The 57,671-nt window shown below is 52.8% G+C and carries 50 protein-coding genes and 1 other RNA gene (1 of these 51 running past the window's edge); 21 read left to right on the top strand and 30 right to left on the bottom strand.

The genetic code is table 11. The features are described 5' to 3' along the window. Window positions 1–1,130, top strand: partial view of a nitrogen regulation protein NR(I) gene (gene glnG, locus AC4GL5_RS00255; RefSeq protein ID WP_490380776.1) — the 3' portion only. The gene continues 298 nt to the left of window position 1, outside the view; only the last 1,130 of its 1,428 coding nucleotides appear in the window; its start codon lies beyond the left edge, outside the window; its stop codon occupies window positions 1,128–1,130. Between the two features lie 104 nt (window positions 1,131–1,234). Here glnG and AC4GL5_RS00250 read toward each other — a convergent pair whose 3' ends face one another. Then, window positions 1,235–1,699 (bottom strand): tRNA (cytidine(34)-2'-O)-methyltransferase, encoded by a 465-nt coding sequence (locus AC4GL5_RS00250; RefSeq protein WP_490380775.1) that lies wholly within the window; start codon window positions 1,697–1,699, stop codon window positions 1,235–1,237. Window positions 1,700–1,934: 235 nt separating this feature from the next. On the opposite strand from AC4GL5_RS00250, the gene AC4GL5_RS00245 reads away from it, so the two are divergent. Then, the gene (locus tag AC4GL5_RS00245) at window positions 1,935–3,563 is read left to right on the top strand and encodes a methyl-accepting chemotaxis protein (protein ID WP_490380774.1); all 1,629 of its coding nucleotides are present in this window, start codon (window positions 1,935–1,937) and stop codon (window positions 3,561–3,563) included. 179 nt (window positions 3,564–3,742) lie between these two features. After that, complete coding sequence (locus AC4GL5_RS00240) at window positions 3,743–4,141, top strand: cell division protein ZapB (RefSeq protein ID WP_490380773.1); 399 nt, start codon at window positions 3,743–3,745, stop codon at window positions 4,139–4,141. Between the two features lie 94 nt (window positions 4,142–4,235). Here AC4GL5_RS00240 and rimI read toward each other — a convergent pair whose 3' ends face one another. The 4 genes from rimI to AC4GL5_RS00220 all read right to left on the bottom strand — a co-directional run bounded on the left by rimI (window position 4,236) and on the right by AC4GL5_RS00220 (window position 7,679). Further along, complete coding sequence (gene rimI, locus AC4GL5_RS00235) at window positions 4,236–4,694, bottom strand: ribosomal protein S18-alanine N-acetyltransferase (RefSeq protein WP_490380772.1); 459 nt, start codon at window positions 4,692–4,694, stop codon at window positions 4,236–4,238. Between the two features lies 1 nt (window position 4,695). Further along, the gene (locus AC4GL5_RS00230; RefSeq protein WP_490380771.1) at window positions 4,696–5,541 is read right to left on the bottom strand and encodes a hypothetical protein; all 846 of its coding nucleotides are present in this window, start codon (window positions 5,539–5,541) and stop codon (window positions 4,696–4,698) included. A 172-nt stretch (window positions 5,542–5,713) separates the two neighbouring features. Then, window positions 5,714–7,261: a 2-isopropylmalate synthase gene (locus AC4GL5_RS00225; RefSeq protein WP_490380770.1), complete on the bottom strand. Its 1,548-nt coding sequence runs from the start codon at window positions 7,259–7,261 to the stop codon at window positions 5,714–5,716. A 220-nt stretch (window positions 7,262–7,481) separates the two neighbouring features. Further along, window positions 7,482–7,679 (bottom strand): hypothetical protein, encoded by a 198-nt coding sequence (locus AC4GL5_RS00220; RefSeq protein WP_490380769.1) that lies wholly within the window; start codon window positions 7,677–7,679, stop codon window positions 7,482–7,484. A gap of 124 nt (window positions 7,680–7,803) precedes the next feature. On the opposite strand from AC4GL5_RS00220, the gene dsbG reads away from it, so the two are divergent. Both dsbG and AC4GL5_RS00210 read left to right on the top strand, forming a co-directional pair. After that, a complete protein-coding gene (gene dsbG, locus AC4GL5_RS00215) occupies window positions 7,804–8,826 on the top strand; it encodes a thiol:disulfide interchange protein DsbG (RefSeq protein WP_490380768.1) in 1,023 nt (340 codons plus the stop codon). A gap of 28 nt (window positions 8,827–8,854) precedes the next feature. Beyond that, a complete protein-coding gene (locus AC4GL5_RS00210; RefSeq protein WP_490380767.1) occupies window positions 8,855–9,703 on the top strand; it encodes a redoxin domain-containing protein in 849 nt (282 codons plus the stop codon). A 2-nt stretch (window positions 9,704–9,705) separates the two neighbouring features. Here the strand turns inward: AC4GL5_RS00210 and AC4GL5_RS00205 are convergent, their stop codons facing one another. Next, complete coding sequence (locus tag AC4GL5_RS00205) at window positions 9,706–10,473, bottom strand: hypothetical protein (protein ID WP_490380766.1); 768 nt, start codon at window positions 10,471–10,473, stop codon at window positions 9,706–9,708. Between the two features lie 397 nt (window positions 10,474–10,870). Here AC4GL5_RS00205 and rapA point away from each other — a divergent pair, with 397 nt between their 5' ends. Next, window positions 10,871–13,744 carry an RNA polymerase-associated protein RapA gene (gene rapA / locus AC4GL5_RS00200; protein WP_490380765.1) on the top strand — a complete coding sequence of 958 codons (2,874 nt, stop codon included), beginning with the start codon at window positions 10,871–10,873 and terminating at the stop codon, window positions 13,742–13,744. 93 nt (window positions 13,745–13,837) lie between these two features. Here rapA and AC4GL5_RS00195 read toward each other — a convergent pair whose 3' ends face one another. Both AC4GL5_RS00195 and AC4GL5_RS00190 read right to left on the bottom strand, forming a co-directional pair. Further along, on the bottom strand, window positions 13,838–15,265 hold the full coding sequence (locus tag AC4GL5_RS00195) for an HD-GYP domain-containing protein (protein ID WP_490380764.1): 1,428 nt from the start codon (window positions 15,263–15,265) through the stop codon (window positions 13,838–13,840). A gap of 126 nt (window positions 15,266–15,391) precedes the next feature. After that, the gene (locus tag AC4GL5_RS00190) at window positions 15,392–16,288 is read right to left on the bottom strand and encodes a TIGR01777 family oxidoreductase (protein WP_490380763.1); all 897 of its coding nucleotides are present in this window, start codon (window positions 16,286–16,288) and stop codon (window positions 15,392–15,394) included. 151 nt (window positions 16,289–16,439) lie between these two features. Here AC4GL5_RS00190 and AC4GL5_RS00185 point away from each other — a divergent pair, with 151 nt between their 5' ends. The 4 genes from AC4GL5_RS00185 (at window position 16,440) to AC4GL5_RS00170 (ending at window position 20,515) form a co-directional block, all read left to right on the top strand. Continuing rightward, entirely contained in the window at window positions 16,440–16,856 is a 417-nt protein-coding gene (locus AC4GL5_RS00185; RefSeq protein WP_490380762.1) for a sirohydrochlorin chelatase, read from the top strand. A gap of 118 nt (window positions 16,857–16,974) precedes the next feature. Next, entirely contained in the window at window positions 16,975–17,961 is a 987-nt protein-coding gene (locus AC4GL5_RS00180; protein WP_490380761.1) for a YbgA family protein, read from the top strand. A gap of 79 nt (window positions 17,962–18,040) precedes the next feature. Next, window positions 18,041–18,994: a MerR family transcriptional regulator gene (locus tag AC4GL5_RS00175; RefSeq protein ID WP_490380760.1), complete on the top strand. Its 954-nt coding sequence runs from the start codon at window positions 18,041–18,043 to the stop codon at window positions 18,992–18,994. Between the two features lie 69 nt (window positions 18,995–19,063). Beyond that, the gene (locus AC4GL5_RS00170; RefSeq protein ID WP_490380759.1) at window positions 19,064–20,515 is read left to right on the top strand and encodes a cryptochrome/photolyase family protein; all 1,452 of its coding nucleotides are present in this window, start codon (window positions 19,064–19,066) and stop codon (window positions 20,513–20,515) included. A gap of 42 nt (window positions 20,516–20,557) precedes the next feature. Here AC4GL5_RS00170 and AC4GL5_RS00165 read toward each other — a convergent pair whose 3' ends face one another. Beyond that, the gene (locus tag AC4GL5_RS00165; protein ID WP_490380758.1) at window positions 20,558–22,117 is read right to left on the bottom strand and encodes a methyl-accepting chemotaxis protein; all 1,560 of its coding nucleotides are present in this window, start codon (window positions 22,115–22,117) and stop codon (window positions 20,558–20,560) included. A gap of 420 nt (window positions 22,118–22,537) precedes the next feature. Here AC4GL5_RS00165 and fabA point away from each other — a divergent pair, with 420 nt between their 5' ends. Beyond that, the gene (gene fabA, locus AC4GL5_RS00160) at window positions 22,538–23,053 is read left to right on the top strand and encodes a 3-hydroxyacyl-[acyl-carrier-protein] dehydratase FabA (protein ID WP_490380757.1); all 516 of its coding nucleotides are present in this window, start codon (window positions 22,538–22,540) and stop codon (window positions 23,051–23,053) included. Between the two features lie 15 nt (window positions 23,054–23,068). Next, a complete protein-coding gene (fabB, locus tag AC4GL5_RS00155; RefSeq protein ID WP_490380756.1) occupies window positions 23,069–24,286 on the top strand; it encodes a beta-ketoacyl-ACP synthase I in 1,218 nt (405 codons plus the stop codon). Between the two features lie 120 nt (window positions 24,287–24,406). On the opposite strand, the gene AC4GL5_RS00150 is transcribed toward fabB, so the two are convergent. From AC4GL5_RS00150 to AC4GL5_RS00105, 10 genes are all read right to left on the bottom strand, one after another. Beyond that, entirely contained in the window at window positions 24,407–25,282 is an 876-nt protein-coding gene (locus AC4GL5_RS00150; protein ID WP_490380755.1) for an AEC family transporter, read from the bottom strand. A gap of 165 nt (window positions 25,283–25,447) precedes the next feature. Further along, complete coding sequence (locus tag AC4GL5_RS00145; protein ID WP_490380754.1) at window positions 25,448–25,939, bottom strand: universal stress protein; 492 nt, start codon at window positions 25,937–25,939, stop codon at window positions 25,448–25,450. 56 nt (window positions 25,940–25,995) lie between these two features. Then, complete coding sequence (locus AC4GL5_RS00140; RefSeq protein WP_490380753.1) at window positions 25,996–27,885, bottom strand: methyl-accepting chemotaxis protein; 1,890 nt, start codon at window positions 27,883–27,885, stop codon at window positions 25,996–25,998. A gap of 166 nt (window positions 27,886–28,051) precedes the next feature. Continuing rightward, window positions 28,052–30,964, bottom strand: coding sequence for an FAD-binding and (Fe-S)-binding domain-containing protein (locus AC4GL5_RS00135; protein WP_490380752.1), 2,913 nt, complete (start codon window positions 30,962–30,964; stop codon window positions 28,052–28,054). Window positions 30,965–31,130: 166 nt separating this feature from the next. After that, window positions 31,131–31,799: a LutC/YkgG family protein gene (locus tag AC4GL5_RS00130; RefSeq protein ID WP_490380751.1), complete on the bottom strand. Its 669-nt coding sequence runs from the start codon at window positions 31,797–31,799 to the stop codon at window positions 31,131–31,133. Then, the gene (locus AC4GL5_RS00125; protein WP_490380750.1) at window positions 31,799–33,259 is read right to left on the bottom strand and encodes a LutB/LldF family L-lactate oxidation iron-sulfur protein; all 1,461 of its coding nucleotides are present in this window, start codon (window positions 33,257–33,259) and stop codon (window positions 31,799–31,801) included. Before AC4GL5_RS00125 ends, AC4GL5_RS00130 begins: the two co-directional genes overlap by 1 nt. Then, window positions 33,249–34,010: a (Fe-S)-binding protein gene (locus AC4GL5_RS00120; protein WP_490380749.1), complete on the bottom strand. Its 762-nt coding sequence runs from the start codon at window positions 34,008–34,010 to the stop codon at window positions 33,249–33,251. Before AC4GL5_RS00120 ends, AC4GL5_RS00125 begins: the two co-directional genes overlap by 11 nt. A 242-nt stretch (window positions 34,011–34,252) precedes the next feature. Beyond that, on the bottom strand, window positions 34,253–35,638 hold the full coding sequence (locus AC4GL5_RS00115) for a TRAP transporter large permease (RefSeq protein ID WP_490380748.1): 1,386 nt from the start codon (window positions 35,636–35,638) through the stop codon (window positions 34,253–34,255). A gap of 12 nt (window positions 35,639–35,650) precedes the next feature. After that, the gene (locus AC4GL5_RS00110) at window positions 35,651–36,181 is read right to left on the bottom strand and encodes a TRAP transporter small permease subunit (RefSeq protein ID WP_490380747.1); all 531 of its coding nucleotides are present in this window, start codon (window positions 36,179–36,181) and stop codon (window positions 35,651–35,653) included. A gap of 223 nt (window positions 36,182–36,404) precedes the next feature. Further along, window positions 36,405–37,475, bottom strand: a complete 1,071-nt coding sequence (locus AC4GL5_RS00105; protein ID WP_490380746.1) for a TRAP transporter substrate-binding protein — start codon at window positions 37,473–37,475, stop codon at window positions 36,405–36,407. Between the two features lie 580 nt (window positions 37,476–38,055). On the opposite strand from AC4GL5_RS00105, the gene AC4GL5_RS00100 reads away from it, so the two are divergent. From AC4GL5_RS00100 to AC4GL5_RS00085, 4 genes are all read left to right on the top strand, one after another. Next, window positions 38,056–38,775 (top strand): FCD domain-containing protein, encoded by a 720-nt coding sequence (locus tag AC4GL5_RS00100; protein ID WP_490380983.1) that lies wholly within the window; start codon window positions 38,056–38,058, stop codon window positions 38,773–38,775. A gap of 12 nt (window positions 38,776–38,787) precedes the next feature. Then, entirely contained in the window at window positions 38,788–41,112 is a 2,325-nt protein-coding gene (locus AC4GL5_RS00095; RefSeq protein ID WP_490380745.1) for an ATP-binding protein, read from the top strand. A 55-nt stretch (window positions 41,113–41,167) separates the two neighbouring features. Next, window positions 41,168–42,523 (top strand): sigma-54-dependent transcriptional regulator, encoded by a 1,356-nt coding sequence (locus AC4GL5_RS00090; RefSeq protein WP_490380744.1) that lies wholly within the window; start codon window positions 41,168–41,170, stop codon window positions 42,521–42,523. A gap of 117 nt (window positions 42,524–42,640) precedes the next feature. Next, complete coding sequence (locus AC4GL5_RS00085) at window positions 42,641–43,714, top strand: NAD(P)/FAD-dependent oxidoreductase (RefSeq protein ID WP_490380743.1); 1,074 nt, start codon at window positions 42,641–42,643, stop codon at window positions 43,712–43,714. Between the two features lie 36 nt (window positions 43,715–43,750). Here AC4GL5_RS00085 and AC4GL5_RS00080 read toward each other — a convergent pair whose 3' ends face one another. The 4 genes from AC4GL5_RS00080 to AC4GL5_RS00065 form a co-directional block, all read right to left on the bottom strand. Continuing rightward, window positions 43,751–44,440 carry a metal-dependent hydrolase gene (locus tag AC4GL5_RS00080; RefSeq protein WP_490380742.1) on the bottom strand — a complete coding sequence of 230 codons (690 nt, stop codon included), beginning with the start codon at window positions 44,438–44,440 and terminating at the stop codon, window positions 43,751–43,753. Between the two features lie 274 nt (window positions 44,441–44,714). Next, window positions 44,715–45,539, bottom strand: coding sequence for a hypothetical protein (locus AC4GL5_RS00075; protein ID WP_490380741.1), 825 nt, complete (start codon window positions 45,537–45,539; stop codon window positions 44,715–44,717). Window positions 45,540–45,585: 46 nt separating this feature from the next. Further along, the gene (locus AC4GL5_RS00070) at window positions 45,586–46,125 is read right to left on the bottom strand and encodes an acyl-CoA thioesterase (RefSeq protein WP_490380740.1); all 540 of its coding nucleotides are present in this window, start codon (window positions 46,123–46,125) and stop codon (window positions 45,586–45,588) included. After that, window positions 46,118–47,320: a class I SAM-dependent rRNA methyltransferase gene (locus AC4GL5_RS00065; RefSeq protein ID WP_490380739.1), complete on the bottom strand. Its 1,203-nt coding sequence runs from the start codon at window positions 47,318–47,320 to the stop codon at window positions 46,118–46,120. Before AC4GL5_RS00065 ends, AC4GL5_RS00070 begins: the two co-directional genes overlap by 8 nt. A gap of 179 nt (window positions 47,321–47,499) precedes the next feature. Between AC4GL5_RS00065 and AC4GL5_RS00060 the strand changes: the two genes are divergently transcribed. Then, window positions 47,500–48,201, top strand: coding sequence for a YjaZ family protein (locus tag AC4GL5_RS00060; RefSeq protein ID WP_490380738.1), 702 nt, complete (start codon window positions 47,500–47,502; stop codon window positions 48,199–48,201). A gap of 195 nt (window positions 48,202–48,396) precedes the next feature. On the opposite strand, the gene AC4GL5_RS00055 is transcribed toward AC4GL5_RS00060, so the two are convergent. The 6 genes from AC4GL5_RS00055 to AC4GL5_RS00030 form a co-directional block, all read right to left on the bottom strand. Next, on the bottom strand, window positions 48,397–48,921 hold the full coding sequence (locus tag AC4GL5_RS00055) for a YcxB family protein (RefSeq protein ID WP_490380737.1): 525 nt from the start codon (window positions 48,919–48,921) through the stop codon (window positions 48,397–48,399). A gap of 168 nt (window positions 48,922–49,089) precedes the next feature. Next, entirely contained in the window at window positions 49,090–50,355 is a 1,266-nt protein-coding gene (locus AC4GL5_RS00050) for an adenylate/guanylate cyclase domain-containing protein (protein ID WP_490380736.1), read from the bottom strand. A 125-nt stretch (window positions 50,356–50,480) separates the two neighbouring features. Further along, entirely contained in the window at window positions 50,481–51,758 is a 1,278-nt protein-coding gene (locus AC4GL5_RS00045) for an FAD-dependent monooxygenase (RefSeq protein ID WP_490380735.1), read from the bottom strand. Beyond that, window positions 51,758–53,116 (bottom strand): 2-octaprenyl-6-methoxyphenyl hydroxylase, encoded by a 1,359-nt coding sequence (gene ubiH / locus AC4GL5_RS00040; protein WP_490380734.1) that lies wholly within the window; start codon window positions 53,114–53,116, stop codon window positions 51,758–51,760. Before ubiH ends, AC4GL5_RS00045 begins: the two co-directional genes overlap by 1 nt. Window positions 53,117–53,156: 40 nt before the next feature. Further along, entirely contained in the window at window positions 53,157–54,596 is a 1,440-nt protein-coding gene (gene pepP, locus AC4GL5_RS00035; RefSeq protein WP_490380733.1) for a Xaa-Pro aminopeptidase, read from the bottom strand. A gap of 82 nt (window positions 54,597–54,678) precedes the next feature. Beyond that, entirely contained in the window at window positions 54,679–55,281 is a 603-nt protein-coding gene (locus AC4GL5_RS00030) for a UPF0149 family protein (protein ID WP_490380732.1), read from the bottom strand. A 206-nt stretch (window positions 55,282–55,487) separates the two neighbouring features. Between AC4GL5_RS00030 and AC4GL5_RS00025 the strand changes: the two genes are divergently transcribed. From AC4GL5_RS00025 to AC4GL5_RS00010, 4 genes are all read left to right on the top strand, one after another. Then, window positions 55,488–55,700: a hypothetical protein gene (locus tag AC4GL5_RS00025; protein ID WP_490380731.1), complete on the top strand. Its 213-nt coding sequence runs from the start codon at window positions 55,488–55,490 to the stop codon at window positions 55,698–55,700. Continuing rightward, complete coding sequence (locus AC4GL5_RS00020) at window positions 55,693–56,016, top strand: cell division protein ZapA (protein ID WP_490380730.1); 324 nt, start codon at window positions 55,693–55,695, stop codon at window positions 56,014–56,016. Before AC4GL5_RS00025 ends, AC4GL5_RS00020 begins: the two co-directional genes overlap by 8 nt. Window positions 56,017–56,048: 32 nt before the next feature. Continuing rightward, a non-coding RNA gene (gene ssrS, locus AC4GL5_RS00015) (6S RNA) lies at window positions 56,049–56,229 on the top strand. Window positions 56,230–56,265: 36 nt separating this feature from the next. Beyond that, entirely contained in the window at window positions 56,266–56,883 is a 618-nt protein-coding gene (locus AC4GL5_RS00010) for a 5-formyltetrahydrofolate cyclo-ligase (RefSeq protein WP_490380729.1), read from the top strand. Window positions 56,884–56,904: 21 nt separating this feature from the next. Here AC4GL5_RS00010 and AC4GL5_RS00005 read toward each other — a convergent pair whose 3' ends face one another. Further along, a complete protein-coding gene (locus AC4GL5_RS00005) occupies window positions 56,905–57,603 on the bottom strand; it encodes an outer membrane beta-barrel protein (protein ID WP_490380728.1) in 699 nt (232 codons plus the stop codon). Window positions 57,604–57,671 lie beyond the last annotated feature (68 nt).

Raw genomic sequence — 57,671 nt, 5'->3', positions numbered from 1 at the left:
TTGAGTATCTGCCGAAACCTTTTGATGTCGACGAAGCTGTCGCGCTGGTTAAACGCGCCATCAGTCACGCCAAAGAGCAGGAACATCCATCCGGGGAAGTCAAAGCACTCCCCAGTACAGAGATCATCGGCGAAGCACCGGCGATGCAGGAGGTCTTCCGCGCCATCGGTCGCCTTTCGCACTCCAATATCACCGTACTGATTAATGGCGAATCCGGTACCGGTAAAGAGCTGGTCGCCCACGCCCTGCATCAGCACAGCCCGAGAGCGGGGAATCCTTTTATTCCATTGAATATGGCCGCAATCCCGAAAGACCTGATCGAGTCAGAGCTCTTCGGTCATGAGAAAGGTGCTTTCACCGGAGCCAACACCCAGCGCCGGGGCCGCTTTGAACAGGCTGATGGGGGCACCCTGTTTCTGGATGAGATCGGAGATATGCCTGCCGACACCCAGACCCGGTTATTGCGCGTATTAGCCGATGGCGAATTCTATCGTGTGGGCGGTCATACTTCAGTTCAGGTTGATGTGCGCATCATCGCAGCAACCCACCAGGATCTGGAAATCCTGGTTCAGGAAGGCCGCTTCCGTGAGGATCTGTTCCACCGCCTGAATGTGATTCGGGTTCATCTGCCAAAACTGAGCGAGCGCCGGGAAGATATTCCGCGTCTGTCGGAGTATTTCCTGAGCAAAGCCGGTAAAGAACTGGGCGTTGAGCCTAAGATTCTGTTGCCAGAAACCATTGACTACATGCAACAGCTCAGCTGGCCCGGTAACGTGCGTCAGCTGGAAAACACCTGTCGCTGGATCACCGTTATGGCATCGGGTCGCGAAGTCCATCAGGATGATCTGCCGCCGGAACTGATGGAGCAAAAGCAGGCAGAAGGCGCTGGTAACAGCCGTTGGCAAAGCGCCCTGCACCTGTGGGCCGATAATGCCCTGAGCGAAGGTCACAAAGGGATTCTGGATACCGCTGTACCCGAATTTGAAAAAGTGATGATAGAAGTGGCTCTCAAGCATACTGCCGGGCGACGCCGCGATGCCGCTGAACTTCTGGGTTGGGGACGTAATACCCTGACCCGTAAGATCAAAGAGCTGAACCTCGAAACCAGTGGGGATGATGACGAGCATTAAGCACTGAGTAGCCCCCTGGAGGTATCCCAGTAGAAAAAATCCCGTCAGTCTGAATCAACTGACGGGATTTTTTTACTCAATAAAACCTATCTGAGCGTCCTGCGTTAAACCGCGCCTTCGAAACCTATCTGACGCCATGCCTCATACGTAATAATCGAAACCGCATTAGACAGATTCAGGCTACGACTAGTGGGCATCATAGGAATGCGCAGCCATTGTGCACTATCAAACTGCGCCAGCACCTCTGCCGGAAGACCACGGGTTTCCGGGCCAAACAGCAATACATCGCCCGCCTGAAAAGCCCTATCAGAGGCATAAGCTTTCGCTTTAGTTGTACAGGGAAAAATACGCTTTCCTTCCATCGTTTGCATAAACGCATCAAAGTCCGGGTAACGGGTCACCAATGCCAGATCATGATAATCCAGTCCGGCACGACGTAACTTTTTCTCTTCCAGATCAAAGCCCAAAGGTTCTATCAGGTGCAACCGGCAACCGGTATTGGCACAGAGCCGGATAATATTACCCGTGTTCGGTGCGATTTCAGGCTCATACAAGGCCAATTCAAACATCGTTGCTTCTCCATCTGAGCCACGGCCCTGTCTGTACCCTGGCGTATAAAAATATTCAAACAGCGCAATATTTACAGAAAAATTATCGGCCTGATTAACAAGTGGTTTAAAATAAGATAGATCTATATAAAATACATAATTAAAGAGATAGAATAAAATCCAAATACGCACTAAATTAGTGCAAAAATAAAACAATAAAAATATGCCGTGTAAAACTCAATTGAGGAAAACAACCATGTTAAGTCAACTCTCCGTTGGCAGGAAGCTGGCACTGATGTTAGCGATCCCGATCGCTGGGCTGTTCATTCTGTTTATGATCGCCAAAACCGAACTCGATCAGTTTGATCAAGGGGTCGATACTATTTATGAAGATCGCGTTGTCCCCTTAAAACACCTTTACGAAATCAGTGTCGATTATGCGGTTTATATTATTGATGCCGTCAATAAAGCGAATGCTGGTCAGATGACAGCAGAGGAGGCAACCACGGGTATCGATAACGCCACCAAGAGCATCGACAAACACTGGAAACTCTACGCCTCAACAAAACTAACCCCGGAAGAAGCCCGTCTGGTGAAAGAAGCAGAACAGCTTTTTATCCCCGCGGATCAGTCTATTGCAGAGCTGCGTAACTTCCTGACAAGTCGTAGCGGTTTGATTCCGAATCAGCTCAACCAATTCGACGGTGAATTATATGCCACCATCGATCCCATCAGCGATAAAATCGCCGAGCTTTTAGCACTTCAGCTGCGAGTCGCTGGTGAGCAACGTGAACGGTTAAAAGAGAGCTATCACAGTAACACCATCATGGTGATCATCGGTCTGTTCGTTATTATCACAGCCGTTGTGGGCTTAGGTCTTTTAGTCGCCCGTGCTATTACCGGTCCGTTGGCAGCCATGCGTGACACCATCAAAAATATCGAAAAAAACCATGACCTGACTTTGCGTGTTACCGCAAGCGGCAAAGACGAGGTTGCCCAGATCGGGCAAGCCGTTAATGGCATGATGGCTCAGTTTCAGCGACTGGTAGAACAAGTGCTGCAATCCGTGAATCAGGTTTCACAAGAAGCAGAAAGCCTGTCACAAGCCAGCCAACACACCAGTGACGGTATGATTCGCCAACAGGCGGAAACCGATCATGTCGCCACAGCAATGAATGAGATGGTTGCCACCATACAGGAAGTTGCCCGTCATGCCGCCGAAGCCGAAACCGCTGCGCAGACCACCCGCTCAGAGTCAGAAAACGGTGACCAAATTCTGCAGGAGAACAACCGTATTATCGAATCTCTGGCAAACGAAGTGGAGAATGCTGCCAAAGTGGTTTCTTCTCTGGAAAATGAAGCTCAGAGTATTGCTCTGGTGATCGATGTGATTAAGGGCATCGCAGAGCAAACCAACCTGCTGGCACTGAATGCCGCGATTGAAGCGGCCCGTGCCGGTGAACAGGGACGGGGCTTTGCAGTGGTTGCTGATGAAGTACGCAGCCTGGCCCAGAAAACCCAGGAATCCACTCAGGAGATCGAGGACGTTATCGCCCGGGTTCAGGAAGGCAGCCGTAATGCAGCGAAGGTCATGCAACGCAGTCAGGAACGCGCTCAGGCAGGGCTGAAACAAAGTGCCAAAACCAGCGAAGCACTGGCCCAGGTCACACACCACGTTACCCTGATCAGTGATATGAACAGCCAGATTGCCACAGCCGTTGAAGAGCAAAGTGCAACGGCTGACGAGATGAACCAGAGCGTCGTCAATATCGCGGAGGTTACCCGGGATTCTACTGCGGCTGCTCATCAGACCGCGGCTGCCAGTGAGGAATTGTCCCAACTATCAACCCAACTGCACGGTATGGTGTCACGTTTTCAGGTCTGACAGCCTGAAGGTGCCGTTTAATCCGGAATCTGGTGTAAAAACCTGCTTTTTCCGTCGGGTCGTTGCTCCTATAATGATTGGGGTTACAGTCGTCGGGTTTATAGGATATGCACCGGCAAACGTACACATGCGCTGTGAATAAAGTCTTTATTCGCATAAAGCACTTAGGAGTGTTAGATATGAGTTTGGATCTGCTAAACGAATTGGAAAAACGTGTTCAGTCTGCGGTAAGCACTATCGAAGACCTGAAACTGGAAATTGAACAGCTCAAGGAAGAAAATACTGCGTTAACCTCAGAAAAGGATGCCTGGGAAGGTCGTTTGGCTGAACTGCTGGGTAAATTTGATCTGATCGACAGCGCTGACTCTGATGTTGCAGAAGTTGTTTCTGAAGAAGCTGCTGAGACCAACGACGCTGAAGACGATGCGTTTGCCGCCCTTGAAGAGCAAGACGACACTTTTTCGGCTCTTGAAGAACAAGACGACACCTTAGCAAATCAGGCTTTTGAGCAGGATTTTGCAGAAGCCACAGAAGAACCCGAGCAGGATAACAACTTCGGCGGCAACAACAGCTACTAAGGCTACAGGGCTTGTCTCTCAACAAGTTCATAAGCAAAAAACCGGCCATCCGCATAATGGTAGGCCGGTTTTTTATTGTCTCAGATAGTGAGTCTCAGGCCATCATATGGGTCAGATCGCAGGACATCAGTATTGCATTCTCGCGCCCCTCACCGGGAACCGCATAATAATCTTTACGCACACCATCTTCAGTAAACCCCATTTTACGGTAAAGATGCCTTGCTGACGCATTGCTCTCGCGTACCTCCAGCAGGATAAGGCTAAGATTTTGTGCCTGAGCCTGATCGATGACTGCCGCCATCAGAAAAGCACCGATACCCTGACCCTGAAGCGTATCCTGCACGGCAATATTATGCAGATGCCACTCATCTGCAATCTTCTGCAGCATGGCATAGCCCACCAACCGTTCCTGAATAAAGGCCCCAAGTAAGGTGTCTCCCCGTTGCAAACCCAACTCAAACATGAGTCGGGTCCAGGGCGTCAGATGGGCCGCCCGCTCAATCGGCATAACGGTATCCAGTTCAAGGATGCCCACTTCGCGAATCTTTTTCATATCAGAGAGACTCCCCGCGGTTTGCGGCTATTGGCTGCTGCTTACGTTCCAGCAGACGATAGAGCAGTTGGCGCTTGTCATCCGCTTGAGTCATTACGCCCGTCAGGCTTATCGGATGATGCAGCGTGATATTCAGTAAGCCCTCGCTTTCAGCAATCAGCTCTGGCAGATCACCAAACCACCAGCACTCCTGATTGGCTTTACAGCCAAGACGAGCGCCGCCCAACAGGGCACGAAACACCTGAACAAACTCCTGTTCCCGGCAGACGGCGGGCATACCGGCCAACGGCCAGACAAAAGGAAGGCTCACCACAGGCTCCGTGAAACCCACCTGCTGCAGGATTGACTGAGCAAAAGGCAGGAACAGCTGCTCGGAATCACCGTGTTCGCCAAAATGACTGACGATCAGCGGGCGGTCCCCCTGCTGACGAATAAAAACCAACTGCAGGCGCTCAGGTACCCGGTTAACCTGACTGGCAGATGATGCAGCCAAGGCATCCATCGGATCAGGGGCATCGCTGATTTGAGATGCTTGATTCTCCGCTGATGCCGATGTTTCAGCTCCCACCTGAATGGTAGGTCGTTCACCCTTATTCCGGGTGGGGATGCTGACTGCGGTCGGAGTCCCTGACGTCGCTGCCTCTGCACCCGCCGGATGGACTCCTGCAGATGACGGCTCAGGAGCCGCATCTTTTCTCGGACGCAAACGATCCAGTGGCGAGGTGTTCTTTGGTCCTTCGTGATAGAAATACACAGACGGTCGGGCTCCCGGCAGAGGCTGCCGGGGCATCCAGCTGACAACACCCAGCTGGTGAAGATAATCGAGCCGTTGGTTTTCATTAAGCACGGGGCAATGACATCCTATGAAACATGATGGGTAATGTTCAAACGTTCAGGTGAAAAGAGTTCCGGTCAGAAACAATAAAAAAGCGACAGGCATTATACCTGTCGCCTCCTGCATTGAATATCTAAGAACCGAACGAAGAGTTAATCTCTGTCGTTGGAATCCGGTCGGTCACTTAAACCGCAGAAACCTGAGGGTGCTTACGCTCTACCTGACTGACCAGTGCGTTCAACGCGTGAACATAAGCCTTACCCGATGCGATGACAATATCGGTATCGGCTCCCAGACCGGTCACCAGACGCCCGGCTTTATCCAGACGTACCGTCACCTCACCCTGAGAGTCCGTGCCACTGGTGATCGCATTTACCGAGTACAGCTCCAGCACCGTATCACTGTTTACAATCTTCTCAATCGCTTTAAAGGTTGCGTCCACTGGACCACTGCCTTCGGACTCCGCGGAATGATCTTCACCATCCACACTCAGAACCACCTTAGCCACCGGTGTCTCACCGGTTTTGGACATCACTTCAAGGGTTTCCAGACGATAGCGCTCAACCGCATTGGCAACACGACTGTCGCTCACCAGCGCCTGCAGATCCTCGTCGTAGATTTCATGCTTCTTATCCGCCAGCTGTTTAAACAGCGCAAAGGCATGGTTCAGCTCGGCCTCTGAATCAAAGCTGATCCCAAGATCAGTCAGGCGGGAGCGGAATGCGTTACGGCCGGAGTGTTTGCCCAGCACGATCGCATTAGTGTTCCAGCCTACATCCTGAGCCTTCATGATTTCATAGGTTTCACGATGCTTCAGAACACCATCCTGATGGATACCGGACTCATGGGCGAAGGCATTTTTACCCACAATCGCTTTATTCGGTTGCACCGGAAAACCAGTAACCGTGGAAACCAGACGAGAGGTCGGCACGATATGCACCGGATCGATCTGAGTTTGGACGGTGAAAATATCCGGGCGGGTCCGGATACCCATCACCACCTCTTCCAGAGAGGCATTACCGGCACGCTCACCCAGGCCATTAATCGTACATTCTACCTGGCGGGCACCGGCCTGAACCGCGGCCAGCGAGTTAGCCACCGCTAAGCCCAGATCGTTATGGCAGTGCACCGAGAAGATCGCTTTATCGGCATTCGGAATACGGTTCAGCAGCTGACTGATCGTATGAGCAAACTGGTCCGGGATCGCATAGCCCACGGTATCAGGAATATTGATTGTGGTTGCACCGGCATCAATAGCCGCTTCGATAATCCGGCAGAGGAAGTCGATCTCAGAGCGCCCGGCATCTTCACAGGAGAACTCGACATCCGAGATCAGGCTGCGGGCTTTTTTCACCGCACGCACCGCCTGCTCAATCACCTGTTCAGGCTGCATCTGCAGCTTGTACTGCATATGGATTGGCGAGGTGGCAATAAAGGTATGAATGCGGCCAGAGTTAGCACCTGCTAACGCCTCAGCTGCCCGTTCGATATCAGCATCCAGCGCACGGGACAAACTACAGATAGTGCTGTCTTTTACCGTATCCGCAACCGCTTTCACCGCTTCAAAGTCACCGGGGCTGGCGATAGCAAAACCTGCCTCGATCACATCTACCTTCATTTTTTCCAGATGTTTGGCGATACGCACCTTTTCATCTTTGGTCATGGATGCGCCGGGACTTTGTTCGCCATCCCGCAAGGTGGTATCAAAAATTACCAGATGATCATTACTCATGTTTCTCTCCTGCACAGAGCACTGCTTCCTTTCAGCGCCCTTTTATAATTAGCATGATGGCTTCTGTCGTCTTAGCCAGAGCAGAGCTTTGCCGCCTCCGGCCTCTATTTATACAGTCTCATTGGACTATAACCCTGGCGCCAGACCTTGCCAACCGGAAGCGAAGACAGAGCTGGATAAGAAATGCATCAGACTTAAAATGGATTATTTCGCAGCTTGTTTAACCCTGTTGCTGATCCATCAGCTTCTTATTGCGCTCATAGCGCCGGCGCAGCCAGACCAGAAACGCAGACAGCAGCATCAGTACTAACACCCCACCCTGCCATACCGTATCTACCTGATAAGTGCGCATCAGAAAAATCACAATAAAGCCTATTAACTGACTGCCCACGGCGGCCAAACGTAAACTATCATTCATTATTGCTAACTCGTCTCTGTAAACCGGGAACCCTAAGCGCGAACTGCGTTCTGAATCAGGATCGTTTACAATTCAATATCGTTTCACACCTTGAGTGCTCAAATTCAAACATTATGGCTGCCAAATGCTAAGAACAAGATCTTTTGCTGTCGCGTTTTCACTGGCCCTTTTTGGCGCAGGTATGCTCTCTGCCCAGGCTAATCTGACAGACAATCAAACCGCCCCGGCAACTCAGATTGCTAACGCGTCATCATCCAGCAGTGCCCTTCCCGATCAAAACAGTGATCTGCCAGAAGATGGTATGCCAGCGGACAGCGCTGTTGTTATCGAAGGCAGCGAAAGCATTATGGAATTGCCCCTGCCTATTGCCCGTGCTCTGGAGCAAGGCATGGTACTGGAAAGCCAGTTCAATGCAGAGTCCGATCTGACCGGCTGGGTTCTCTCACTGGACGGCCAGTTTACACTGGTGTACACCACACCGGATCAGCGCACGCTAATTTCAGGTGCACTGATTAATGAAGCCGGGCAAAACCTGTCTGAGCTTTATGCTCAACAGTATTTTCCGAAACCGGATATCACTTTGCTGGAAGAAGCCACCTATATCAGCATAGGTGCCCCGAAAGAAAAGAATCTGCCGGATTCCGCGACCTCCGCCGATACCCCTGCAGAACAACAGGATAATGCCGCAACCGAGAAAACCGTTGAAGCGAAACGTGTGGTCTATGCTTTCTTCGACCCCAGTTGTCCTTTCTGTCATCTGGCCTGGAAAGCTTTCCAGCCCTATATTGCCAAGGGGGTTGAGATCCGCTGGATTCCCGTTGCCTTCCTGAATCCGGAAAGCCGTGACAAAGCCGCTGCAATTTTACAGGATCGCAATCCTGAAACCATGCTGGCTGAAAGTATGCGTCTGTTCAACACCGAAGAGCAGCCAACCACTTCGGTTAAAGAAACCTCGCGTCGTCAGCTGCAGAACAATATGAAGCTGATGCAGCGCTTTGGCATTCAGGGCACACCGGGTCTGATCTGGTCAGACAACAATGGTGAGCTGAACATCCGCAGCGGTATGCCAAAACTGGATGAATTTGCCCACATTACAGGCCTGCCGGAACAACCACAGACTGATCCTGAACTGTTCCGCTTCCGTTAAGCGGACCTTCTGAACTGAAGATTACGGCATGGATGCAATTTCACTCGGCCCCTTTATGCTATCAGCGAAAGCGATCTACCTGATCGCTTCCGTGGTAATTTTCTTTATCGGGGCTGAACTTCTGCAGTGGATCTGGCGCAAACGTGAACCGGATACCTGCCTGAACTTCAGCAGCTGGGCGCAAAACTGCTTATGGCTAGGACTGATCTCAGGTCGCCTGACCTACGTTGCCCTGCACTTCGACAGCTACCGTTACGATCCTGTTTCCATTCTCTATTTCTGGCAACCCGGCTACTCGCTGAATGCCGTTTTTCTGGCAACCGTTGTCGTAAGTTTCTGGCATTTTCGTGCGCTTAAGCCTCTGGCCATTGGCCTCATCTGGTTAACCCTGTCGGTTTCCATCTGGTTTGGACTCTCGTTTTTTTCACCGCTAAGCCAAACCCAGGAACGCACAATCCCCCAGCTGACACTGCCTTTGCTGCAGCAAGATGATGCGGCCCAAGCACTGAATCTGAATCAACAGCAGGGCGCCGTCATCCTGAACCTGTGGGCCAGCTGGTGTGGGCCTTGTCGTCGGGAGATGCCAGCGCTGGTGCGCTTTGCAGAAGATCATCCCGAGGTTCAGCTTTGGCTGGTGAATCAGGGGGAGTCGCCACAGATGGTACGTCGCTTTATCGAAACCAACGATGAGCCGATTCCGGAAAAGCTGATCCTGCTAGACCCGAACCAGAGCCTGATGCAGGCGATTGAAGGGGTTGGCCTGCCGATAACACTGGCCTATAAAAATGGCCGTCTGATCGACAGCCATATCGGAGAGGTTAATCACGCCCGCCTGAGAGAGATGGCTGAGGCGATCAGCACGGATCTGCCGCGCTAACCTTAAGGCAATACCCGACACTCGCTCCATTCGCAGCGAATCAGTGCCTGACGATTCAGGCCGCAACTGACGTTGTAAACCTCCCTTGGCCACTGGCGTACCAGAGGTGTCAGCTGCGCCTGTTCACATAACGCCTGTTGCGCCAGACGCTCAGCAATAAACTGGGATCGGTCCGGACTCTGCAGCATCTCATCCACACCAGCCACCGGAGGATAGTATTCCGCGGCCAATTGGCTCAGGCGAGGTAGTTTTTCCGCCAACGCTTCATCCCGCCTCAGGTCACGCTCACCCTGCTTATATTCGGTCATCAGTGTTCGGCAACTTTCCAGATCCGTGTCTTCATCCACCAGATCATCCCGGTTCTCCTGAGCCGCCAGCGATGCCTGCAGACTCACCGACAAACCCAGCGTCGTTTCAATGGGGTTATACGCCCGCTCTACCGAATCCAGAACCAGCTTATTCAGACTCTGGTCTGCCTCAACGACACTTTGCCCATTACGCTGCCACCAGACAGTCTGAGCTTCGTAGGCTAAAGGCATCAGTTGGGGATGTAAGCGCATACATTCTCTACTGGTCAGGCGTAAGGTGCCATCTTCTGTCAGAACCTGCTGAATCAAAGCCGCATCTTCCATCTGGCGCGCCTCAATATCCGGCATTGAGGAGCACGCAGAAAGGGTCAGTGCCGCCACCGTAAAGCCAACACCGCAAAGCCATCGGGGCAGCGAATAGTCCGCCATCTGTTTCTGTTTTTTTGAGTTGTATTCCGTCATACCCTCTCCGGCTCTGTCCTTAAGTTGCCATCGTCTCTGTTAATTTTTGCCACAAAAAGAGGCAGAGCTCTTTGGCCATCAGAGATGCAGCGTGGGTTTAATCGATAAAAAATTCAATGGTTAAGATCATCTCAACATTGTGCCAGAAAAGCGGCTATAAAGAGGCAGAAAATGTGATGTTTTACCGTGATAATCCAACACCGATCGGTCTTAAACCGATGGCTTTTGGAGAAAAAGGAATACCTGATTCTCCTGTTCTGATGATCTATCCTTGAAACCGCTGGGGATACGGGGACAAATCCGTTACCATAGCGCCCTTTTTTTGCACCACCGATCAGGTTCAAACCTGAGAAGACAACTCCGTTTGCCAAACTCTACCAGGTTCAAAGAGGTAACCATGCTGCCCTACACTCCCGGACAAAGATGGATCAGTGACGCTGAAAGTGACTTAGGATTAGGAACCATTCTGACCTGCGATATGCGAAGCGTAACCGTGCTGTTTCCGGCTTCGGGAGAGACCCGCGTCTATGCTACCCGCTCGGCACCGCTGACCCGGGTATCCTTCTCTAGTGGCGACCAGATCGAAAGTCATGAAGGCGAGCGTTTTATCGTCGCGACCGCACTGGAAGAAGATGGCCTTTTGGTTTACATCTGCCTAGATGCTCAGGGCAATGAGAAAGAAGTACCGGAAACGCACCTCAACAATCACCTGAGCCTTCAGAAAGCAAAAGACCGCCTGCTGACCGGCCAGATCGACCGCAACGACTGGTTCAACCTGCGTTACCGCACCCTGCTGCAAAGCGACAAACAGAGCCGGGCCGCCATTCAGGGTCTGTCCGGTGCCCGTATGGCACTGATTCCGCACCAGCTGTATATCGCCCACAGTGTCGCCAGCCGTTACGCACCACGGGTTCTTTTGGCGGATGAAGTCGGTTTGGGTAAAACCGTGGAAGCGGGTCTGATTCTGCACCGTCAGTGGCTGACCGGAAACGCCCGCCGCATTCTGATTGTGGTACCGGAGTCCCTGCAGAACCAGTGGCTCGTTGAGATGCTGCGCCGGTTTAATCTGCAGTTCAGCCTGTTTGATTACGAACGCTGCGCCCAGTATCCCGGTCAGAACGCTTTTGAACAGGCGCAGCTGGCGATCTGCAGTCTGGAACTACTGACCGATCATCCGGAACTGCTGGAGCAGGCGGTTGCAGCTCAGTGGGACACCTTGGTTGTGGATGAAGCCCACCATCTGGAATGGCACCCGGAAGCACCAAGCAAAGCCTACCAGTGTATTGAACAACTGGCAGAGGATACCTCCGGTCTGTTGCTGCTGACGGCAACCCCGGAACAGCTGGGCAAGGCCAGTCACTTTGCCCGTCTGCGCTTACTGGACCCGGAGCGTTACTCAAGCTTTGAACAGTTCGAGCAGGAAGAAGGGCAGTACCAGCCGATCGCCGAAGCCGTAGAAGCACTGGAAGCGATCGCCGATGGCGAACCGGCTACTCAGACGGTTATCGCTCAGCTGCGCGACCTGCTGCCAGAGTCCGATGCTCAGGCACTGATTGAACTGATTGAAAACGACGAAGCCGATCTGGAACAGATCGATTCCGCCTGTGCGCAACTACAGGGACAGCTGCTGGATCGTCACGGCACCGGCCGCGTTCTGTTCCGCAACACCCGTGACACCGTCACCGGCTTTAAACAGCGCCAGCTGCAGCGCCATCCACTGGAACTGCCAGAGGCCTATGAGCCTCAGATGTCATCCGTTGAGCTGCAGGCACACCTGAGTCCGGAACAGTTTATCGAAGATGCTCTGGTCACCGATAACTGGGCAAAAGATGACAGCCGCTTCCAATGGCTGCTGGAACATCTGCACAACCATGATGACGAGAAAACCCTGCTGATCTGCCACAGTGCCGCAACAGCACTCAGCCTGTCCGAAGCGCTGAAAGATGCCACGGGCCTGCACGCGCCCGCCTTCCATGAAGGCCTGAGCATTCTGGAGCGAGACCGTGCCGCCGCCTGGTTCGCCGACCATGAATCCGGCCCTCCGGTACTGATCTGTTCCGAAATCGGCAGTGAAGGCCGTAACTTCCAGTTTGCCCGTCATCTGGTGCTGTTTGATCTGCCACCCAACCCGGATCTGCTGGAGCAGCGTATCGGCCGTCTCGACCGTATCGGTCAGCAGCATGATATTCAGATCCATGCGCCTTACTTTGAAGAATCCGGCCAGCAGGACCTGCTGGACTGGTACGACCAGGGACTGAACGCCTTTGCGGCACCTTGCCCAGCCGCTTCTGCCCTGTTTGCCGAGTTTGGTGAAGCCGTCTCTGATGCCATTATCAGTCAGGATGCCGAGCGTCTTGAGGAGCTGACCGAAGCCACCGCACAGCGTCGTCAGGAACTGAACGCTGCTATGCAGGCCGGTCGTGACCGTCTGCTGGAACGCAACGCCTGCCGTCCGCAGGAAGCTCAGGAACTGGTGGACGCGATTGAAGCTCAGGATGATCCGGAAGCTCTGAACACCTGGCTGGAGAACGCACTGGATATCTTCGGTGTGAACAGCGAAGAAACCGGCGAGTTCAGCTGGCACCTGACGCCGGGTGAGCACATGCTGAACTCGGATCTGCCGGGTCTGGACAACGAAGACGGCTTCTCCATGACCACCAGCCGTGACTACGCGCTGCATCGTGAAGACCTGCAGTTCTTCAGCTGGGAGCATCCGTTTGTACAGGCGCTGCAGGAACAGGTTGTTTCCGGCAGTCTTGGCAATAACGCGGTCAGCATCTTCAAAACCAAGGCGCTGCCGGAAGGCACCCTGCTGCTGGAAGTGATTGCTTCGATCCACTGCGCAGCACCGAAACACCTGCAGATCGGCCGCTACCTGCCACCAACCACCCTACGCTTCCTGCTGGATGAGCGTGGTAACGATCTGGGCAAAAAGGTGAGCTTTGAAGGCCTGAGTCCGAAACTGGAGAAGCTGAAAAAAGCTACCGCGCGGGAGGTGGTGAAACTGCGTCAGGAGCAGATCCGGGACCTGGTGGACACCGCCGATGACAGAGCCAATGAGATTCTGCCCACCGTGATCGAAGAAGCGCAGCTGAAGATGCAGTCCCTGCTGTATCCGGAAGTACAGCGTATGAAAGCGCTGCGCGAGGTGAACCCATCGATCCGTGATATCGAAGTGAAAGCACTGGAGATGGAGTATCTGGCCGTGGCCGATGCGCTGGAAAAAGCACGGGTGAATATCGAAGGTATCCGGGTGATTGTAACGGCATAACCTCACCAATCAGGGATAAAAAAGAGCCGTGCAGGTTAACCTGCACGGCTCTTTTTCTATTCGGGGTCTATATTGCGGGCTAAACCTTTCGCCCTATTCATTCGCCATGGCAGCAGCCTGCACTTCAGGCTCGGGGGCTTCCGGATCAATAAGGCCAGGGCGAGGCAGTAGTGGCTGCATCTTCTTATAGATTTCCTCAACCTCAGCTTTATCTTCAGCGGGAAGCTTATCATTCCAGGAGAACTCGACCGCTAAACGCCATAAATGACGGAAGCGCCAGCGGATACAGGCCAGTAGCTCAGAAATCTCGGCCATCTCTACCGCATCAATCTCATCATTATGTTGCTCACCCCAGCCCAGCCATTCTGACAGGTGCTCAGACCCCATACCTGCGGAATCACGCACCCAGCGCATTTGTGTTATACACTCAGAAACCCCGCGGGCAATGCGGGAACGGGGATAGTTAGCAGCGATATCAAACAAGCCTACCGCCAGATCAAACAGCTCGCTAACCTGCTCATTCTGCCGGGTAACATCTTCTACTTTTACTTCTGGCAGTGCTTTATCCACATGGGAAGCAATTCTCGAATCTTTGAGAACCGCTAGCAGAGACTCAACATTGCGCAGGCCAAAAGTACTCATATTGACTTCGAGATAAGCATTCCAGGCCAGAATCGTTTTGTTGGAGCGCTTGTCATCATAAAAAATCTCAAACAGCTGATCCGACATGGCGATAAGGGGAGCGATCCAATTAATCTCTTTTGCTGGCTTCTGGGAGGGATAGCCGGAGCGGTCACAACGCTCCTGATGGTCTGCCACACCGTTTAAAGCATCTTCATCATAGATCTTACGACCTTCCATAATGATACGGGCGACAATCGGATGTGTTTTTAGTGCTCGCCATTGCTGATAACTCAGGCCTTCGCCCTTGGTTGCAGCATCGACAGGGATATGTAGCAGGCCAATATCGTGTGCCAGACCGGCCGCAAAGGCGGAGTAATAACTCTGATGAGGAAAGCCCTGAATTTTTGCCAGTAGTGGCGTCATCCAGGCGCTGAAGATACTGCGTCTGAAAACGTCTGGCATCACTTTTTGCATGACCGTCAAACGCTGTAATACCTGAGCCGGAATAGGCTTAACAAAAAGCAGCTGTCGGATAGTGACTTCAAACTCAAAGTGCTGATGCAGAAGATTAAACTGAGCTTCCGATTCCACAAGCTCCAGAATCAGATTCAGGATGTCATATACGGTTAACGCATTGGCAACACTAATGGACTGATCCAACTCTTTTTTCAGCTTGTGCTGAACCAGGTGCCCTGCAACCCGCTGATTAATAACTGCACCCTTTTTAAGCAGCAGTACGCCATGTTCGTTAAAGATGTCTTCTGAAGCCGTTGCCGGGTTGGTCTTTTCAACATCAGCCAGATGGTTAACATACTCATCGGTCTGATTCAGATCATATTCGTTATTCTGTTCCGACATCCACAACGCCCCTAAAGCACTTAAAAGAAGCCACCACACGACGAGCTATCCGGGATAAATGATCCATAGATAGCCGGGGAATCACATTTCAGCTCAATTTTTAGTTATCCCACCCATAATAACAAACTAATCTGCTTTGAAAATATTTCTCGTGTGTAGCTTTAGTTACGATCTGAGAATCTGTTCTAAAGCAGGTTTCAATGTCGGATAGCGAAACTCAAAGCCTGACGCCTGTAAACGATACGGAACAACCTTGGCCCCTGTGAGCAACATCTCTGACAGCTCCCCCAGAGCGACTTTCAGAACACAGGACGGAACAGGCATCAGCAACGGCCGTTTCAAAACCCCTGCCAGTATACGGCTGAAGGTAGCATTGCGAACTGGTGTTGGAGCCGAGCCATTAAAGGCACCGCTCAGATCATCCCGCTGCATCAGAAACAGAATCGCCTCAATCAGGTCATCCCGATGCACCCAGGGCATATAGTGCTCACCCGATCCCATTCGCCCACCCAGCCCCAGCTTGAAGGGAGTCAACAGTCTGGACAGCATACCGCCATCTGGCCCCAGCACCAGACCGGTTCTCAGCAGGCAAACCCGCACACCACTTTGCTCGGCAACCATCGCCTCATTCTCCCACTCCTGGCAGAGCCGATGGGCAAACTCATCATGGCAATCTGAGGCTTCAGTAACCTCTTCATCACCGTGAGCCCCGTAAAAGCCGATGGCAGAACCACTGATCAACACCCCAGGTTTATGGCTGGCTTCTTTGGCAAAACGTACCAACTGGCGGGTTGGCCGCAGACGGCTTTGCAACAGCTCTTCTTTACGGGCGTCACTCCAGCGGGCATCCGCAATGGGCGCACCGGCCAGATTGATCATCACATCGATAGGCTGATCCAGCCACTGCAGAGGATCAGAAGCGGTATTCACCGGCCGTCCGATGATGCCATTAACCTGATCCGGCCGACGGCTAACCACGTAAAGCACATGCCCTTCGTCCAGAAGACGATGACAAAGGGCTTTACCTATAAAACCTGTGCCGCCTGTAAGCAAAATATTCATCTGATACGCCTCCTGCCGGCCAATCACACTGTCTTGAGTATGATTTAAAACCGATAAATTTGTATAATTTTTTTAATCTTGTACAAGTATACCTCTGAGATACGCTTTCGGATCAGATCCCTAAAAAACACCCACTGAAAAGGCTTCCGCTATGTCCGTAACCGACCCGGCATCACGTCATAACAATCACGATCAGACGCTACTTGTACTGTTGGCTCATGGCAGTAGCGACCCCGCCTGGCAAAAGCCCTTTCAGGAGATGACCGCCAGTATTGCGGCAAACCAGCCGCACCCCGTAAGGCTTGGTTTTATGGAGCTTTGCGGCCCGTCACTGGAAGATATTGCCAATGAGCAACCCGCGGATCAGATGATTGATATTGAGATTCTGCCGCTGTTCTTCTCCGCCGGTCGTCACCTGAGACGGGATGTCCCCCATCAGATTGCTGAACTGAACGAACGCTTCCCCAACCTGACCTTTACCCTGCATGATCCGGTGGGTATCCACCCGAAAATGACCGAGGCTTTAACCGCTATTGCCGCGGATCTCGATTTTTCCGACAAAAAATAATTGTACAATTTTATTTTTTTGTACAATTATAAGTAACAGCTGTCTGACAGAACTCTGAAAGCTTTAAACAGGGTTCTTCGTCCCTAACTCATTTGAGTGCCTAAAGAGGTCTGTTGCTATGACAAACGCCACCACAACGACATCACAAACATCAGGTTTTCCGGACCGTGACATTCGCGTTGGCATCAGCCAATGTCTGCTGGGAGAGCAGGTGCGTTTTGACGGCGGCCACAAGCATGCCCGCTATTGTACCGAGACTCTGGCCAAGTACTTTACCTTTGTACCGACCTGCCCCGAGGTTGGTGCGGGTATGAGCATCCCCCGGGAACCGATCCGACTGGTCAGCATGCAGGATGAAGTACGGGTTCGGGGTACAAAAAGCGATGACGATTACACCGAACAGCTGACAGACTTCAGCGAGCGGGCCGTTAAGCGCTTGTCCGGTCTGAGCGGTTACGTGCTGCTGGGCAAATCCCCCAGCTGCGGTATGGAACGGGTCAAGGTCTACCGCGAAAACGGCAACCGGTCTGATATCTCTCAGGGCGGCGTCTTTGCAGAAGCCCTGATGCGCACCTATCCGGAACTACCGGTTGAGGAGAGCGGCCGTTTGACCGATCCTCAGCTACGGGAAAGCTTCCTGACCCGTGTTTATGCCTATAGCACCTGGCAGGCGATGGAAGAGCAGGGCATCACACCTAAAGCGCTGATCGACTTTCACACCCAATACAAACCACTGCTGATGGCCCACAACCAGCAGGCCTACCGGGATCTGGGCAAATGGCTGGCGGGTGTGGATAAAACCAGCGTCGAACAGAAAGCCAAAGAGTATCTGCCTAAGTTTATGGCGATTCTGAAAGAACCGGCCACCCGTGAAAATCACACCAATACCCTGATGCATCTGCAGGGTTATCTGAAAGAGAAGCTGACCAGCTCAGAGCGCCAGAATCTGCGTCAGACCATTGATAATTACCGCACCGGCATGATCCCGCTGATCGCGCCTCTGGTACTGATGCGCCATCTTTTTGAGGTGCACGGTTGCGAATATGCCGGTAACTATCGCTATCTCTACCCGTACCCGGAAGATCTGGCAATTGATGGTGTTTAACGCCCCATCAGTCTGATACCGATCTGGGCAATAAAGACGGCGATACGAATACGCCCCGTCAGGGGCAGCAGGAAAGACCATGAGCCAATCCCCCACACTCCATCCTTTCAGCACAACAGAAGTAGCCAGCGATACCGATCGCTGGTTACCCATCCGAGAAGTTTCTGAACGTACCGGCGTCAACTCGGTAACGCTCCGCGCCTGGGAGCGTCGCTACGGCCTGATCAAACCCCAGCGAACTCACAAGGGACACCGCCTCTACTCGGAATTTGATATCGAACGTATCGAGCAGATTCAGCAATGGCTGGGGCGCGGTGTTTCTGTGGGACAGGTTGCTAAGCTGTTGCCGCCCCTGACCGAACAGGAAGCTGCCGCCCAGGAATCAAACCCGACAACGCACTCGACCAACCCTGAACCGGACTGGCAACCGGTATTGGATGAATCCATGGCAGCGCTGCAACAGGGCAATATGATTCGCTTTGACCAGACGCTGAATCAGGTCAGCGCCATCTATCCCGCGGCTCTGCTGATGCGTTTTTTCTGGCAACCGCTGCTGGCCAATCTGGCTGCCGAACCCGAGGGCGAGCGCCGTCAGCTGATGCAGCTGCAGCTGGACAGCTATCTTCGCAATCGCGTCGGGGCGCGCCTGATGCATCGTAATCTGCAGACCAAAGAGCAGAAGCGTTTGCTGATCAGCCACCTGCCGACACTCTCCCCCAAGTTTGAACTCTGGCTGGCCGCTCTGATGTGTACCGACCTGAACATTCCCGTGCTGCTGGTGGATGAGTTACCGGGCTGGTCGCTACTGCACCTGATTGAACAGCAGCAACCCCTAAGCGGTGTTTTACTGCTGGGCAATGAGAAAACCGCGCCCCTGAAGCAGAGTGAACAGCAACAGCTTAAAACGATGACCCCACCCTGCTGGCTGGCCGGCCCTCTGGCCAGAATTCAGCCGGACATCTTTACCGAATGCGGCTGGCAGATCGCTGAAGACTGGCCGGAGCTACTGAACGAGAAACGACAGGAGTTCTGATGCCATCAGCATCAGGAACACCTGTATTGAATCGGTAGAGACAGAATCAGAGACAAACAAGGAGGCGATATGGCACAACTGGTGTGGTTCCGTTCAGATCTGAGAATTCATGATAACCCCGCGCTCTTTACCGCCTGCCAGCAGGCTCAGCAGGAAGGCACAGGCGTTATCGCCTGTTTTCTGCGTCCCCTTGAGCAATGGCAGTCCCATGACTGGGGACAAAACAGGATGCGCTATACCGAGCGCTGCCTGCTGGATCTCAAGGAAGAGCTTGAGGCGCTGCATATCCCTCTGATCTGTCTGGATATGGCGACTTTTGCCGGACAAATCCCGGCACTGCTCCAGCTGTGTCAGCAACTGAACTGCCATCAGATTTTCGCCAACGAAGAACCGGAACTGAATGAGCGCCAACGGGATCAGCAGCTGATCGCTCAGGCGGAACCGGCAGGCATCCATTGTCAGCTGTTTCATGACCAGAGCCTTCTGCCACTGGGCAGCGTGCTAAAAAATGATGGCACCCCCTATCGGGTTTACACGCCGTTCCGTAAACAGGCGCAACAGATGATCGCTCAGCAGCCGGTACAGACCTTTCCCGCTCCGGCTCCTGTGATCTCTGACGTACAACAGAGCCTGCAATCCCGGATCGATGCGCTGCCATTGGATCAGCCCGGACAGATGACGTTTCAGCCGCAAAACTATTCGGACGATCCGATCCAACAGCGCTGGCCCGCCACTGAAAAGGAAGCGTTTCATCAGCTGGAGCTGTTCTGCGGCCAGCCGATCAATCGCTATAAAACTCAGCGTGATTTTCCCGCCGATGCCAAAGGCACCAGTCTGCTGTCCCCCATGCTGGCAGCGGGTAAGCTCTCCATTAAAAGTTGCTGGCGGGCTGCGGAACAGATACGACTGGGTGATCCCGCTGCAGCAGAATCGGCCAGCACCTGGCAGGGTGAGCTTCTGTGGCGGGATTTTTACCGCCATCTGCTGGTGCTTTATCCGGAGCTGAACCGTTATCAGCCGTTCAAAAAGGAAACCCGACAGATTCGCTGGCGGGATGCCCCTGACGATCTGCAACGCTGGCAGGAAGGCAAAACCGGTTTTCCACTGGTGGATGCTGCGATGCGCCAGCTGAAAGAAACCGGCTGGATGCACAACCGCCTGCGGATGCTGACCGCCGTTTTTCTGAGTAAGTACCTGCTGATTGACTGGCATGAGGGGGAGCGCTGGTTTATGCAGCATCTGATAGATGCAGATCTGGCATCCAATAATGGCGGCTGGCAGTGGGCTGCCTCTACCGGCACTGATGCTGTCCCTTACTTTCGACTGTTAAGCCCCTACCGTCAGGCGGAACGCTTTGATGCTCAGGGTGAGTTTATCGCCCGCTTTGTGCCGGAGCTGGCAAAGTTACCCGCTAAGCAGCGCATCCAACCGAAAGGTTATGTGCAGGGCTATCCGAATCCAATGGCCGATCTGAAAGAGGGAAAAGAAAGAATGATGGCGGCGTTTAAAGCGGTGAAATAACCGCTCCCGCACAGGGCGGGAGCAGAACGGATATAAACCGGTTTATTTGAGGGTTCGCAGCAGCGACTGCAGCTCAGCCACTTCCTGCGCCAGCTGACGGTTTGAAGCGCCGGATTCCTGAGCGGTTTCCCGATTGGCATGAGCCAGATCCCGCAACTGACTGATACTGCGATCCATCTCATCACTGGCGGCGGCCTGCTCAGAAATCTGGTTGGTAATCCGCTCACTACGGGAGGTCACTTCCAGTACCGCGGCCACAACATCCTGCAGGGTTTCACCGGCGGAGACGATGCGGGCTGCACTGTCGCTGGCCTGCTGCTGACTGGCCTGCATACGCTCGACAGAGTCACCCACCAGCTTACGGATACGGTCGATACGCTCAACGATCTGCACCGTTGCTTCCTGCGTTTTAGACGCCAGCTGACGAACTTCATCGGCGACCACGGCAAAACCACGTCCCTGCTCACCGGCTCGCGCCGCTTCAATCGCCGCATTCAGCGCCAGCAGGTTGGTCTGATCCGCAATCTCCGTGATCACCTGAACGGTTTTGGCCACTTCATTGGACTCAGTCTGCAGCACCTGTATCGCCTCGGAAGCCTGCTCAACAGCAACTTTAACCTCTTCAACATCCGCCACACCGGTACGAACCACTTCCCGTCCGGATTCTGCCTGCGCCTCCACCGAGCGCATCAGCTGATTGATCTCCTGAATATCGGTTTCAACCTCATGGAAACCGGCGCTGACCTGATGCGCCGTGGAGACCAGGCTGTTCAGCTCGTTTTCCTGCTGGCTCATCGACTGATGAGACTGCTCAACCTGAGTTTCAGCATTCTGAGCCACCTGAGACAGCTCCTGAGTCGCTTCATCGATACGACCGGTAAAGGTGCGCAGTTTGGCGTCCTGCATACGCATGGCCAGTTCAATCGCACCAAACTCATCCATCCGGCCGGTATAAACCTGCTGGGAGACCGGGTTGTTAATCACCGTCAGCGACTTACAGAACAGTTTTTTCAACGGCTGCAGTAGGATGTTTTGTCCCGCCAGAGCAAAGAAGCCCATCGTGCCAATGATAAAGGCCAGTAGATTACGGTTATCGATAAAAAATACCGCAATCAGGGAAAAGAGGGTCAGAAGCAATGTGATCGCCAAGGAACGGCCAAAGGCACTGAAACGTTTTTTCGGGCCGCCCTGCTTACCGGCATTAATCGCCTGATAGATCTGCTCGGCGCGGTCGGTCACTTCATCTTCCGGCTGAACCCGAACCGACTGATAACCCACCACTTTGTCACCGTCATAAACCGGTGAAACATAGGCATCAACCCAGTAATAGTCGCCATTGATCGCCCGGTTTTTGACCACACCGATCCAGGATTCACCTTTCTTTATGCGCGCCCAGAGGTCGGCAAAGGCTATTGGCGGCATATCCGGATGACGCACCACATTATGGTTTTTGCCAATCAGCGCCTCACGGTCAAATCCGCTAATGTCACAAAAAGCATCATTGGCAAAGGTAGTAATCCCTTTCAGATCCGTGGTGGATACCAAACGACTCTGCTCACCCAGACGGCGCTCATTTTGTGTAACCGGTAGGTTCTTCTTCATTCCTGCACCCTGTGCAAATCCTTAGGCCCGTGATGAACGGACTGATCTTCTTATTCTTGCTTATAAAAATCATCGGCCTGAAACCTACCAATGATAAAAACTGCCAATACAAAGAGCCTCTGCGCAGTATGTTAAGTATCTGTCATACCAACAAAATTCGCTCACTTCTTTATTAAAGCGTATGAAAACGCTTCTTTTATGGTTGATGGCTCACGTAAAAAATCGAAAAAGTATAGCAAAATTACGTGCCAAAGAGCCTATCCTATGGTTCTAGAGGGTGATTTTTCGTACCCAGATCATCTTTTGCCTTCTCTGCGCATGATTTATTGACTGGGTAAACGTGCAATATACCCCCACACGATTTAGACTATGCCGGATTATTTCTGACAGAAATTGAATAATAACCACTGGATTTTTTCTGTGACCAAGCAAAATTCTTACAACCGTGAAGAGTTGCTGCAATGCAGCCAAGGGGAGCTTTTTGGTCCGGGCAATGCTCAACTGCCTGCACCGAACATGCTCATGCTGGATCGTATCGTGAGCATCACTGAAGATGGCGGCGAACATGGCAAAGGCGAAATCATCGCTGAACTGGATATCACGCCTGATCTTTGGTTCTTTGACTGCCACTTCCCGGGTGATCCGGTGATGCCTGGTTGTCTGGGGCTGGATGCGATGTGGCAGCTGGTAGGCTTCCATCTGGGTTGGTTAGGCAATCCCGGTAAAGGCCGTGCTCTGGGTAGCGGTGAAGTTAAATTCACTGGCCAGATCCTGCCGACAGCTAAGCTGGTGACCTACAAAATCACTATTAAGCGCGTGATCTCCCGTAAGCTGTGCCTGGGTATTGCTGATGGCTCAGTATCGGTTGATGGTCGCGAGATCTACACCGCAAAAGATCTGCGTGTGGGTCTGTTTACATCGACGGATAACTTCTAATACAGAGGGCTAACCATGAGACGTGTAGTTGTAACCGGAATGGGCATCGTTTCCTGTCTGGGTAATGACGTTGCCTCCGTGCTTGAGTCCCTGCGTCAGGGTCGCTCTGGTATCAAGTTTAATGAAGAGTACCGCGACCGCGGTTTCCGCAGCCATGTTTCCGGCTCCGTGGATATCAATCTCGACGAGATGATCGACCGTAAGCTGAAACGCTTTATGGGCGATGCCGCAGGTTACGCTTACCTGTCTATGCAGCAGGCGATCGCAGATTCCGGCCTGAGTGAAGATCAGGTTTCTAACGTGCGTACTGGCCTGATTGCAGGTTCCGGTGGTGCATCTTCTGCCGACCAGGTGGAAGCAGCAGATATTATGCGTGAGAAAGGCCTGCGTCGCGTTGGTCCTTACCGTGTTACACGTACCATGGGTAGTACTGTATCCGCTTGTCTGGCGACGCCATTCAAGATCAAGGGCGTGAACTACTCCATCTCTTCCGCCTGTGCGACCAGTGCTCACTGTATTGGTGCCGGTGTAGAACAGATTCAGCTGGGTAAACAGGATGTAATCTTTGCCGGTGGCGGTGAAGAAGAGCACTGGACCCTGAGCTGTCTGTTTGATGCGATGGGCGCTCTGTCCACCAAATACAACGAGACGCCTGAAAAAGCATCCCGTGCTTACGATGCCGATCGTGATGGTTTTGTTATCGCAGGCGGCGGCGGTATGCTGGTTCTGGAAGAGCTGGAACACGCTAAAGCCCGCGGTGCTAAGATCTATGCTGAAGTTGTTGGCTATGGTGCAACCTCTGATGGCTACGACATGGTGGCTCCTTCCGGTGAAGGCGCACAGCGCTGCATGGAACAAGCCCTGTCGACTGTTGAAGGCGATGTTGACTATATCAACACCCACGGCACGTCGACGCCGGTCGGTGACGTTGCTGAGCTGAAAGCGGTTAAAGCTGTCTTCGGCGACAACAGCCCTGCCATGAGTTCTACCAAGTCTCTGACAGGACACTCTCTGGGCGCAACTGGCGTTCAGGAAGCGATCTACAGCCTGCTGATGATGGAGCATGACTTCATTACTGCATCGGCAAACATTGAAAACCTGGATGAACAGGCACAGGGTCTGGATATCGTGACTGAGCTGCGTGAAGGCGTCACTCTGAACCGCGTCATGTCCAACAGCTTCGGCTTCGGCGGCACCAACGCCACTCTGATCATGCAGCGTTTTGAAGATTAATCAGCACCGCTGACTAGCTTTTCTTTTAAGCTGCATTAAAAAACCCGCGCGACTCTTAGTGAATACTAAACGTCGGAGCGGGTTTTTTTGTACCTACTGAATCGTCAGGCGATAGACAACCTACAACACCCAGGCCAGCACCAGCGGAAGGGTGATAACGCTGGCAAAGTTCCCCAACAGTACGATGGAGGCGACCCGAGCCGGTTCCTGATTGAACTGTTCGGCGATCATATAGTTGAGCACTGCAGGCGGAAGGGCGCTGAAAACGATCAGAATGGCCATCTGCTGTGGATCAAACGTCCAGATGAAGGTAGCCAGCCATGCCATCAGAAGTCCTGACAGCGGGCAGAGAATTGCGCCTGTGATCCCCATCTTCCAATCCGACAGATCCACCGACAGTAAACGCACGCCCAGCGTGAAAAGCATCAGCGGGATGGAGATCTGTCCCAGCATATCCATTGGAATCGCTACCGCTTCCGGCAGTGACCAACCCATAAAGCTGAAGATAAAGCCCAGAATGGTCGCCTGAACCACCGGCATTTTCAGCATAGCGCTGAGCTTGGTTCTATGGTCGAGGATATAGAGCCCAATACTGAAGTGCAGCAGCATCTCAACAATAAACACCATCACCGCTGCAGGCAGTGCAGCCTCACCAAAGGCAAGCACGATCAGGGGAATCCCCATATTGCCGGTGTTATTGAACATCATTGGTGGAATAAAGGTTTTCAGATTCCAGCCCAGAAGCTTCACAATCGGCAGCAGTACCACACCGGAGCCCAGCACGATAAGCCCAGAGGCCAGCGCCAGATCCTGATAGGCAACCATATCGAAGGATTTATCCGCCAGCACCGAGAACACCAGCGCAGGGACAAAGACGTCCATATTCATGCGGTTAGCGGTGGAGATATCCGTTGGTTTCCAGCGCCCGTAAAAGGCACCAATAGCCACTACCAGAAATAGCGGGAATACCGTCAGCAGCAATTTTTCAACCAGCACGCGACTCTTCTCCTCGGCCAGAGATCAAACAGGAAATAAATGGGCAGAACCGCCCAGCAACATAAAAGAAAGCCGGCTCAACTACCAGTGACGGTAGTGCATCCGGCCTACTTTATAGGGTTAACTCACCCCTTTGGGTGAGTTAGCCGGACAGATAACAGAGGCTTACTGATCGTTAGGAACCATCAGAACCGGTATTTTGGTATGCATACCGATCTGCTGTGCGGTATCGCCCAGCAGCTTTTGCCCGAACAAACCATGATGACTGTGGGAGCCGATAACAATCAGGTCGGCCTGTTCTGTTTTGGCAACACGTAATACCAGTTCAGCAGGATTAGCTTCCTCAACCAGAATCTGCACATCCAGTTCATCTGCATCCGGCAGACCATCCAACTCTTCGTCACGGAACTTAGCCACTCGCGCCTGCATGGTATCGCGAATGCGGCTCATCCCCTGATCATGAATCTCTTCCAGCGCTTCTTTTGGCAGATAGTGCTCGATAATGGCATGACCAAACTCACTCACCGGCTCAAGGGCATGTACCATAATGATACGAGCCTTATAAGTCCGGGCCAGATTAACCGCATGGCGGAATACCGGGCGGGTGTTTTTACCCAGAGTTGTGGCGTACACGATGGTCTTAATTTCCGGAAGCATAGTGTCCTTTCCTTTTTTGAGTCAGACAGCGTGACGCTGCCTTCGGTTATCTGAAGCTAGAGCGTTCTGAAACGGGCACTTAGCGCTTCCAGCTGGGCCGCCCGCTCATGTACGGCGCGACTGGCAGAAACGATCTGCCCCGTTGCTTCATGGTTCTGTCCGATTTCATGGGCGATATGATCCATATCCTGAGCCATCTGGCTGGTCGTCTGGGCCACTTCACGCACCGCGTTCATAATTTCCTGTGTCTGATCAGCGGCATCCCGGGTCTGCTGTTCAATAGCCCGCACGGCTTCAACAGCCTGATCACCCAGTGCACGCCCCTGCTCAACACGGCTGCGGCTCTGCTGCATCGCATTGATAACGGACTGCGTATCTTTCTGAATCGCTTCCACCTTCTCGGTAATATCCGTGGTCGCTTTTACGGTTTGCTCTGCCAGTGTCCGGACCTCGTCGGCGACCACGGCAAAGCCACGGCCTGCTTCACCGGCACGGGCGGCCTCAATGGCGGCATTCAGCGCCAGCAGGTTGGTCTGCTCGGCAACCCCGACAATCAGGTCGATCACGACATCAATCTCTTTCGAGCGGGTTCCCAGGGTTTCCACGGAGCTGCTGGCTTCATCAACCACTTCCGCCACATCGGCCAGTGCCTGAATCGCTTGTCCAATTACCTGAGCGCCCTGATGCGCGGTTTCAAAGGCGGCATTGGCAGAATCACTCACATGCTGGGTGGTATCGGCTACCTGATCGGTCGTGGCACTAATTTCTTCGGTAGCAGCAACCAGGGAACTACTACGGGACGAGATAGAACTACTGCCATCAACGATCTGTTGTACTGAGGCGTCCATACTGTCTGCTGTTTGTTTCAGTTCATTGTTGCTCTGTATCAGATGACTGATCACCTCATTCAGGCCGCCAGTCATGGTATTAGTAGCAACAGCCAGATGGCGGAACTCATCCTGCTCACTGCCCTTCTCTGTCAGCTTATGGGTCAGATCACCTTTAGCAATCTCACTCAGCACAGCCAGAGTCTGTTTGACGTTTCGGGTGATCGACACAGCCACCGAAGCCACAATGGCACCGATAACAATCGCCAGCAGCGCGCTACCCAGAATAATCGACCAGCGGGCAGATGCGACGGCTTCTTTGGCCTGCTGCTGAGCTTTAATCAGCAGGTTCTGCTCAATGTAGAGGCGGCTCTGTTGTATCTGCTCTGAGATCTGCTGGCGATAACCGGCCAGCTTATTATCCAGCGCGGCTAATTCAGTTCGCATCGCCATCACTTTGTGCAGTGACGCTTCATATTTATCGACAAAGGGGAAGAAGATATCGTCGAAGGCCATTGCCCGGATATCGGTCCGCAGCTGATCCACAGAAGACTGCACAACCTTGCGCTGCTCATCGGTAGGATAGATCAGGAAATCTTTCTCTTTAGCACGAACTTCCCGCAGGCGGGCTGCAAAAGAGCCGAACACTTCGATCTCACTCATCAAGGCTGCCGACTCTTTTTCTAAATTACCCAGTTCGCCGCTTTTGGCAGATAAGCCGTAGTTTTTACGAATTTCTACCCAGTTTGCCAACGACTTCAAGTAGGGCTCCAGCTGAGATGAAGCATCGGACAACTGTTTTTTCGCCTGAGGCTCGTCCACAAGCCCGGCAGCAGTATCCAGTTGATTAACCGCGTTACTCTTGAGGTCACCGAGAGCGCTGTCGATCTCGCCAATGGTCTCCTCGCTTGCCGTTTCACGCAGTTTGGCAAATTGCAGTAGCTGAACTTCCAGATTGGTTACCATCTGAGCCACATGTCCCAGTCGCACCACTTGCTCGGAGGCACCGGTCAGTATGTTCAGGCTGATAATGGAATAAAGACCCATCGCACTGATGCCCAGAACAACAACCAGGACTACGGCGATAAGTTTTTGACGTAATGAGAGATTGAGACTCATTGTCAGGGCTCCTTTTTAAACCTCATCCGAGGCCAATACTTTTTGTTTTTATAAGAGGTTTACGGTGTTCGCCTGCAACAATCCCAGGTAACTCCGGAAACCGAGCCGTGATCTTTCCGTAGACACATATTTCAGAGCAGTTATCAGAACCTGTTGGAATCCGCCCTCACGCTTTACGGGTACTTAAACGGTCAACTAAGTAGATAATTGACTGATAAGGAATACCGCTGTGTTCGCTCAGACCGATTTCACAGGTTCTGCTGTTGGAGTAGCCTTCATCACAACCCGCCACCACATCCGGCAAGTCTTTCAGCGCAGACGCATTCAGCTCAGGTTGTGAAAAGCCTTTATCTCCGGCAAAACCGCAACAGGTAATATCCGGTGGAATGACAACATCATCCGCACAAGCCGATGCCAGTGCTTTAAATTTGTCAGCCAGTCCCATTTTGGTGGTGCTGCAGGTGATATGCAGCGCAATACGATCTTTCTTTGCAGTTATCGTCAGGCGGGGCAGAACAAAGTCGTGAATAAATTCGACCTGTTCATACAAGCGCAGACGGCTATCCAGTTTTTCTCGCATTTGCATCAGGCAGGGACTGGTGTCGCAAAACACCGGATATCGCCCGTTTTCGGTTGCGGCCAATAACGCGTTATTGAGCTGCTCTGCTTTGGCATTAGCAGCATCAAACTGGCCTTTACTCTGAAATGGCATACCGCAGCACTGATCACCTAAATGATCAGGGAAGATCACCTCAAACCCGGCTTTATTCAGCAGGCTCAAAGCAACTTCCGGCGTGGATCTGTCCTCACCCTGATTGCGTGCCGCCCCCATAATGCGGGTGGCACAACTGGGCAGATAAACCACCCGACTATCATCCGTCAGGTCGCTGGTCACCGTATGCGGTGCTGCGGCCACGTCCCCCTGCAGACGTTTTTCCGGTTGATTCAATGGCACACGCGTTAAGATCTCATCGATCTTAGGCGATGCCTTAGGCATGGACGGAGTCCACTGCTGCACACGATTTCCGGACACTTTTCGTGCCGCAGACGTGATGGCCGACATATTTTTACTACCGACCAAAGTATGCATTCCGTCTGCAATCTTTAGCATGGCGCGAGAGGTGTTGGCAACCGTTTCAAAATGGCCTGCGATCCATTTTGCGGTTCTGGCGTAGCCTTTGTTACGTTCATGACGCAGGCTTCGGGTCAGGTCTCCGGTGTTGATACTAACCGGGCAATTCATCTCACAAAGCCCGCAAGCTGCGCAGGTATCAATGCCCTGGTAGTCGTATTCACTCACTAACGCTTTCAGACGATCCGCTTCCTGCAGGCTGTTATTTCCCTGATCAGCAGAATCCTCAAGGCGATTAATTTCTCTCCAGATCACGATGCGCTGACGGGGTGTCAGGCTCAGATTCCGTGACGGACAAGAGGACTCACAGAAGCCACATTCAATACACTTATCAATCAGTGAATCCGCCGGAGGCAGGGGTTTCAGGTTCTCAAGATGCAGGTTCGGGTTGCGGGTCAGAATCACATCCGGGTTCAGCAGATGCTCAGGGTCAAACAGCGCCTTAAGCTGCCACATCAGCTCGTAAGCATCTTTACCCCATTCCAGCTCCACATAGGGTGCCATATTACGGCCCGTGCCGTGCTCCGCTTTGAGAGAGCCTTTGTATTTCACTGCCACCAGATCAGCCACTTCATCCATCAGCTGCTGATAACGCTCAACCTCTTTCGGGTCATCAAAACCCTGAGTGAACACAAAGTGCAGGTTGCCTTCAAGGGCATGACCAAACAGCAGGGCTTCATCGTAGCCGTACTTGCGGAAGACCTGTTGCAGCTCCAGCACACCTTCTGCCAGCTGCTCGATAGGGAAGGCAACATCTTCAATAATCACCGTGGTGCCGGTCATACGAATCGCGCCGACCGCCGGAAAGAGCCCTTTACGGATCTTCCAGTAAAGCGCATAAGTGGCGGCATCTTCGGTAAATTCGATAGGGGCAAGGGTTTCGATATCAGCAATGGCAGCGGTGACTTCGGTCAGCTTCTGATCCAGCTCGTCACGCTCACTACCGCGCACATCCACCAGCAGCGCAGCGGCTTCATCACCGAGAGTTTTCAGAATCTCCGGCATACCGGCCTGATCTTCCACTGCCCGCAGGCCGGCACGGTCAATCAGCTCAACCGCAGCAACCGGTGTTGGCTTCATCGCGGTCACGGCGTGGCAGGTGGATTCCATATCCGGGAAGAAGATCAGTGCTGCGGCTTTCAGGGGATGCTCGATAACCGTGCGGTAGGTCACCTCACTGATAAAGCCCAGCGTGCCTTCCGAGCCGATCATCAGGTGTTTCAGAATCTCAAATGGATCGCTGTAATCCACCAGCGAGTTCAGGCTGTAGCCTGTGGTGTTTTTCAGACGGTATTTATGACGAATCAGGTCGGCCAGTTGCTGGTTATTCCGGGTTTTCTCTCCTAGGGCTTTCAGCTCAGCCAAGAGGCCACCATGACACTGTTCAAAGGCTTTGCGGCTACCCTCATCAGCGGTGTCCAGCAGGGTGCCGTCTGCCATAATGACGCGCATATTCTCAACGGTGTTGTAGCTGTTCTGTGCCGTTCCGCAACACATACCGCTGGCATTATTAGCGGCGATTCCACCGATCATTGCGGCATTGATCGACGCTGGGTCCGGGCCGATCTTACGTTGAAAAGGGGCCAGTAGCTGGTTGGCTTTACCACCAATCACGCCCGGCTGCAGGGAAACCGCATCACCGTGACCATGAATACGATAGCCGCGCCAGTTGCTGCTCAGCTGAATCAGCACAGAATCCGTCACCGCCTGACCGGATAAGCTGGTACCCGCTGCACGGAAGGTTACCGGCAGATTACGGGCAGCGGTCGCTTTAAGAACAGCGATCACTTCCTGCTCGTTATCCACCCGCACCACCAACTGAGGAATCAACCGATAGAAGCTGGCATCGGTGCCATAAGCCAACGTGCGCAACTCATCATGGATAAGACGCTCTTTGCTGATAAATCCGCTCAGTTCGTTATACAGCTCTTGATAGGCTTGCTTCATCGTGGTGATACCCTGCATCTATAATCACGGGAAACCGCTGCACAGTGCCTTGTGTCTGCAGTTCCGCTAAACGGCCACTGGTGACATCGAAATCCTTACCTGAACAGTAAAAGGCTTCGGTGGTGGCTCTTTTTCAACGTTTTTCTTACTTTGGTTTGTGGCTGGTTTACTGACGAACCAGCACCACCAGCTCTTTCGGGCCATGTACGCCATAGGCCAGCGTCTGCTCGATATCAGCGGTCTTGGATGGGCCGGAGATCAGCAGCGCATTGGTTGGCATAGCCTGCCCTTCTGAAGCACCACCCCAACCTTCAGACACAATCACCTCATGAAAGGTGTTCTTCAGCTGATCCGCATCGACCACGGCAAAGTGAATCGGCGGCACCAGTGTCATCAGACGAGGCTGATCCGTATCCGGCCAAAGCACCAGAGAACCGGTTTCTGCGATAGCAGAGCGCACATCTGTGATAGCGGCATCGACATGGGAGAACAGCTCTGCTTTCCAGCCTTCAATCGGCTGATCATAGGCCAGCAATTCAACGTCACCTTCTTTAAGGGCTGCACGGGTATCCACACCCACCTGCGCCTGCATCGGTGTCAGCAGGTTTTTCACCTGCTTTTCGGCCATGAGTTCTTTCAGCTTTTCCAGCCAGTTATCCTGACTGACACGGTGAACTTCGGCGTGTACGGATTCGATCTTCTGCTGGAAGAGATCCAGCTTTTCACTGTCATTCCACTGCTTCTCCGTGACAACGGAGAAGTCGCTGACCGGAGCCGTCAGCGCACCATCACGACGATGGCGCAGACGATTTAAAATGGCATCACGGGCGCTCATCACTGATCTCCTCCGTCTTTTTTCTGGCTACGCGCTTTCATCTGTTGGTGCAGGGTGGTTCTCGCAAGCTTCGGTGCGGTACGGCAATTGGTCCAGGCTCCGAGGTTGCTGGGTACGAGACCACGGAATACCGTCGCAAGGCCGGTTCCGGTACGGTACAGACCGCCGTGCTTGTGCATCTTCGCCCAACCTTTCCAGATCAGAGGCTCCATGCCTTTACGCTTGATACCCCGACCTTTAACGGTGGAGTTGTCATTATCTTTATCACCGGCTACGGATTCTTCCCGCAGACGTACCAGCAGTTTTGGAATCGGAATTTTCACCGGGCAGACTTCACCACAGGCACCGCACAGTGACGATGCGCTTGGCAGATCTTTGGAATCATCCATGCCGACCAGATGCGGCATCAGAATCGAGCCGATAGGCCCCGGATAGGTGTGACCATAAGCATGGCCACCAATGCGGGTATACACCGGGCAGTGGTTCATACAGGCACCGCAGCGGATGCAGCGCAGGGTGTCTAAAAGCTCGTCGTCCTGATAGATATTGGAACGTCCGCTATCCACCAGTACCAGATGCACCTCTTCCGGCCCATCCAGTTCGCCTTCTTTGCGCGGGCTGGAGATCATATTGAAATAGGTGGTGATGTGCTGGCCGGTAGCTGAACGGGTCAGAATCGACAACAGAGGCGCAACGTCCTCCATGTTTTCCACCACTTTTTCGATACCGGTAACCGCGATATGTACCGGTGGCACCGTGGTGGTCAGACGACCATTACCTTCGTTCTCTACCAGACACAAGGTGCCGGTTTCGGCCACGGCAAAGTTCACACCGGACACGCCCACGTCGGCTTTTTCAAAGCGCTCACGTAACTGCTGACGAGCTTCTGCGGTCAGATATTCCACATCCCGGGATTTGTTAGTGCCGGTCTTCTCATGCATCAGATCAGAGATCTGATCAGTGTTCTTATGGATCGCGGGCATGATGATGTGCGATGGGGTTTCTTCCGCCAGCTGCACGATATATTCGCCCAGATCGGATTCCAGCGCCTCGATACCATGCTCTTCAAGGTAATGGTTCAGCTCCATCTCTTCGCTGACCATCGACTTACCCTTGATCACGCTCTTGGCGTTTTTCTCGTTGCAGATATCGAGAATAATTTTGCAGGCTTCATCGCCATTTTCCGCCCAGTGTACCTTCACACCGTTAGCGGTCAGGTTAGCTTCCAGCTTCTCCAGCAGTTCCGGCAGTTTGGACAGCGCACGCAGACGAATAGCCGCGGCCAGTTCACGGGTACGCTGCAGCTCATCATCCGATGGAAACGCCAGCTGGCGTTTGTCCATCAGACCATCCATCGCCTTACGGAAGTTAGCGCGGATCTGAGGATTGGTAATCGCCTCGTGGACACGGGGATGGAACTCCTGAACCGAACCCTGGGTGGCTGACTGATTATGACTCATGGCAGCGTCTCCACAGGAAGCTGGCGATATGTTCGCCGTTAAAGTCTCTCTTCATGTGCTCAGCCGCACCTGTGATATTCATCATGCAGCCGCAGTCACTGGTGATCATGGCATCAGCACCGGTGGCATCAATCGCTTCCACCTTATCGGTTACCATCGCTTCGGAGATCTCCGGATGACGTACCGAGAAAGCACCGCCAAAACCACAGCACTCTTTAACGCGTGCCTGTTCAACAACCTCAACATTGGCCATCTTGTTCAGCAGAGCCGGCCCCACTTCACCCAGTCCCATTTCACGACGGGCGCTGCAGGAGGTGTGCATCGCCACCTTAATCGGCTCACCTTTATCTTCGATCTGCATGTGGCAAACGTGCAGCAAAAATTCGGTCAGCTCGTAAATACGGCCGGCAACCTCTTTTGCCAGCGCCTCTTCCGGATGACCGGCAAACAGCTCCGGATAATGCTCGCGCATCATGCCCGCACAGGAGCCGGATGGCAGCACAATCAGATAATCCTCAGAAAACAGCTTCAACTGGGCAGCAGCAACTTCCCGGGCCTGATCGTGATAACCCGAGGTATACGCAGGCTGGCCGCAACAGGTCTGATCCTGCGGAAAGATCACTTCGATGCCTTCCTGCTCTAACAGTTGAATACCGGCCATACCGGCATCCGGGTAGAAAAGATCCACCAGACAGGTGCCAAAGAAGTAAACCTTCTTAGGTTTTGGGGGATAAAGCTTAATACTGCTCATCGCTAATACACTCGTATTATTCAGCGCTGCCGAAACAGTGCTATTTATGTCGAAGCATCCTGAGATGTCAGGCCGTTGCTGGTGCCAGTGAACCGGCACTGTGTCCTTGAGATTGTATCTTTGAGACTGTGTTCTTCAGATCAGGTTTTAACCCACTGACCGAGGGCTGATGACGCTGGCGGAAACCGCAGCGTCATCGCTGGCCTGCATCCGGGCGGATACAGGCTTAAGTGGCTATTCGCTTAACCGTAAGCCATGGCAGGCAGCCAGAGCACCAGTTCAGGCCAGGCAACAATAATCGCCAGCGCCAGCAACTGAATCAGGATGAAAGGAACCACACCTTTATAGATATCAGACAGCTTCACATCCGGTGGGCAAACACCTTTCAGGTAGAAGATGGAGAAGCCCACGGGCGGTGTCAGGAAGGATGTCTGCAAGGCCATCGCCACCAGCATCACAAACCAAACCAGCTCCGGGTTATCCACCACACCGTAACCATCGATATCCAGGCCCAGTGCAGAGATCACAGGTGCCAGCAGTGGCAGTGCAATCAGGGTGATCTCAATCCAGTCCAGAAAGAAGCCCAGCAGGAAGATGATCGCCAGTACACAGGCAATAATGCCGTAAGTACCGAATGGCAGGCTGGTCAGCCAGTGTTCGATCAGCTCATCACCGCCCAGCTCACGCAGCACCAGTGCAAAACAGGTCGCACCCAGGAAAACCGCAAAGATATAAGCCGTGGTGTTATAAGTACCCTGTGCAACTTCTTTAAAGACTTTGAAGTTCAGCTTTTTGTTGTACCAAGCCAGGAGGGTCGCACCCAGCGCACCAACACCGGACGCTTCCGTTGCGGTCGCAATACCGGCAAAGATAGAGCCCAGTACCGCAACAATCAGGGCAACCGGTGGCAGAATACTTTTGAACACCGCAAGGATCATCTTCATCTCAACCGGCTTAGCATCTGCCGGTAGCGGTGCCGCAGAAGGCTTAAAGATGCCTACGGACAGAATAAAGACGACATACATAAAGCCCAGCATCAGCCCCGGAATCACTGCGCCCATGAACAGATCGCCCACAGACAGCGCCAGCTGATCGGCCATGATCACCAGCATGATAGATGGCGGAATCAGAATACCCAGCGTACCGGCAGAAGCGATAGTGCCCAGCGCCAGCGGCTTAGAGTATTTCTGCTCCAGCATAGCCGGCAGAGACATCAGACCCAGCAGTACAACCGACGCACCCACAATACCGGTGGATGCCGCCAGAATAATACCGATCAGGGTGACCGTAATCGCCAGACCACCACGAACGCGACCAAACAGCTGCTGAATCGAATTCATCAGTTTTTCAGCAACACCGGAACGGTCCAGCATGATACCCATAAAGATAAACATGGGCAGGGCCACCATGACCCAGTTATCCATGATCTTATAGATACGGTTCACCACCAGACTCAGGGTGAGCATATCCAGACCGGTAAAGGTATCCAGATAGATATCCGACAGGTAACCGATAAAGGCGAACGCCACGCCGACGCCACCCAGAACAAACGCCACCGGGAAACCGGTGAACAGTAACACGATGAAGCTAAGGAACATCGCGATGACAAGAATCTCATTTACTTCCATCTGACGAACCCCTTACTCACCTTTTACCAGACCAACCACATCACGCATCAGGCGCGACAGACCAGCCAGGAATAACAGACCAAAACTCAGCGGAATCACAGACTTAATAATCCAACGATACGGCAGACCCGTTGGTGATGCTGAGCTTTCTCCGATCCGCCAGGAGTCATACACAAAAGGCAGGCTCGAATCGAAAACCACATAGACAAAAGGGAACATCAGAAACAGGATGCCAAAGATCTCCCACAGGCGCTGAGCCCGGGTACTGAGTCGCATGTGAAAAAGGTCAACACGGATATGGGAGTTGGTCACCTGCGCATAGGAGACACCAAACATCACACCGACAGCATAGAGGTGCCACTGCAGCTCCTCCAGCACAACAAGACCATGATTAAAGCCATAGCGCAGAACAACCTGCACAATAATGACCACCATAAGCACGACATAGGCCCAAGCGAAAATCTTGCCCGCTGACAGGACAATCTTGTCCAGAAAGTCAGCTAACGGCACATTTACCTTGGGAGAGGACGTTGTGTGAGACACAGCCACGCTCCTGAAAACATCTTTGGGGGAATTAATGGCACAACAATAAGGAAGGCCGGATTTGGTTGGCCTCTGGCCGGCAAAACCGGCAGGCAAGGCTTCTTTAATTCAATCACAGGGCAGGTTGCTAAACACTTCCCCTTATTGGGTTAAAGAATATCGGGAGACCCTGAGCCTCCCTATATCTCAACCGGTCGCTGACCGTTCAATAATCCAGGCCGAATTACTGACGTGGCAGATAGCCGTTCTGTCCCCAGACTTTGTAGTCTTCGCGGAATTCATTCAGGTCATCCCACACTTTCTTGAAGAAGGCATCGTTTGCAGCTTCTTCCTGCACCACCTCTGTCCATGCAGACTTAAATGCATCCAGCATGGTGTCGTTCCACTTCATGATTTTCACGTTGTTTTTCTCAACGTTCTCATTCATGACAGCAAACTGGGTCGCTTCACCTTCAGCGAAGGAGTCAGCCATAGACGCTTTACATACCTGATTCATGACCGCCTGCTGTGATTCAGACATCTTGTTCCAGGTGTCTTTGTTGATCAGCAGTTCAAAGATGGTGGACTGCTGGTGCCAGCCAGGGAAATAGTTGTACTTCACAATTTTGTGGAAACCCACACGGGTATCGACCGCTGGCATGGAGAATTCGGTCGCATCAATGGCGCCTTTTTCCAGTGCCGGGAAAATTTCTGACCCTGGCAGCAATGACGTAGAAACACCCAGTTTCTCCATCACCTTGGCACCCAGACCGAAGAAGCGCATACGCAGGCCTTCCAGATCTTCAGGCTTCTCAATCGGTTTTGCGAACCAACCGGAGGTCTCCGGTGGCGTAATCGCACACGGCAGTACTTTTACGTTGTAGCCTGCCTGATCATACATTTCCTGATACAGCTTCAGACCATTGCCGTAGTACATCCATGCCATGTATTCACCGGCATCAGGTCCAAACGGCACTGCAGAAAAGATCGGAGATGCAGGAATCTTACCCGCCCAGTAACCGGCAGTGGTGTAGCCTGCATTAATTTTACCGCGGGAGACCGCATCCAGAATTTCGAAAGGCGCCACCAGCTTACCCGGCTCATACACTTTCATACGGATGCTGTTGTTGGATACCAGCTTAACCTGCTCGGCTACCTTCGGAATTGGAGAGCCCAGACCTGGCAGGTTGGTTGCGAATGCCACTGGCACTTTAAGTAGAATTTTCTTATCAGCGGCCTGCGCGTCCAGAGCGATACCGGACACAGCAACAGATACGGAAGCTGCTGCCAGAGTGGCTTTCATCATTTTTTTCATGATCGATTCCCGTGCGTTTGGATTTGTTTATTTTTATCAGTCACCGGGAACGTCTTTGCGCGCTAATCGACGGCATGTCCCGGTAAATCCTCAACAGAACCAAATTGGTCAAACCAATTTACAAGATTCAGTAAGCAAAGATAGAGACCTTATCCGCCTCTTGTCAAATATCTTTGCACCAGAATACAACTTAAGTATCAGTCACTGCCCCTCCGTGGTGCTTAAAACGGTAAGAAATCCGTCATATCCACTAGAATGCCGTAAAGACGGGGTGTTAAAGACGCAGCAACATTCTGAAAGGCAGGCGATTTATCTTTTATCGGGGAAAATGATTTTTTTCAGGCTTAAGTTCTGATGCCGAACAGGAATTGACAGTTCATTTTTTTGCCACTAGCATTGGTATTACCAATTTTATTCGGCATTTTTTTGGCAGATTTAGTTGCTAAATCTGCACAGCACCGTCATCTTTTGCCTCTTACCATTAATTAGCCACCCCTACTATTTAAGCTCACTTAGGTTCACCACAGTGGAAAGCAGCAACTACCGTCGGGTTAAACAGCCCAAAATATCAGACATCATCATGCAGCAACTGGAAGGGATGATTCTTGAAGGAACATTCAAACCGGGACAGAAACTGCCGCCGGAGCGAGAGCTGGCGACTCAGTTTGAAGTTTCGCGCCCTTCGTTACGTGAAGCGATTCAGAAACTGATCGCCCGGGGCCTGCTGTTCAGCCGTCATGGCGGCGGTACTTATGTATCGGAGCAGCTGGGCACCTCCTTTACCGATCCGCTGCAGGATCTGCTCAGCTCCCATAATGAATTTCTTTATGATCAGCTGGAGTTTCGTGATGCTCTGGAAGGTATCTCTGCCTACTACGCGGCTCTGCGCAGCACCGAGGCCGATAAAGAGATGCTCACCAAGCGTTTCAATAACCTGATGGCGGTGTATGAAAAGAACGATCCGGTTCTGGAAGCCAAGGTAGACGCTGAATTCCATATGGCCATCGCCGAAGCGGCCCACAACGTCGTGCTGTTACATACCCTGAGAGGCCTGTTCAGCATGCTGGAAAAGAGCATCGTTGCTAACCTGAAGAACCTGTTCGAGAAAAAAGAATCCCGTCCTATCCTGCTTGAACAGCATAAAGCGATGTACGACGCCATTATGGAAGGCAACCCCGATAAAGCCCGCGCCATGGCTCACGAGCATCTGGTTTTCGTTGAAGACAGTCTGCTTGAGATGAGTCGGCAGGAAACCCGCGTACAGCGCTCCCTGCGTCGGGCGCAAACGCAACCGGTGTAACCGGAAAAAACTATGGCAAACCCAGCATTTCAGGATCAGCAGGACAGTGGCAGCAACCTAACCAGCAGTTTAGGAATGCTGCTACTGTTTGTCTTTATTATCTGGCAGGTAGCCGCCTGGACGGAGCATTATGAGCTCAGCAAACTGGAGGCCCAGGCCCGTAACGAACTGACCCTGAATGTCGCCAGTCTGCGTGGCAAACTGGATAAATATGAATTTCTGCCGGAGATCCTGGTCAACAAACAAAATCTGGCGGATGTTCTACGGGAACCTCAATCCGATAAAATCCAGCAGCTGAATGCAACCCTGAAGAACTTCAAGCAGATCACAAACGTTTCTGATATCTACCTGTTAGATGCCAATGGCACCACAATAGCGGCCAGTAACTGGCAAAGTCCGAAAAGTTTTATTGGTAAGAACTTCAGTTACCGGCCTTACTATCAGCAGGCGATCAAAGGCAAGCCAGGCCGCTTTTATGGCTTGGGCACCACTTCCGGTGAACGGGGTTATTACTTCTCTTACCCGGTTTTCAGTGGCTCACCCATTGGTGTTCTGGTGGTCAAGATTGTCGTACGTAATCTGGAAATCCCCTGGAAAGACCCGGCGACCGAATTTATTGTCACCGACCCTGAAGGCATCATTTTTATCAGCAGTAAGCCGGAGTGGTTGCTGAACAGCATCCAACCGATCAGTGACGACGTCCGGAGTCAGATTCGTGATTCCAAGCGTTATGGTGACAAAGAGATTGTTCCACTGGCTTTTAAATTGGCAGAAACGTTTGGTGACGGGCAACTGGTCAAGGTCGCTTCTGGTACAGAAAGCAGCAAGGCGCAGGTTAACACTTATCTGCAGTTTAACCGCTCTATGCCGAACGCGGGATGGCATCTGCATATTCTGAAAAGTACCAAAAGCGTACGAACCGAGATCCTGAAAAACGGTCTGTTAGCTGCCGGTATCTACATGGTGCTGGTACTTCTCACGCTATACAGTCTGCAACGCCAGCGCATCCATCGTGAGCGGGTGCGTCACGACCGGGAAACCAAGAAAGCGCTGGAAGCCAACGAAGCGCGCATTCGGGCCATTCTGGACAATACCAAGGCCGGCATTATCACCATGGACCGAACCGGTAAGGCCGATTACATCAACCCCTCCGCCGAAGTCCTGTTCGGCTATCAGCTGCATGAACTGCACGGCCATAATTTTTGTGACCTGATCCATCAGGATCACCGGGACAGCTGCCAACTGGCGCTGATGGAAGCCAGTAGTCACCCACTGGAAACCCTTGGCCTGCGTAAAGACCGTCGGGCGGTTCCTATTGAGATTGTGGTTAGCCGCATGAGCCGCAGTCAGGGCTCTGACTATATGATCACCCTGCACGATATTACCGAGCGGAAACAGCACGAAGAAGCGCTGCAGGCGGCTTATGATGAGATGGAAAGCCGGGTTGTTGAGCGAACCCAGGATCTCACCGAGACCAATCAGCGACTGAAACAAGAGATTGAACAGCACAGAAACACCACAGAAACACTGCAGAAAACACAGGATGAGCTGATTCAGGCGGCCAAGCTGGCGGTACTCGGCCAGATGAGCGCCAGCATCAACCACGAGTTGAATCAGCCTTTAGCAGCGATTCGTGCCTATGCAGAAAACAGCATGACCTTTATCGAACGTGACCGTTCCGATATGGCCAGCGAGAACCTGCAGCAGATCGTTGAGCTGACCGACCGCATGGCAACTATCAGTGCCCAGCTGAAACTCTTTGCCCGTAAGAGCGAAGGCCAGCTGGCAGTTGTTTCTACTCAGGCGACCATTGAATATGCTTTGCGTCTGTTTCGGCCTCAACTGGAGAAAGAACAGATCGCCCTTGAGGTCAGCCTGCCGGAGCAGGATCTTTTTGTCCGCGCTGATGCGGTTCGACTGGAACAGGTGATTGTTAACCTGATCAGCAACGCCTTACTGGCGGTCACGGGAAGAGATGAGCGCGGGATCAGGATCAGCCTGCACCGTATTCATGAGCAGGATACTCTGGACGATGCCGTCAAAGGACAGATCTGCATCGATGTTGCTGACAGCGGCCCCGGTATTGCCGATGAAAACCTGCGCCAGATCTTTAACCCCTTCTTCAGTACCCGGGAAGGAGGCAAAGGGCTGGGACTGGGGCTTTCAATCTCCTACCGGATCATCAGTGATTTTGGTGGTAACATTACCGCTTTTAACCGGCCAGAAGGTGGCGCAACGCTGCGGGTAAGCCTCCCGGAGGCCCAAGCCTCCGAAACTCTGTCGGAACTGGAATGCTCAACAGATAATTTACAGCCGGGAAAAACCTCCTATCGTTAACGGCCCATCTTAGAGCCGATAACGGTTGATATAAGCCGAAAACAGCGAGAAGTTTATGAGCCAGTCCACCGACGTTTTTGTGATTGATGACGAGAAACATCTTCGGATTACCGTGGCACAAACTCTTTCGCTGGCAGGCTACAACCCAAAAAGCTTCGACAATGCCGAGCATGCTCTGCACCAGCTCTCCCCAGACTGGGACGGTGTCATCATCTCGGATATTCGTATGCCAGGCATGGATGGTCTGGAATTTATGCGTGAAGCCCTGCGCATCGACCGCGACATTCCTATCATCCTGATCTCGGGTCACGGCGATATCTCCATGGCGGTCAATGCAATCCGGGAAGGCGCATATGACTTTCTGGAAAAACCCTTCTCCAATGAGCTACTGCTGGATGTGGTCAAACGCGCGGAAGAGAAACGTCGTCTGACACTGGAAAACCGCCAGCTGAAACAGGATCTGGAAGTACACAGCGCTCCCGGCCCGCGCATCATCGGTAAAACCCGCAATATGCAGCAACTGCTGCGCATGGTGGGGCAGGTTGCCCCCCTGCAGACCGATGTGCTTCTGTTTGGCGAAACCGGTGCCGGTAAAGATCAGATCGCCCGCTTTATGCATGAACACAGCCCCCGTCAGGGTAAAAACTACGTTGCCATCAACTGTGGTGCGGTACCGGAATCCATTATTGAATCCGAGCTGTTCGGCCACGAGCCCGGTGCTTTTACGGGTGCTCAGAAGCGCCGCATCGGTAAGTTTGAACATGCCAATGGTGGCACCCTGTTTCTGGACGAAATCGAAAGCATGCCGCTCTCTCTGCAGGTGAAGCTGTTGCGTGTCCTGCAGGAGCGCTGCATCGAGCGCTTGGGCAGTAACGAGCTGATCCCGCTGGATATCCGCGTCATCGCCGCCACCAAGGTGGACCTGAAGCAGGCGGCAGAAGAGGGCAACTTCCGGGAAGATCTCTACTACCGGCTGAACGTGGTCACGCTGGAAATTCCGCCCCTGCGGGAGCGTATGGAAGATATCCCCCTGCTGTTCCAGCACTTTGTACTTGTGGCATCGAACCGTGTTGGCCGCGAAGCACCGCCTCTGGATGGTGGTCATATTTCCGTACTCATGAGCCACAACTGGCCGGGCAACGTGCGGGAGTTGCGCAATCTGGCCGAGCGTTATGTGCTTTTAGGGGAAACCTGCGATTACAACCTTGAACAGCTGATGTACGGCGAAGAATCCACTGCTCCCCTGACCCTGCCGCAACAGATCGAGATGTTTGAGCGCAGCCTGATCGAACAGGAACTGGCCCGCCAGAAAGGCTCCATCAAACTGACCATGGAAGCCCTCGGCCTGCCCCGAAAAACCCTGTACGACAAACTGAAAAAATACGGCCTGAAACGGGATGACTTTACCTGATCACCGCCAACAACAGACCACCTGAAACAGATCACCGGACAGATACCTCATTTGTCCGGCCAAACCGAAACCTGCTAACCTGCGTAGTAAGACCCATAAAAAACACGGGGTTACTCTATGTCATCGTCTCAGTCACCATCAGCGTCATCAAACACTACGTCGGGCAAGTCATCCGCCCCTTCCATCGCCATTATTGGTGCCGGTCTTGCGGGTTGTACGCTTGCCCGCCAACTGGCCGATGCTGGTTGCCTTGTCACTCTGTATGAGAAAAGCCGGGGTACCGGTGGTCGTCTGGCAAGTTGCCGCATCGGGAACGAAACGGCTGACCTTGGCGCCAGCTGGCTGGAGTGGGAAGCCAAACCGACAGCCCATAACCTGCCGTTTCAGGATTGGCTCTCCGAGCAGGAAGCTGCCGGACACCTGCACCTCTGGCAACCCATTACTCAGAACTTCCAGCGGGAAGCACAACCCGACCGTAAACGCTACGTGGGCCACAATCGGCTTAGCGCACTAACCCGCTCTCTGATTGATCACGACAATATTCAACTGCACAACGAAGTCCGCGTCGAATCCATCACGCCTAAGATCAGCATCTCAGGCAACCGCCTTAGCCTCACAGATACGGCGCACAAGAGTCTTGGTGAATTTGATCAGGTAGTCGTTGCCACACCCGCACCTCAGGCCGTTCCCCTGCTGAAAGCAGAGCCTGCACTGCAGGCATTAGCACAACAGGTTGAGCCGGATGCCTGCTGGACACTGGTGCTGGGCTATGAGACGCCATTAAGCACGCCTATTGAACTGTTTGAAGGTGAGCATCCCATTTTGCGCCGCGTAGTGCGGGACAGTCGTAAACCGGGGCGTCATCCATCCGAGGATGTCTGGGTGATTCAGGCCAGAGCCGACTGGAGTCTGCAGATGGTGGATGATGAGAAAGAGCACGTACAGAAAGACCTGGAACACGCGTTCCATCAGCTGATGCAGTCCCAGCCGATTGCAGACAGCGCCCGCTGCCATCGCTGGCTGTACAGCACCTGCACCAGCCTGAATCTGGATTCCGGTTTTCTGCATGATCCGCAAACCGGACTTTCTGTTTGTGGTGACTGGCTGGCGGGGTTCGGCTTTGAGGCCAGCTGGCAATCCGCCATGGCACTCAGCCACGCCCTGCTGACTGACCTGAAAAGCACGCCCTGACGAAATAATTCCAACCGACCGACTACTAATTACCAACTACCAACTCTTCTGCCAGCTCCAGCGCACTCTGGGATCCGTCATCAGGTACCAGAGTTCGCTGATGGGTGGCGCGACGGTAATAATCAGCCCCATCAGCAGGCTCAGCATCAGAATGGTATTACCGATGTTCTGGTAGTCGAACAGCTTAAACGCGGTTCCGAAGGAGCGCTTGATACGCGCATTGGTCAGATCTACGCTGTAGCACTCATCTAATGCCAGATGGATCAGGTAGCCGATCAACAGACTCACCCCCATCAGCCAGCTCACCTCTTCCGACAACCCCACCGCCCGATAGGCCAGAAATGCGGAGAAAACTGCGAACAAACAGCCTGCCAGCAGGGAATGAAAAATTCCCCTGTGTACGGTAAAGCGGGCAAATATATACCAGACACCATAACGCACAGCGATAAAACTGATGGTGCCCGCCACCCATAAGCCTGCGATAGGTACTTTGTCCGCCAGGGCAACGACAGACAACACCGCTGCAATCCCACCCAGAATAGAAAACAGCGCCCGCACCACATTGGAATGATCGGAGTCGATATCCGGCAGAATGCCGCCAATCATCACCAGACACCAACCGGCAATCGCTTCGTTCAGCGTCATCAGATTGGTCACTAACGCGCCGGATAACACTAAACCACCACCCAGAGCAGCGCCCCCCAGATGGGTCTGAAAATTGGCCATAGCTTATCCCTTAAAAACACCATGCAAACTAAAGACACACTCGCAAGCAGGATCAGAACGGACACAGAAATAACAAAACGGCCTGACCACTCATACAATGAGCAAGTTAATGCATATAAAAACAAAGAGTTAACACCTCGAAGCATAGCGATTACTGGAAATAAAACCAGTAATAAATCCGGTGTTGATCCAGGTCTTTAGTGAGGAAAAGCAAGAAAGGGGATGTCCGGAGCCTAGCATTGAGCAAAATACCAGACTCCGTCGTTAAAAGTGCTCAGGCGGGCTTAACGTGCAGTTCGAACAGATCGGGGTCCAGCCAGAGATTAGCCTGTTGAACCTTCTTAAAACGCAGATCCACCGACAACAGCTGCTTCAGCTGCTTGCGGTCTTCCGGGCTGGCGTTACAGCCCGTGACAACCTGTTTTACCAACCCCGGCGGAAAGTTAAACAGAAAAAACTCCTGATTACCGGCCGTAGCGACTTTGTCTGCGGCGTCTTTCGGGCGCACCAGACGCACTTCCTGCTCAAAGCTCCAGCCTTCACCACGGTAAAACAGCGATGGGAAAGGCTGCACTCGGGCCTTAACCGAAGGGCGTTCATTGGAGTAGGTCACAGGGCGCAGTACCTGTGGTTGCTCTTTATGCTTGGGGTTCATAAAGTAGCTGTGGCCGCCATCCAGCTCTACCACAAAGCCCTTGTAGTTATCACCGTAGCGTTCCCACAACACAGGATTATCCGGTGACTTAAACAGACGGCAGATCGCAAGGGATTCCAGTTTTTTCGGATCCGGCAGTTTTTTCACTTTTGGCTGCTGACGCTGACGCATCTGCTTTTCAATCGCCGGGCGTTTTTTGGCCGCCTGCTCACAGAAATACTCTTCAGTGACCAGTGACTGCATATGAGCAGGTAGAGCAGCGTACTGACGACGCAGTTCTGCCTGAAAGGCTTCGTTGCTGATCGGTGTTTGTTCCGGCGCTTTGCGAACAGAGGGACGGTTATTCTCAAACGGATCCTGCCGTTCCAGCGCACCACTAAAATGCAGGCGGTTATTACGCAGTACATCCAGATGGCGGAAAGAGAGGTAAAGATAGAGCTTCATTGCGTGTAGTCGTCCCGGAGATCACTAAGTCAGAGTGCCATCAGTCTCAGCCCGATGGACAAGCCAGATCATAACACTCTGTCAGCGCTTTCGGGATACGTCGGGCTTTGCCCTTGCTCATAGTGGTGCAGACGTAATGGCTGTAGGCTTTGAAGAGTGTCTTGCCGTCACCGATGCGTTTGAGCTCAAAACGGCGGAAGGCGCTGATGCGGTTATGACGCTCCAGCCAGGTCGCCATGATCAGCTGATCGCCTTCATGGGCGGGAGCAACATAATCCAGCTCATGCCGGTACACCACCATGGCGACATCCCAGGCTTTATAACACTCAAGGGTGATCCCCAGCTGATGGAGATGCGCCCAACCCGCTTCCTCCAGCCACTTCAGGTAGACCGCATTATTCACGTGGCTGTAATGATCGATAGCATCAGAGGAAACGGTAATGGGTAGCAGAAAAGGTTGCTGCTGTCCCTGTTCCGGCAACCGCCAGTTCAGGGAATCCGCATCTGCCACCGAACTGTTATCCACAACCTCCTGTCCGGCAGCCGGTGTGGGTAACCTGTTTTTATCGCCTCTGGTATCAGTCACGGAAAACGCGAACCACCAGAGATTTCAGATAAGCAGTCTCCGGAATCGCCGGATGTACCGGGTGATCAGCACCCTGATGACCCTGTTCCAGAATCTGCGCCTGACGATCCACGTGGCGGGAGGTGCTGCGCACGATGTCGATCAGACGATCATAGGCCAGATGCATCGAGCAGGACGCGGAGATCAGAATGGCGTCTTTTTCCAGCAGGCGCATCGCCAGCTGGTTGATACGCTGGTAAGCCAGCTCACCGTTTTTGATATCTTTGCGGCGTTTGATAAAGGCAGGAGGGTCAAGCACGATCACATCAAAGCGCTCACCTTCCTGAATCAGCTGTTTCAGGGCTTCAAACGCATCCCCCAGCATGGTTTCCACTTTATCCTGTACACCGTTCAGCGCGGCGTTCTTTTCCACTTCATCCAGTGCGGTTTCAGAGGCATCCACGCAGAGCACAGAGCTTGCGCCAGCGGCAGCAGCCTGAACACCCCAGCCACCCACATAGCTGAACAGATCCAGCACTTTTTTGCCTTTGCAGTAATGCTGCAGGCGGGCACGGTTCATACGGTGATCGTAGAACCAACCGGTTTTCTGGCCGGTGAGAATCGGCACATGGAACTTAACGCCGTTCTCTTCCAGATACACCTCATCCGGCAGCGTACCGCGGGCGACACGGGTCTCTTCTTCCAGACCTTCCAACTTACGCATACCGCCGTCGTTACGCAGTACAATCGCCTGCGGCTTAACCACCTTCTCCAGCGCATCCAGAATATCCTCTTCCAGCACCTGCATACCGGCGGTGTTCAGCTGTACCGACAACACATCGCCAAAACGATCCACCACCAGACCCGGCAACAGATCACTCTCCCCGTACACCAAACGGTAGTGCGGTGTCGGGAACGCCAGCTCACGCAGACCCAGTGCGATCTTAATACGGTGCACCAGCAGGGGTTTGTCCAGTACCTGCTCCGGATCCTGACTGATCATACGGGCACAGATCAGGGTCTGCGGGTTGATATAAGCGGTGCCCAGCACCTTGCCGTTATAACCCTCAACGATCACCTGCTGCCCGGTAGTGTAATTGCGCAGTGGCGAGATTTTAGTATCGACTTCGTTGCTGTACAGCCAGATATGACCGGCACGGATACGACGCTCAGCGTTTTTACGCAGGCGCAGGGTGGCAAGGGGGCTTGATGACATGATCTTCTCTCGTCGGCAGGGAAATCCAGTTTTGCCAGAGCCTCTGCTCTGCAATGGGCGAGCATTATAGCTGACAATACTGTTATTTAAACTCGGCAATGGGTTCTCAGTTATACAGTTACTAAAAAGTTACTGAATCATTGATATAATAATTGTCTTCTGAGACCCAGGACCTAGATATGCCATCTAACAATATGGATACAATTACAATCAATGTTGCAGGAGAGCAGCAAGATTACTGTTTAATGCATATCTATAATTTGCAGATCACTATTCCCAATTTTGCATTTGAAGATGGTCGAATTGATACTGTTACCATTCATGTGAGACCGACGAACCATGTCTATAGCAGAGCTCTCGAAAAGCAAAAAGACGACATGGATAAGCTTAAGAAAAGTGGGCATCTACTTCTTAAGTATGAACATATCCCCTCAGATCCCACACAAGAGACACCGAACAAAACATTATCATCTGATATTAGAGTGTTTTGTCCTGAGAAATACCAAGCTTCACTTCTGCTAACTGATTTTGTCCAAGCACTAAACACACACCCCAAAAATATATGTGCTCTGGCCAATAAAGGAGATGATCGGACCTGCCTTAGTGCGCTTTTTAAAGCTCAATCGGATAGCCGATTCTATGTCGTGCTCTTCCGCTTTCACAAGAAGGCCAACAATGAAGCAAGCATGGTAATTGAAACTGCTTTTCTAGCCGAGGAAGACGACTTCAGGGTAAAAATGCTCAAAAACCCCAAGAATAAACCTAACACTCGTCCTTTTTTGATTTTGCTCAGAAATATTTTTGCTGGGAGGAGACCTTTCGAGGGCAGGTCAACACCAAAGAAACGTAGCCGAAGGAAGACACAAAAGAAAAAGCCCTGAGCACTCGTTAGAGTATTCAGGGCATAATATTTCCGAGATCCCTATTTATCTCCGCTTTGCGGAGCGCAAAACCAACTGGTTCGCGGGAGGCGAGGTTTTTAAAGCTTTAGTAATCTAAAGCTCGCAATCCGAACGATCTCGCTCTTACTGAGTGACAGTATATTCTGGAGTGAGGGCTAAAGCAATCTACATAGACTATTTGGCGTCTGACTTATCCAGATAGAGGCCGCCTTTACGCTCACTCAATGCTGCAAAGCGCTCGCAGGCTTCATCATCAGCAAAAGCGGCCACCGGAACCCAAATATAGTTCACACCCCGATACAGCAGAAAACCACGTGGGGTACGAACCACTTTAGAGATATCATCCCAGCCAAACTGACCTTCAACTTTATCGCCGGTTTTTGCGCTGACACCCTCGTCATCAAACTGCAGGCTGATCTCTTTATCTTTCTGATCACTTTTCTGAAAACGGCTCAGCAGCAGCTTTTTGTGCATGCGGCCACGGATCAGAAACCAGTAGATCGCCAGAATAAAAGCCATGGAATCAGCGGGCTGAAAACCACGCTCCAGCATCATAAAAATACTGAGCAGAATCAGAGCACCCACCACGAAGGTAACTATTTTTTCACGGGTGTTTCCGGCACCAAATCGGGTATGTTCGTCGTTGGCTTCCAGATAAACCTGCTCACTCCACAGGTATTTGATTTCGATGGCGGACATAGGGTCTCCTGTAAGATCGCCGGCAAAAATGCCTGCCCGTCGAGGCAAACCGCGGGCTGAAATAAGTTGAGTACACGTTAATGCGCATTAAAAAGGCGCTAAGCATAGCAGAGCGCCGGACAGGATAAAGTAGCAGTATGGCGAATGCCAAAGTCCGCTTCAGACCGGTTAAATCACCCGCACCTGAATCGGGTCCTGTTTACCCTTCATACTGATATCCCGGTAGATCGCAGGCAGATTACCGAAAAAGATGTCATCGTCCCGCGCAGCCTCATTAACGACCGCCTGAGAGATCAGGAGTTCCCCGCCAAGGGCCGCATCACAGAGTCTTTTTGCGGTATTTACCGTATCGCCGATGATGTCGTAACTGCGCACCTTCTCGCCACCGATCAGGCCTTCTACCAGCTCGCCAAAGTGAATACCCGCTCCGGCAGAGAGGCCGTAATCCTGCAGTTGTTCGGTTAACCGCTCCCGCATCTCTTTACCGGCTGCCACCGCTCGCACCGGACGATCAAATACCGCCATAATCTCATCACCGGTGTGCTTCACTTTAATCGCTTTAAAGCGCTCACAGATGGGTTCTGCCGCAGCAAAACAGGCGTTGAGCATGGCGACGACCTCTTCCGGCGTCTGGCGTTCGCTCCATGCAGTAAAACCCCGGATATCCATAAAGAGCACCGCCCGTTTTTTGCGGGATAGCCCCAGAATATCCTGATCCCCCACTGCACGATCCAGCAGTTCGCGCCCCAGCAACCATTCGGAATAAACCTGCAGCTGACCGGCAGTCACCTGCAGCGTCTGCAGATAACGTTGAGCGGTCCAGTAACTGAAACCAACGATCAGACCCAACAGCACAATCACGATGGAAACAAACAGATGGCTGTCGTCACTGAAAAAGTGCATCACCCCTTCAAGGCTGGGAGCATCATGGATTTCAAAGATGATATACATCACCAGCAAAATGGAGGTGCGGGAGAGGTGTTCGGCCAGTAGGGCGTAAAGACGCAAGCCCTGGGGTAGCCAAAGCTGCAATTGTTGCAGACCTCCCACCAGAAGGGCGAAAACCCAGTAAGCGATATGATTGGGAGATTGCCAGAAGGCTGCGCCCTCAAGGGCGACTTCGATCAGCGTATAAACCGCAGGGCCGATCAGGTTGCCCAGAAACGGGGAAGGACGTCCTTCATACTGGCGGCTACCCAGCCACCACGCCTGAACCAGACAGGCCAGAATCAGCGTGTAGAAATCCGGCTCGAAGACGTAATCCGAGAAACCTTCGATCAGCAGCTCAAGAATAATATTCGCTAACGGAAAGTGGATACTGTTGGATAACAGTTCCAGCGCGATGCTGTGACTGCGACGCCCCCGTAAACGGGCTTCAACACCCTGAAGGGCCAGAGGGTCTGAACGGTGTCCGGTTTGCTGACGGGCGGTCATGGTAATCTCTTATTAACGGCTCAACGGCTATCGGCTCTGTATCACTGATCGCCTGATTCTATCGGCCTTAACGGCAAGAAACCTTAAGACGGAGAATAGTCTTAAGGTTTCAGACCGGCTTCGCCTCAGGCCAGATGCACCTGCGCATTTTCCGGCAGGCCATCGCGCTCACCCAGCGCCTGACGCAGCAGCTGCTTTTTCACCAGCGGGGTGTTGTTCACCAGACTCATGCCGGTATTACGCAACCAGCGCAGGGGCAGAGGCACAGGGCCGTAAAGGCGTTTAAAGCCTTCCATCAGCGCCATCATTTTTAGGTTATCCGGCATGCGGCGGCGCTGATATTTACCCAATGTCTGCTCAATACCCAACGGCTGCTTACGCTGCCAGGCAGCGGTCAGCTCTTCCACCAGGGTAGCGGCATCCAGCAGGCCAAGGTTTACGCCCTGCCCTGCCAACGGGTGGATGGTATGAGCCGCATCACCGGCCAGCACCAGTCCCGGCTGCCAGTAGCGTTTGGCATGCCGCTGACGCAGCGGGAAGCTGAAACGGGGATCACAACTCAGCACCTTGCCCAGTTTGTGTTCAAAACTAAGCGTGAGTTCAGCACAGAAGCTGGCCTCATCCAGCGCCATCAGACGGGCGCATTCGTCCGGCGTGGTAGACCAGACGATAGAGCAGTAATGCGCGTCACCGTTGAAGGTGATCGGCAACAGCGCCAGCGGCCCAGTTGGCATAAAACGTTGCCAGCAGGTGCCCTGATGAGGCTGTTCCAGTTTAATCGTGGTAACAATCGCTTCGTGATCGTAGTCCCATTCACGGGCTTCAAAACCACCCCATTCCCGCAGGCGGGAGCGGGCACCATCGGCGGCAACAATCAGACCAGCCTGCAATACGCGGCCATCCTGAAGGTACACCTGACGCTGGGTCCCGTTCTGGCCATTTTGCTCCAGAGCCGGGCTGATACCTTCGATACGGATACCGCGATGCCAGTGAATATTGTCAAACTGCTTACTTTGTTCAACGAGGGAGGTCAGCGTGACGCTGTTCTCCACGATATGACCGATATTTTCCGCAAAAACATCGTCACAGTTAAATTCGATATGACCGGTGCCATCCGCTTCCCAGACCTTCATCTGCTGGTAGGGCGTCACGCGATTTTCGATCATATCACCCCAGGCGTTCAGGCTTTCCAGAAACAGTCGGCTGGCTTCCGTCAGCGCACTGACCCTGGGATCAACAGCTTCCGCATTCCAGACCGGCTCCTGATCCGCCGCTTCCAGAATCGCGATCTTCATACCGGTTGGCGCAACGCCACAGGCAACCGCCGCACCGACCATGCCGCCTCCAACGACGATCAGGTCGTACTGCTGTAGGTTCTGATCGTTTTGCTGATTCGTCTCCATCAGAGCTCTCCTGCCTGTTTCTGTATGCGTGTATCTGCGGACTGTTTTTCTGCTATCAGCTGTTTCAGGCGCACTGAGGAGCCGCCAATCCCCATCGCCTGACGGGCAAACCAGCGCTTGGCGGGTTTCAGTCGATCCAGCAGCATCAGACCACCGGCTCTCAGGTGACCCAGCACCGGATTTCCGTTGGCAAACAGACGGATCAGACCATCGCTGAAACCGATGACCGCATCCTGATCCTGTTCGCGACGCTGCTGATAACGCTGCAGCACGGAAAGACTGCCCAGGGCTTCACCATTTTGCGCCGCTTCGTGCAGCACACCGGCCAGCTCGGCAACCCCTCTTAACGCCAGGTTGTAACCCTGACCCGCTACCGGATGCATATAGTGGGCGGCATTACCCAGCACGGCTAAACCGGGACGCACCTGCTCGGTGGCGCGTACCAGCGTCAGTGGATACTGATGGCGCTCACCAATGCGTTCAATATCACCCAGACGGAAACCGAACAGCTGCAGCAGCTTTTGCTTAAATTCCGCTTCGGTCAGGGCGTTAACGTCATCGATCTGATCAGCAGGAACCGTCCAGACCAGCGCAATATCGTTAGCCCCCGGCAGGGGCAGCCAGGCCATAGGACCATCCGCGGTAAAGCGTTCAAACGCCCAGTTTTTATGGGGCTGGCTCATGGTGAGATTACAGACGATCGCGTACTGATCATAAGGTCGGATATGGTCGCTGATATTCAGCTGCTGCTTAAGGCCAGACTGGCCACCATCCGCCAGCACCACAAGACCCGCTTCAATGATGCGCTCTTCGCCATCATCGCTCTTTAGGGCAAGCTGATGACGCTCTGCCTGAACCTCAAAACCTGTTACCTGAAACGGGCATAGCCATTCCACATGCTGCGCCTGTTGAACGCCGTTTAACAGGGTCTGACCCAGAGCGATATTGGGTGCGACATAACCCAGCGCATCTACATGATGATCTGCTGCATTAAGGCGGGTTGCGCCAAGATGGCCTTTGTCGGAGACATGAATCTGTTTAATCGGTGCAACGTGGGATTCCAGCTGCTGCCAGAGGCCGATCTGCTCATAGATATGACGGGTGCCCCAGGAGAGAGCGGTTGAGCGGGCATCATAGCTGGTTTTGATCTCAGCCGGCTCACTATGAGCGTCTGCTTTGCCCGTTGGGCTATGGGCGGTAGCTACCGCCTCGACCACGGCGATCGACCAATTATGCTCACGGGCAAAACCTTCCAGTGCGCAGGCGAGACTCGCCCCCACTAAACCACCACCGATAATGGCAATATCGTAAGCGGGTATCTGACGGGCTTCCTGAGAAGCCGAAGCGGCTGTTGTCACCGGTTGTCTCCTGTCTGTGACCTGTTTCGGGTCGTATTCGCTATGCGGTCAGTGCAACGCCCTGACCGGCCATAAGTGCTTCAATTTCTGCAATATTTTTCGGTACTCCCGAGGTCATCACCTCAGGGCCGGATTCGGTCACAATGACGTTATCTTCAATACGGATGCCGATTCCACGCCAGTGCGCATCTACCGTCTCATCGTCATGGGCGACGTACAGCCCCGGCTCGACAGTCAGCACCATACCCGCCTCAAGCGGCCGTGACTGACCATCAATCTTGTAGCGACCGGCATCATGCACATCAATGCCCAGCCAATGGCTGGTGCCGTGCATAAAGAAACGACGATAGCTTTCCGATTCGATCACATCATCCAGCGTTCCGGTCAGAAGCCCCAGATCCAGCAGGCCCTGACAGAGTACATTCAGCGCCGCGCGGTGTGGCGCATGGCAATCCAGCCCCACCTGTACCTGATCAATCGCCGCATACTGAGCTTCCAGCACCACCTGATACAGGGCGCTCTGCTCGGGGCTGAACTTACCGGATACCGGGAAGGTTCGGGTGATATCCGCCGCATAATGCTGCAGTTCACAACCGGCATCCACCAGCACCAGATCACCGTCATTCAGCGGCTGACTGTTCTCGACATAGTGCAGAATACAGGCGTTAGCTCCGCCGCCAACAATGGTGTTATAGGCCGGAGCACGACTACCGGCACGCATAAAGTGATACAGGTATTCCGCTTCCAGCTGATACTCCATCATACCCGGCGTACATACCTGCATCGCCTTGCTGTGCGTGGCCGCCGAGATCTCAGCGGCCGCTCGCATAATGTTGAGTTCCGCCTCACTTTTGATCAGGCGCATCTCATGGATCAGGGGCAGCAGATTATGCTGCTGCTCCGGAGCGACCTTACCGGCACGGGCTTTCTGACGCAGTTGCTGGCACCAGTCATTAATACGACGGCTCAACGGGTCATCTCCCTGCATCGGGTAGAACAGATGCTGCGCGCCATCGAGCAGTTCTGGCAGTTTGCTGTCGAGCTGATCCAGCGTGTAAGCAGCGCTCATGCCGTAATCGTTTTGTGCCGCCTCCTGACCGATACGGAAGCCGGTCCAGACCTCCTGCGCACGATCTTTCGGCAGAGAAAACAGATGGCTGTCGCCCTCTTTATGCCCCGGCGTTAACACCAGCCAGGCATCCTCTTCGGCAAAACCGGTCAGATAGTAAAAATCGCTGTTCTGACGGAAGGCATAATCCGCATCGTTATTGCGGTAGCGGATCTCTGCTCCCGGCATGATCGCAACACTACCCTGGGGTAGCTGGTCGATCAGACGCTGACGCCTCTGGGCGTATTCATCAGCAGAGATCATCGCTACCTTTTCCGGGGAGACAGCATACGCGCCCTCAGGCGTGATGGTTTTGCGGTTTATCAAACTTTCGCCAGCCTGTGGCGGTTGCTGAGTCATTGTCTGCGTCATAGATACTCCCGTCTGAACGAGCCTTTATACGTTTACGATATCGGTATGCTTTCGAGCCCTTGCTCCTGATACGAAAGAAGGGTTACTGCAGCTTTTTAGCATCCTGGGCAGCTTCATCCAGCTGAGGGGCCGAAGGATTACATTCGGTGTAGAGCATCATAGCCGTCATACGGACATATTCGCTTACAGCAAACAGATCCTGTTCATTCTGCTCATCGTCATCAAGCTGCTCATCCATTTCTGCGATCTTTTCCAGATCTTTGAGAGCATCTTTCAGCTCTTCTGACAGCTTACCTTCTTTATAGCGTTCATTATCCGCCAAGGCGGACAGAAAACCTTCACACCACTCCAAAAGCGTCTGCATGCGTTCGTTAAGGGAGAAATCCTCATCGGCGATCAGTAGCTTAAAACCCAGATCCTGATCTTTGATACCGGTTTCGGTCTGCTCCAGCAGCTCTGCCAGCTCAACTTTTGATTCATCGGAATCCAGCGCTGAGATTTCCATAAACTGCATCGCCTGACGCAGCCAGGTATCCAGATCCGGCATCTGTCCGGCACAAAGCTGACCGCACAGGTCACCATGCAACTCCGCAGGGGCGTGCAAACAGCCATTGCGCAAAAAAAGATCACTGATTTGGGCAAAAACGGGTTGCTGAATCTCAGTTTGCTGTTGGATCTCTGTCATAAGGAATGCCTTTCTCCGGCAGATAGTTTGAACGATATCGGGTTATTCCCATGCGTATAATTGGGAACAGGTTCACGATTACTCAGATTAGGGCCTATTTTGACGAGAAAAAGTACATTTGTCAGGAAGTTAGTATTCATTCACGTGAATTGACCAGTTACAATCGCAGATCTATAGTACGGGTATCCTCAGCTAAAGATAATTTTATGGACACTGACGATTTAGATCAGTTGGAAAAACAGATTCATGAGCTGCTGTTAATTTGCGTAGATCTGCGCAAAGAGAATGAGCAGCTTAAAGGTGATCTTCGCCAACAGGCCACAGAACTGGAAGCCCTGACGCAACAACGTCAGGCCACGGAAGAGAAAGTCAGTTATCTTTTAACCCGCTTAGGGCCATCGGAGCCACAAGATGAGTGAAACTCAAAGCAGTCAAACGGTCGAAGTCAAAATTCTCGAACGTAGTTACGTGGTCGGCTGCCCCCGTGACAAGCAGAGTGATCTGGTCGATTCTGCCAAATACCTGGACCGCAAGATGCGTGAAATCCGGGATAGCGGTAAGGTGATCGGCACAGAGCGGATCGCCATCATGGCAGCGCTGAATATCGCCTATGAGATGCTACACGGTAAGCAGGAAAACAAAGGATCTCAGGAACAGATTCAGCGAATCAATGAAAAGCTTTCCGCTGCGATTCAGGCGCTTCGCCAGAGTGATAAAGATAGCGACGCAGCCTGATTTTTTTATTCACCTGCGTTATAATCTTTTCCTGATTCCTGGGGTGTTCGCCAGCTGTTTACGTCCTCGAGCCTAATTACAAACCCAGGGAATCGTCCGTGAGTACCCGTGTGCATGTCCGCGCGACGGAAAGCCTTAGGTACTTCGATGATTACCCACCTTGAACCTAATTGGTTCAAGGGCAACGACAGCAGCGGCACTTCCGGGTCTTTCCCCTTCTTAGTTTTTCAAGCCTGTTCAGGCCATCTCATGACCGACAAAACGATCCAGCAAAACCGAACGGCACTTCGTCGTGAAATGCGCCAACGTCGCCGGGCTCTGAGCATTATCGAACAAAAGAAAGCCGCAGAGGATCTGAAGTCCCGCGTGTTGGCAATGCCTGAGTTTTTACGAGCCAAAAGAATTGCACTCTACCTTCCGAATGATGGCGAGATAGATCCGGGGCTGCTCATCGAACAGGCTCGTAAAATGGGTAAAGAATGTTACCTGCCGGTACTGCAACCTTTGGTAGAAAACCGCCTCTGGTTTGTACGTTATGATCGTAAAACCCCGATGACCTGCAACCGGTTTGGTATTCCTGAACCCAAATTGAAGGGATTTTCAGATAAAAAGCGCAACCGCTGCCGGCCTGAAGATCTTGATCTGGTTCTCTTCCCTCTGGTGGCATTTGATGAACAAGGTGGGCGTATGGGCATGGGTGGTGGTTTTTATGACCGCACCTTCGCTTTCAGTCGTCATCGCCCGTTTGCCAAGCCTGCAATGATCGGCCTTGCGCACGAATGCCAGAAAGTGGATGACCTGCCCATTGCCGATTGGGATATCCCTCTGCAGGGGGTGGTCAGCGACCGCTATGTTTACCGGGTTTAAAACCCGGTAAACGGAATCAGGTCAAAAAGTCCGATTAACCCCGAATGATACCAGCCCCAGATCCTGGTCTCCCAACAGCCCCGGATCACTCTTTTCAAAGCGCTTCCAGTTCAGCTCCAGCAACCAGGTTTTATTCAGCTGGTAGCCTGCGCCTATTCCCAGAACCGGTACCCATGTTTGACTGGATTTTTTGCTGCGCTCTTCTTCTGTCGATACCAGTGTTCCCGTGGCGGTTTCACTGCGCCCTTTCGCATGGCCTTCTGCCGTCTGATCCAGCCAGGCGACACCCAGAGTACCCTTGAGTGACCATTGCGGGTTGAGGGCATAGCGACCCACGGCATTCAGCACCAGACCCTGCTGCTCGGTTTTTTCGGTTACCGTCCGATAGCGGGTAACACCCGCACCGGTGGTATCCGTTGTTTTTGAGGTGGCCGATAGCGAACCAAAATTCACATAGCTTATCTCGACCGCAACCTGAGGCGTGTATTGATACCCAAAACCCAGAGAAAAAGCGGTATCGCTATCCTCTTGGGTCAGTTTTGCTGTGCCACCGTCAGCAACGATGGCGTCATGAAACGTCTCAAAGTGATCAGTGTCCAGTGAGGTTTGAACCTGTCCCAGTTCTGCCGTCAGATAATAGGGTGCTGCTTGTGCCTGAGACGTGGCTAAAAGCCCGCTGCAGATCAGTAATGGAAGCTGTATTTTTCGTGCGAGTGTCATAAAAAAGCCTTAACGCTTCGAGCGTGCATCATATCGGCTATCGGGCTGGCGCGTGTCCGTCCGATAGC

This window comes from Oceanospirillum sp., assembly GCF_982874595.1.
Note: the sequence above shows the minus strand (reverse complement) of the source record. Positions and strands in the feature narration are given on the sequence as shown.

Bases quoted from the DNA above. Each gene is read 5' to 3' on its own strand.
- AC4GL5_RS00250 (WP_490380775.1), bottom strand. From the start codon at position 1,699: ATGTTTGAATTGGCCTTGTATGAGCCTGAAATCGCACCGAACACGGGT.
- AC4GL5_RS00245 (WP_490380774.1), top strand. From the start codon at position 1,935: ATGTTAAGTCAACTCTCCGTTGGCAGGAAGCTGGCACTGATGTTAGCG.
- AC4GL5_RS00240 (WP_490380773.1), top strand. From the start codon at position 3,743: ATGAGTTTGGATCTGCTAAACGAATTGGAAAAACGTGTTCAGTCTGCG.
- rimI (WP_490380772.1), bottom strand. From the start codon at position 4,694: ATGAAAAAGATTCGCGAAGTGGGCATCCTTGAACTGGATACCGTTATG.
- AC4GL5_RS00225 (WP_490380770.1), bottom strand. From the start codon at position 7,261: ATGAGTAATGATCATCTGGTAATTTTTGATACCACCTTGCGGGATGGC.
- AC4GL5_RS00220 (WP_490380769.1), bottom strand. From the start codon at position 7,679: ATGAATGATAGTTTACGTTTGGCCGCCGTGGGCAGTCAGTTAATAGGC.
- dsbG (WP_490380768.1), top strand. From the start codon at position 7,804: ATGCTAAGAACAAGATCTTTTGCTGTCGCGTTTTCACTGGCCCTTTTT.
- AC4GL5_RS00210 (WP_490380767.1), top strand. From the start codon at position 8,855: ATGGATGCAATTTCACTCGGCCCCTTTATGCTATCAGCGAAAGCGATC.
- AC4GL5_RS00205 (WP_490380766.1), bottom strand. From the start codon at position 10,473: ATGACGGAATACAACTCAAAAAAACAGAAACAGATGGCGGACTATTCG.
- rapA (WP_490380765.1), top strand. From the start codon at position 10,871: ATGCTGCCCTACACTCCCGGACAAAGATGGATCAGTGACGCTGAAAGT.
- AC4GL5_RS00190 (WP_490380763.1), bottom strand. From the start codon at position 16,288: ATGAATATTTTGCTTACAGGCGGCACAGGTTTTATAGGTAAAGCCCTT.
- AC4GL5_RS00185 (WP_490380762.1), top strand. From the start codon at position 16,440: ATGTCCGTAACCGACCCGGCATCACGTCATAACAATCACGATCAGACG.
- AC4GL5_RS00180 (WP_490380761.1), top strand. From the start codon at position 16,975: ATGACAAACGCCACCACAACGACATCACAAACATCAGGTTTTCCGGAC.
- AC4GL5_RS00175 (WP_490380760.1), top strand. From the start codon at position 18,041: ATGAGCCAATCCCCCACACTCCATCCTTTCAGCACAACAGAAGTAGCC.
- AC4GL5_RS00170 (WP_490380759.1), top strand. From the start codon at position 19,064: ATGGCACAACTGGTGTGGTTCCGTTCAGATCTGAGAATTCATGATAAC.
- AC4GL5_RS00165 (WP_490380758.1), bottom strand. From the start codon at position 22,117: ATGAAGAAGAACCTACCGGTTACACAAAATGAGCGCCGTCTGGGTGAG.
- fabB (WP_490380756.1), top strand. From the start codon at position 23,069: ATGAGACGTGTAGTTGTAACCGGAATGGGCATCGTTTCCTGTCTGGGT.
- AC4GL5_RS00145 (WP_490380754.1), bottom strand. From the start codon at position 25,939: ATGCTTCCGGAAATTAAGACCATCGTGTACGCCACAACTCTGGGTAAA.
- AC4GL5_RS00140 (WP_490380753.1), bottom strand. From the start codon at position 27,885: ATGAGTCTCAATCTCTCATTACGTCAAAAACTTATCGCCGTAGTCCTG.
- AC4GL5_RS00135 (WP_490380752.1), bottom strand. From the start codon at position 30,964: ATGAAGCAAGCCTATCAAGAGCTGTATAACGAACTGAGCGGATTTATC.
- AC4GL5_RS00130 (WP_490380751.1), bottom strand. From the start codon at position 31,799: ATGAGCGCCCGTGATGCCATTTTAAATCGTCTGCGCCATCGTCGTGAT.
- AC4GL5_RS00125 (WP_490380750.1), bottom strand. From the start codon at position 33,259: ATGAGTCATAATCAGTCAGCCACCCAGGGTTCGGTTCAGGAGTTCCAT.
- AC4GL5_RS00120 (WP_490380749.1), bottom strand. From the start codon at position 34,010: ATGAGCAGTATTAAGCTTTATCCCCCAAAACCTAAGAAGGTTTACTTC.
- AC4GL5_RS00115 (WP_490380748.1), bottom strand. From the start codon at position 35,638: ATGGAAGTAAATGAGATTCTTGTCATCGCGATGTTCCTTAGCTTCATC.
- AC4GL5_RS00105 (WP_490380746.1), bottom strand. From the start codon at position 37,475: ATGAAAAAAATGATGAAAGCCACTCTGGCAGCAGCTTCCGTATCTGTT.
- AC4GL5_RS00100 (WP_490380983.1), top strand. From the start codon at position 38,056: ATGCAGCAACTGGAAGGGATGATTCTTGAAGGAACATTCAAACCGGGA.
- AC4GL5_RS00095 (WP_490380745.1), top strand. From the start codon at position 38,788: ATGGCAAACCCAGCATTTCAGGATCAGCAGGACAGTGGCAGCAACCTA.
- AC4GL5_RS00090 (WP_490380744.1), top strand. From the start codon at position 41,168: ATGAGCCAGTCCACCGACGTTTTTGTGATTGATGACGAGAAACATCTT.
- AC4GL5_RS00085 (WP_490380743.1), top strand. From the start codon at position 42,641: ATGTCATCGTCTCAGTCACCATCAGCGTCATCAAACACTACGTCGGGC.
- AC4GL5_RS00080 (WP_490380742.1), bottom strand. From the start codon at position 44,440: ATGGCCAATTTTCAGACCCATCTGGGGGGCGCTGCTCTGGGTGGTGGT.
- AC4GL5_RS00075 (WP_490380741.1), bottom strand. From the start codon at position 45,539: ATGAAGCTCTATCTTTACCTCTCTTTCCGCCATCTGGATGTACTGCGT.
- AC4GL5_RS00065 (WP_490380739.1), bottom strand. From the start codon at position 47,320: ATGTCATCAAGCCCCCTTGCCACCCTGCGCCTGCGTAAAAACGCTGAG.
- AC4GL5_RS00060 (WP_490380738.1), top strand. From the start codon at position 47,500: ATGCCATCTAACAATATGGATACAATTACAATCAATGTTGCAGGAGAG.
- AC4GL5_RS00055 (WP_490380737.1), bottom strand. From the start codon at position 48,921: ATGTCCGCCATCGAAATCAAATACCTGTGGAGTGAGCAGGTTTATCTG.
- AC4GL5_RS00050 (WP_490380736.1), bottom strand. From the start codon at position 50,355: ATGACCGCCCGTCAGCAAACCGGACACCGTTCAGACCCTCTGGCCCTT.
- AC4GL5_RS00045 (WP_490380735.1), bottom strand. From the start codon at position 51,758: ATGGAGACGAATCAGCAAAACGATCAGAACCTACAGCAGTACGACCTG.
- pepP (WP_490380733.1), bottom strand. From the start codon at position 54,596: ATGACGCAGACAATGACTCAGCAACCGCCACAGGCTGGCGAAAGTTTG.
- AC4GL5_RS00030 (WP_490380732.1), bottom strand. From the start codon at position 55,281: ATGACAGAGATCCAACAGCAAACTGAGATTCAGCAACCCGTTTTTGCC.
- AC4GL5_RS00025 (WP_490380731.1), top strand. From the start codon at position 55,488: ATGGACACTGACGATTTAGATCAGTTGGAAAAACAGATTCATGAGCTG.
- AC4GL5_RS00020 (WP_490380730.1), top strand. From the start codon at position 55,693: ATGAGTGAAACTCAAAGCAGTCAAACGGTCGAAGTCAAAATTCTCGAA.
- AC4GL5_RS00010 (WP_490380729.1), top strand. From the start codon at position 56,266: ATGACCGACAAAACGATCCAGCAAAACCGAACGGCACTTCGTCGTGAA.
- AC4GL5_RS00005 (WP_490380728.1), bottom strand. From the start codon at position 57,603: ATGACACTCGCACGAAAAATACAGCTTCCATTACTGATCTGCAGCGGG.